Origin of the sequence: Brevibacillus antibioticus (assembly GCF_005217615.1) — a bacterium.
GTDB lineage: Bacteria > Bacillota > Bacilli > Brevibacillales > Brevibacillaceae > Brevibacillus > Brevibacillus antibioticus.
In genome coordinates, this window is sequence record NZ_SZNK01000001.1 from 1,207,378 (window position 1) to 1,265,048 (window position 57,671).

Consider the following 57,671-nt stretch of genomic DNA (forward strand, 5'->3'; position numbering starts at 1 on the left):
CCATTTATGAGCTGGATGCCGTGTTCTTATCTCACTATCATCATGATCATGTTGCGGATGTAGGAGTGATGCAGTACGGTTTGATGGTTCATCAGCTATTTGGTCAAAGACCTGCTGACAAGCCGCTTCCGATCTACGCACCAGCGCTGCCAGTGATCAATGCTCAGTCATTGGTGTATCGAGATGCGACCACATTTACCCCAATCACCGATGAAACGTCTGTTACCATTGGGGACGTAGTGATCACTTTTTTACGGACAGACCATGGTGACGGAGATCCATGCTACGCCATGCGTTTAGAAGCAAATGGACGTGTTCTCGTATATGGAGCGGACAGTGGACCAGGTACAGCCTGGGAGGCGTTTGCAAGCCACGCGGATTTGTTTATTTGCGAGGGGACGTATCTGGATTACAATTTACCGGCGAAGCCAAATGGGCACCTGTCTGTTCGCCAAGCGGCAGAGTTGGCACAATCCCTATCCTGCCGTTCTTTATTAGTTACGCATTTGTTTTACGGCTATGACGAGACTCAAGTAATCGCGGAGGCCGATGCCTTTGTCGCAGGTCCAGTTTATGCCGCGCGCATCGGTCTGCAAATCGATTTATAACGTTGTTTGTGTACATAGAGAGGAGAGTTGAATTTGTTTCCAAATGTATTAGAAGTTGCACGTAAATTAATCCGTGAACGCGTACAAGTAGGAGAAACTGTTGTAGACGCCACGATGGGGAATGGAAATGACACCTTATTTCTTGCGCAATTGGTGCAAGAAGAAGGGAAAGTAATCGCCTTCGATATCCAGCCGCAGGCGATCGAGAAAACGCGAGAGAGGCTCGAGAGAGAAGGTCTGGCGAACAGAGTAGAAATGAAGCTCACCAGTCATGAGGAAATTGACAAGCTGGAGATTCGTGCCGCAGCAATCATGTTTAATTTGGGCTATTTGCCGGGTGGAGACAAGGAAATTACAACTCAAGCGAGCAGTACCATTCAGGCGATTCAATCAGGGCTGAGGGTGCTCAGACCAGGCGGAATCATGACAGTCATGATTTATTGGGGGCATTCGGCGGGAGAGACGGAAAAAGAGGCAGTGGAAGCATTTTGCCACGAGCTAAGTCAATTGGATTATTTGGTTTTAAAATATCAATATATCAATCAGCAAAACCAAGCCCCATTTTTACTGGCCATCGAGCGCAGGGGACAATAAAAAAACGAAACGCGATCCTTTCCCGGGCAAGCGCAGCATCCGACATCATTCCTATGGGAATGTAATATTTTGTCGGGCCGCCAATAGGTGTACAAAAATAGGCACGCTCTTGCCCTTTCTGGCACATACCCTATGTAGAGCAATGTGGCAAGGGGGATCTACGTGGACAGAATCGGGATAATGTTGGATTGGGCCCTTTTGGAGAAAGGAATTCATGGCATCAAGTCATATGAGCGTCTGCCTTATTATGTCGAAATCGGTAAAGAGCTTGGATTGGAGCCTGTTTTTTTCCATCCGCGGCATGTGAAGCCAGGAGATGAAAGGGTCAAGGGATATTTTTGGAACGGAAACCGCCTCGTCTCACAACTTGTTTCAATCCCACGAGTCATCCACAATCGTGTTTTGACAGGGGATGCAAAAGCGCGGAATGTGATTCGAAGATTGAGCCAAAAGAAAACGGTGTTCAATGGCTTGGTTGTACGGGATAAGCGGAAAGTACACCAGATGCTCTGGAAAAACGAACAAATTCGCAGCTATCTGCCGCATACAGTGCCTTATTCCATGGAGCATTTGCGTCAGTTTTTAAATAAGTACCAGGTGGTGTACGTCAAGCCTTCGATTGGATCAGTCGGAATTGGGGTAGCACGTATTGAACGGCATGGAGGCAATTATCACTTCATTGCTTCGAAAAAACGGCAGATCTTATCTCATTCGCAGATATTCTCCACGGTGCGACGTTGGGTTGGTAACAAAAGATTTTTGATCCAGCGAGGAATTCCTTTGGCCCGCTATGGAGGCAAAACGTTTGATATTCGTGTTTCTGTGCAGAAAAACAAAGAGAAACAGTGGACTGTGAGCGGGATGGTTGCCAAGGTCGCCAATACGAAAAACAAGCTGAGTAATCTCTCTCGAGGAGGGACTGCAGTACCGTTTTCGGAAGCTTTGGTACCCATCTTTCCTGAGTTGAAACAACAACAAGCTGTCATTGAAAGAGTTGGCATAGCGGCGGTGGAAATTGCGGAGCAGTACGGTCGGCATTTTTCATCATTAGCAGACTTAGGGATGGATATGGGAATTGACGAGAGAGGCAATCCGTATTTAATTGAAGTCAATGTGCGTGACCAACGCTATTCTTTTTTCAAAGCAGGGGAGAAGGAGATGTTTAAACAAACATACCGTCATCCACTGGAATATGCGCAGGCATTGCTCACGGAAAAAAAGAAACGGAAACATCTACTCCTAGCGCCGAGCCAATGGGTCTAAAGAAGAAAGGCAGACGAATGTGAAAAAGACGGTGGCATTTATTGCCCCGTCTTTTCGTATACGGTGACCTACGATTCTGCCGGCTGTTGTTGGTCAGCCAAAGGAAAGGGCAGATTGCGAAAGTGACGATATACCAAAGCCAATATCGATTTTCGAGTCAAGATTCCTTGGAAATAGTGCTCGTCGTCTTCAATACAGACGAAAGGGTGATTAATGGATACTTCTAATGCTTTCAAAAATTCATCGGTGTCACGCAATCGAGGAACCTTCGCATCCATCACATCATCTACAATATGTTCGGACATACGCTCAGTCTCGAAGCGTTCCAAACCAAGAGTCTTATTCATGATCATATTCGTGCTGATTAACCCATGCAAACGATATTGATGATCCAGTACAGGAACGGCTGAATAGCCGGACTTGATTAGGACTAGCAGGGCGTGCTCAAGCGAATTACCTAGCTGCACATGTGCGACCTTTGTGGACGCGATTATGAGATCTTTGATCGGAATATGTAACAAAGGGATCTCTTGATTCATTCAGATCCACCACCTTTTCTTTCTGTCGTCTATAGCAGTAAGAACTGCCTGTGGTCCCCTTCTATGATACCGTAAGCGAGGTACAAACGGTAGGGCTACATTTAGAAAACTTGGCGTGGCCAAGGCTCTGGCGGGGCTAAAGACGAAAAAAGCCCGGCAGTTACGCCAGGCAAGTAATCGAGGTGTGGAACAATCGTCCCTAGTTCTAGTATGAGAGATCAGGTGGTCTTTTACATTAGGAGTTTAGAGGAAACCAGTTCCTCTCTTACGCTTTATACGTTTGATTTTTGAAAATGGGTTTGGCTTCCACCCGTTTTTTTCGATTCAACCAAAAGGACAGCGTCGTCAACTCGTAAAGGAAAATACATAGTGACGGTGTAATCACGAACATGCCGAGAACCAATGATGGCGTCGACCAGCCTAGTCGATGAATGACGTAGCTCTGCAGTAAGAACAAGATCAACGGATGAACCAAATAGATAGCCATATTTTGTTTGGCCAACCGGGCAAGCCACGGGCCGAGTTTAGGCAGTTTGCCAAGATATCTGGATGCAGGGTAAAAGCTGATGATCACACAGAGTGTGTATATCAAGTAAAGCGGCTCGAAAATATTCATACTCTCGTAATAGCTCTTGGAGCCGGAAAGATAGCTATACGCCATCCAAACGGCTGCACTTGCCATCACAACGATAGAAGGTATTTGAAGGTGTTTCACCCACGTCCGCCATTTTTCCACATTCATCCCGGCGTAAGCGCCGAGTGCAAAAGTAAATACGTACATGAAAACATAATGCTGTCCGTAAATATACGTGTGCTTCATGAGGGACAGGAGTGGGTTTGCAGCCCAATCAATCGCCCATAACGGCGTAATGAACAAATAGTGGTAGAGAACGTATAGACCAGCTTGGCCAATAAATAGGGCGATGATCCAACGGAAATTCAAGTAACGTTCCACCCACGGTTTGATCAGGCAAAACAACAAGCACAGTTGCAAGTAAAGCGGAAAGTAATACAGGTGGTAGAACGAACTGCCATTAAACAGACTTTCGAAAAACGGCCCAACCAGCACGGCCGGGTCAAAGGTTTGATGTTTAAAATAGGTGAAGATGGCCGTCCAAATTACGTAAGGAAAAATAACCGCTCGCCAGCGTTTTTTCCAGAAAGCACGCCAATCCAATTGTCGGTTCTGATACCAGTAAAACAGCAGCATTCCAGTTGCAAATATAAACAAAGAGCGACCGAATTTTAATAAGATAATTAGAACGGCTTGCAAATCACTATTACACGGATACGTCTTCTCATTGGCGAGAAAAAAACTGAGGATGTGAATCATCAAGACAGTAAGCGCCCCAAAAACAAAAAGGGCATTCAGATCCTGAAACGTCCCCTTTCGATTGCTATTCATAATTCCTCCAGAATTTTACCGGCAGCACCTGGAGAATCAAAAGTAAGTAAAATGCCCGTTATTCGGGTAAGTGCCAGTCAGGTGCGGCCAGTTCTTTTGCGGTATAAGAAAATAAGTGTAATCGCTGTGACAAATGATGCCTCGACTCTGTCACTAACTCATTTTGCACATAAAAGGGGGTAGGTGATACAGCCCATTCAGAACGGATTGTGTCCAATAGACGTGCTTTTACATCATCCATAGTGGCCAATTTCCCGGTCAAACTCGCAAGGCTGCCAACGGTAGAGGCATCAATGGAAGGAATTGGCTTATGACTCTGCATTTCTTCCAAGCCGGCGAGATGGTAAAAGCGCTCCATCCATTCCCCTCGAGGCCGATCGTCGACGTTGATGCATAATTGCAAAATAGAACCGTGTCGCGTGCGTCTTTGTGCCATACCTCCGATTTTTTTACCGTGAATGGAAAAATCGTATTCCCCCGCACAGTAGGACCCCGTCACTTCTCCAAATTCCAGCTTTCCGTAATCACGCAGGCCCACATCAAGAAGCTGGGCAACAAACGAGAAGAAGGAGTCAATGGAAATCGAAGTGTCAGGCAATAAACAAGCCATATTGAGTACGCCAGCATCAAGCGGAACACAAGCTCCACCAGACGAGCGAAGAACACAACCAAAGCCATCTTGACCGAACTTACGCAAGGCTTGCTGGAGATGAGGAAGCTTGGCATCTCTGCGGCCGAGATACAGTGCCTGATCGTACACCCAGAGATGAATGACAGGTGTTGCTGATTCAGATTGCATACTGGCTGCCAACGCTTCATCACGGATTAAAGGCTCAAGCGGACTATCCTGGTAGGTACCGGAGTCCATCCAGCGAAACGGTTGATTAACAGAAAAAGACATAGGAAGGCTCCTTCACAGGACAAGAATAGCTACCATTATAACATCAGAAATGCGTTTATTTCTACGTTTTCGCTATCTTTTTTCCATTTGGTAGAACATGCATGTTGAGTAGAGTGAAAAAATACCCGACAGGCCAGGATAGCTTGTCGGGTGGAAAATGGGTCTTTTATTTTGTCTCTTTAAAAGAGAAATTGTCCAGGTAAGTCGTTTTGCGAGGAGCACCTTTTGTCGCTTCTTCTTGCAGGTACAGACCGAGTTTTTTGCCTTCTTGTTTCACATATTGTTGACCGAATAAGTATTGATCGTTCAAGTAAATGGAAACGGTGTTGTCGGTGACAGTTACCTTCAAGCGATTGCTTGATTTCAGCTTGTAGGTGCTGGATGTAATGATGTCAATATCATCGTCTTCAACGTCATTTACTTTTCCTAAAACAACGCGATCTTTTTGGATGAAGACGACATTGGCTTTCCCATCTTTACCGTTGAAGTAAAGACCGCCTAAACCTTCACTGCCTACCACATTCACATCGACGCTCAATTCATAATTCTTGACGTTGTCAGACTCATTCCAGCGAAGTGGCAGGAGGTAGTGATCCAGATCATCATCATCAGATGTAGCTGTCACTTGTTTGCTATCGACATCCCAGTTTCCTGTCGCTTTGTCTGTATCCCAGTTTTTCAATTTGGAATCAGAGAAGGAATCGCTGATATTGATTCGCTCTGGTTCTGGCTTAGGTTGCGGTTGACCAGGGTTAGGGAAAACAATTTTGCTCTCATCATCGTCACGATCCAAAATAGCGCGATAGAGCAGAGAAGCAGCTTCCGCACGAGTAATCGGATCTTGTGGACGGAAATTGCCATTGTATCCTTTCATCAAGTCGGTTTGGATCGCAATCGCAATATACGGACGCAGTGCTGAAGAAATATTGTCGTAATCACGGAACTTTTTCAATTGATTCATGTCAGCTTTGTACTTTTGATCGTAGCCCAACAGGCGTACCAATGCGACAGCAATGTCTTCACGTACTGCCGCTTGATCTGGCTTATACGTGTAAGTGGAGCCGGATTTGTAACCTGTCAAGTAAGGCTTGGCGTATTCCACATACAGAAATGCCCAGTGATGACGCGGTACATCTTTAAAGGTTTGGTCGACGTAGTTTTTGTTTATATCTACATCTGCTGCTGCGATCATAATTTTTGCAAATTCGGCGCGGGTTACCTCATTGTTCGGTCTAAATGTCCGATTGTCGTACCCTTTGATGATCCCTTTTGCCGCCATCTCCGTAATTTCCTTGTAGGCCCAATGGCTACGTGGAACGTCTGAGAACGAAGGAGTGGAAGCGGCACCGACGACTGGGATAACCGTTAAGAACATCAACACCGACAAAAATACGGCTAGTGCTCTTTTCATGTTAACCTCCTCAAAATGGCAATGTAGTTTTTGGTGACTGCTATTCAGACGGCTAGTGGGCTTGTATTGTTGCAGAAGAAAAAACATTATGGTGAAAATAGGAAAAAAGACGGAGTTCCAAAAAAATGGGCAGGTAAGGAGGAGCATGTACCAATGGTAAGGGCATGCTTGTTTGATTTGGATGGAACGCTTTTGGATCGGAGCGGTCGTTGGATGCATTTTTGGCACGACAGTACGAACGTAGAACTCATAGATTGAATGCCGGACTGATAAGTGGAACGATCAAACCAAAACAAAAGCAGTAGAAGATACGAAGCGAAACAGATTTATTACTTTGTTGAATACGATAAGGGAAGCTAAGCGCCGCTACCTTGTAATTCAGAAATCGCGGCCAGGGGTCGATGGGATAAAGATCATCTTCATAAAATGGCGTGACTGAAATCACTTCTGAGGCAACGAATCTCTGCTGAAGGAAATCGCTTCTAAGCAAGGATCGATTATTAAAAAAGAGCATCCATCGTGCTTAATGTTATTTACATTTTTACTTACTTGACGGAGCTAATGAACGACTGATAGTAAGAGGGTTTTTTTAGTAGTAAATGATTGTGGGTGAATTATTTTCGTAAAATTATAAATTATATTGACGTTACAAGTGCTATGATTTAATTTATTTCTTATATAGTTTTCCGGCGAGATTATTCAAGATCAGCCAACACACTTTATGCCATGGAGGCGGGGGATGTGCTGCGACCAGTATCTGTCGAACGCAGTCAAGTGCGTGATTTCTCAGGATTTCTCCAGCAAGTGCGAACGGCCGGCACGAGAGTTCCATTGACATCACGATGGATGCTGTACATCTCCGCGCCTTTCGAAATCAAGCAGACCAAGTGGCACCGCTGTTTTATCGCCAGGGTGCGGTCAGAAGCGGGGAGCGATTGGGAGAATCGTTCGGTTTCGCGCTCGGACATCCGGACAGCAGTGAGACTTTAAAATTCGTGTGCGACTATGATGCAGGTTGTTACAACGTTACGCTATTGAAGAATGGATTCGTGGCTTTACATTACCAATAAAAGTCTGAATTTTCATTATTCTTATCGACTTGAGGATCGCTCACATGCTTTTCCGAAAGTCGATTTGATCCAACCCACGGAAGAGAAAAATGTAGAGAAGTGGCTGGGTTTGAAGATCATCTGGCACGATCCAGACAGTGACGTTCATGTCCATCGACCGGTTTCTGCCGGAAGAATCGGCGGTGGATGTTTTCAGCATGTTTTATAGCGGACGGCTAAGAATGGATTTGAACATAACCAGATTGGGGACCCATTGAAGATTCTTGTTCAATTTACAGATAATAATCGACATGGCAAAGCATCTATATGATTGTTTACTTGAACATAAACGAAATCCAAAAAAAGAACGGCAACCGGATCCCTTTGTTGCCTTTCTAAAGGAACTAAATCATCCCTAGTATTTGTGTGTCTGGATTCTGAGATTTTAAAGAATGGTTTAAAATAGATTCAATAGTAGAATGTGGCGTTGAGTTTTGATGATACTTTTAAGAGAGTGGCCACTATGCATCCTTCCCCTACTAATACGTTGCTTGACACGTTGCAAGGGCTTTCGAATCGAGCAACGCCAAATTGTACGACGTGTAGCATAGAAAGGACAGAGAAGAGGAAGTTGATCCTCTTGCATTGTCAGAAAGAAGAGTGAGCCTCACATGATGAACATTTACGCTGTGAAATGTCCTGCTGTGATCGACCCAGAATTGTACAACAGCTTTCTACAAGGACTTAGCAAAGAAAAACAGGAACGGGTCAGCCGCTACAGGAGGCTAGAAGATTCCTATCGTGCCTTGCTGGCGGACGTCCTGGTACGTTCTCTCATTTCTGAGATGTGCGAGATTCCGAATGAGCAGATCGAGTTTGTCTACAATGCATATGGGAAGCCCTCCTTTAAACAATTTCCTAGCTTTTGCTTTAATGTCTCGCACTCTGGGGAATGGGTGGTATGCATCACGCATGTTTCACAGGTGGGGATTGATGTAGAGCAAATTTGTAGTCCGGTTGAATTCGAGCTCGCCGAACGTTTTTTTGCATCAACCGAGGTAGAAGATCTTTTTGCGAAACATCCTGATGAACAGCTGGCTTATTTCTATGACCTGTGGACATTGAAGGAAAGTTATATCAAAGCAGTAGGCAAGGGGCTGTCGATCCCCCTGCAATCGTTTTCCATTAGAAAACATCCTGACAATTCCATCACGCTCTCGCAGCAGGCATCGGATGTTGCTTGGTGCTTTCGGCAGTATGAGATTGATCCAGGCTATAAACTGTCCGCTTGCGGGATGACGAATCAGTTTGCAGATCAAGTAATCATATTCGATTTGCAGGATTTGCATCAGAAAATGTTTCGCTCATGCATGTAGAAGTCATTTATGTGAAGAGGAAAGGGGTGTGGAAAGGGTGAAACTGTTCTGCCTTCCGTATGTAGGCGGACAGGCGCGTATGAACGTGTACAGTTCTAGCCGCGGCTGATTGTGAGAGAGTCCAGCGTGGCGGTTATCCGTAAAGCGCGGTTGATACGTAGGTGAAATTTCAGATGACCAGCCGTGTAAATGTCAGGAGACGGTACCTGCGTTTGCTCGGCTTTTTTCATACGAAGATTTACTTCTTGGGAGTAGTAGAGAAGTCAGTCAATCGGTCATTGTTGCGTGTATTTTGGTAAGTTGCCCTTTCACTATCTATCATGCGTGGACACTAACTACGGGCAGGGGGATGCTTTGTGGAAATGTAAAGATATTATCCGGGTCATAACGGGGCTTGACTCGGGTCAGTCGATCGTAGTTACTGCCGTAATATGCCCTAGGCAAGTTCTTTATGGAAAGATCTGGCGTATTCACGTAAATCCCTAGGGTAAAGGGCAACGTAGCTCGGCGAAAGTTCTCTGCCCAGCGGGTTTCCCGTTTTGCCCCTTCCCTCTTTTACCAAAGTTGCAAGGGGCGTCATTGTATACAGAGCTCCACGATAGGAGAAAGCCGTTGCGCGATTTGGTACCTTGGCTACAGCCCCTCCCAGGCCATGAAGAAATAGAGAAGCTGTGTTGGTAGGTAGTGATTCTATGAAACGCCGGATGATGGAAATCCTGGTATCGGGTATCCGCTATCCGCTGAAAGACGTTTGGTCCAACACTTTTAAATGGCGAGGGAGAAGGTGGCTGGGTGGCCGCTACTCGGTTTACAGACTCGATCTAATGGGGCCTTCAATGATAACCTTTCTTGCTGAACCAGCCCGAAGCAAAGGTTGTAGCAACTGTCGAAGTTTTTTGGCTGAACCAAGGAAAACCGCTTGCATCAAAATGGGAAAGCTTGCTGAAGAAGTCGCCTTTAGACATTTGCAGCCCAGTGGATATTCCGAGGGGGGAAAGCTTTTCATTGGAGCCAGGAGCCGTGTAAAGTCCCTCCCCTTATTCCGTTTTGAACGGTGGCTGTGCCACGTTTGCGATCGACGTCTCCTCGATGCATATCACTCATGTCGATGATGATTCCATCATCGACCACGGACAACTCTTCGTAACTGTTGTGTCCGGATCGCATGCGGATCGGCACGTTATGATGGCGCGCCCAACGGACTGCATTCACAACGTCTAGTGTCTTCTTAGCAGGACGATATCCCGTGGGAATTTGTTGAAGACGAGATTGCATTCTTAATATCCCTAGCGTGAGGCTCTTGCCAGGCGCCATTTCTTGTTCTTGGTCGGACCCACAGTTAGTCGAGTCGGGAGAAACCACGTTTCCTTTCCAAACAGAGTCAAACCCGCAGCTTTAGCTAGCAACGTAGACGCTTGGTTATCGTGCTGGCATCTGCCATTTGCTATGAAGTCTGATTGAAAACCTTTCCTAAGAATTGTTATTTTTGATCCATACAGTCTTTTTTTTGTGATTAGTCTAGGAGCAAAAAGACCTATCATCGCAGTTCCGACTCTTAAAATAAATGTCCGATTCATGCAAGTTTGGAACGTACTTGGCCCCTTCAGCTAGAGCTTGGCATTATGATTGTCTCTATACAGGGAGAACCCTCTGCTTCCTAAAGAAGAAATCGAAATTAAATTAGTCAGATATTCGAGTGTAACAAACTTTATCCGGATCACGAGTCTTTCGTGGACAGGATAACCAAGATGAAGGAATGGATATCCAATCGTTGCTACAGCACGCACGCTTTTCAAATGAGAATACCATCTTCTCCCCTTACGTTGATGTTCCACGTAAAGATTTCTAATTGACTGATTGAACGACCAACATTTAACATTAGATACATATAGTTGCACTAAAAAGGAGGATAGGTGTATTACATAATTGCGTAACAGAAAAACCTTGTGTGGGCAAACATATAAATTTCAGCCCCAATACTAGAGAATTTTCTAGCTTTACCCAAAAAAGTTTTTTAGTGAAAGCTATTATTGCATATGCTCGAATGAAACTATGGAAATAAAGGAGCAACAATTATGAATCCCATCAAACTCTTTGCGATTCCTTATGCTGGTAGTTCAGCTAATTTTTATTTAAAATGGAAACGAGCTCTCTTACCCGAAGTGGAAATTGTCCCGCTGGAACTTCCGGGACGGGGATCGAAAATAAAGGAGAGGCCTTTTACATGCTTGCAAGAAGCTATAGAAGATTTACTGGAAAAAATAGAACGAGAGAGCAGTTCCCAGCCATATGCACTGTTTGGACATAGCATGGGTAATTTGCTGGCGTTCGAATTGATGCATCGGATACGGAAGGAGAAATTGCCATTGCCGATATGCGCATTTTTATCCGGACGACGTCCTCCCCACATATTTGAGGAGAAGAAACGTTACCTTATGTCCGACGAAGATTTTGTACAGGAATTAGTGACGATGGGGGGGACCCCTCAAGAAGTGCTAGAAAACGCTGATTTACTGCAATTGTTCTTGCCTATCTTACGCACCGATTTTCAATTGGTCGAAACATATGTTCCGGTTGAAGGAAGAGAACCTCTTGACGTTCCGCTCGTAATTTTCAGTGGAATCAATGACTCAATTGCCAACGTTGAGGACATGGAAGGATGGAATTCCTACACGACGTCTTCCTGTCAGATCGTTCATTATGACGGCGGGCACTTTTTTATCTTTGAATATACGGATGACATCATTAAGAGGTTGAAACAACAACTCGTATTGTTTGTTTGATTTTAAAATCAGATTATTCTAAAAGATCACTCAGAAAAGGATGGCTGAATAATTCGATGTTTATACCTGTTTACTACCCTTTGTCGCATCCCCAAAAACGAATCTGGTTTATAGAAAAATTTTATCCTCACACCTCGATGTACAACATTGGTGGACTAGTGCACATTCATGGGAAGGTGAATTTTTCGGTATTAGAAGAAGCAATTCAGCTTTTCATCAAGAAGAATGAAGGCCTGCGTTTGCAAATAACGGAACAAGAGGGAGAGCCGAGTCAGTATGTGATGCCGTATGTGAAGCACAAACTTCCGTATCTAGATTTTTCCCGGAAAACAGACCCGATGAAAGCGGCAGACGAGTGGGCGGAGATAGAATTCCAAACCGGTTTTCAGATTAACAACACACCGTTATTTGATTTCGCGCTTTTACATATCTCAGAGGATCACAATGCTTACTTTGTAAAACTCCACCATATCGTTTCTGACGGCTGGACGATCTTGATTATGACGAATCAAATCAGTACGTTCTACATGCAACTCCTCAGAGGGGAACAGGTGGATGGCAGTATTACCTCTACTTATCTTCATTATTTGGAGCAGGAGCAAAATTATCTAACGTCCTCTCGTTATGAAAAAGACAAAGCCTACTGGAATGAAAGACTAAGCAATTTTCCAAGGGCATTCCTCAGCAGAAGCTCGGACTCCGTGGCGGGTAAGCGTTTGCGATTCTATCTGGAAGCGGATACCGCGCATTCCGTGTACGAGTTCTTGCAGACGCGTAAATGTTCGCTTAACTCCTTGTTTGTCGCTATTGTCTTCATTTATCTGGCAAAAACGACTAGAGAGGATGACATCATAATAGGCGTGCCTGTCCTCAACCGCTCTGGTGTCAAAGAGAAAAATATTGTTGGGATGTTTACCAGCAACATGCCGTTTAGAGGCACGATCAACCAAACAATCAGTGTCGCGGAGTGGATAAATGAAGTGCAGGCCGATATGTACCAGAGCCTGTTCCATCAAAAATATCCATATGATTTGTTCGTCCAGGACCTTCAATTGACCCAGCAAGGCTATGATCATTTGTTCCAATGGTGCGTCAACTACTATAACACAAAGCTAAACAATGAGCTCGACGGCGCACCGATTGAGAACGAAGAGTTCTACAGCGGAAATCAAAACTACTCCTTGCAGTTGGTCATCAAAGAATGGTCGGGAACCGACAAGCTAGAGCTTCAATGGGACTACAAAACTAGCGATTACACAGAAAAAGAGATCAATCGAATGTTCAGGCAGATGGTGAATCTCTTGAAGCAGGCCATTGCACAACCGGACAAGCCGATCAAATCCCTGCAACTGCTGAGCGAAGAAGAGCGTCAGGAATTGATATACAACCGCAACCAGACCGTAGCTCCTTATCCTCATGAACCCGTGCACTTTCTGTTCGAACACCAAGCGGCAGCCACACCAGAGGCAACAAGTGTTATTTTCCAAGGCCAAACCGTTTCCTATGAAAAATTAAACAATCGTTCAAATCAACTCGCGCACACCCTGCGAAATAAGGGAGTGGGACGTGGGTCACTTGTCGGCTTGATGTCTTCACATTCCATTGAGACGATCGTGGGAATCCTCGCTGTCCTTAAGGCAGGGGGTGCTTATGTACCAATTGACCCGACGTACCCGTTGGAACGCATAAATTATCTACTGAATGATAGCGGTACAGCCTTGATTCTGACAAACATGTGCATACCGGAAGGGGTTACGTTCAAGGGAGATGTGGTGAATTTGGTCGATGATAGCTTGTACAGCTCAAATTGTACCAACTTGGACCACGTCAACGAACTGAGCGATCCGGTCTATGTCATCTATACTTCAGGATCTACAGGCAATCCGAAGGGAACGATCATCGAACATCATGGTTTGATTAACTACATTAGCTGGGCCAGTAAGACTTACATTCGCTCTGCAGATGACGTATTTGGGCTGTATTCCTCGCTAGCTTTTGATTTGACCGTTACCTCGATTTTTACACCGCTTATCAACGGAAACGGGATTGCCATTTACCCCGAAGATAAGCAAGAGTTCATTCTACACCGGATATTGCGTGAGAAAGTGGCGACCATCATCAAGTTGACACCGGCTCACTTGTCACTGATCAAAAACCAAGACAACCGAGGATCCACCATTCACACATTGATTGTCGGCGGGGAAGACTTGAAAGCTGCGCTTGCCCATGATGTAACCAAGAGCTTCGGTGGTCATGTGAAGATCTTCAATGAGTATGGACCGACCGAAACCGTCGTCGGCTGTATGTTTCACCGCTATGACCCGGCATTGGACATGGGCCCGTCCGTATCAATCGGCAAACCGATTGCGAACGTCCAAATCTATCTGCTCGACGCCAACCTGCAACCGGTGCCAGACGGGGGGACAGGGGAAATCTATATATCCGGAGACGGTGTAGCCAAAGGGTACCTCAACCGTCCAGAATTGACCAGCGAACGTTTCATCCTCAACCCATTCCGCCAAGGCAGCCGCATGTACAAGACTGGGGACTTAGCCATCCGGCAGGAACACGGGTCTATGTTTTATCTAGGCAGAAGCGACACGCAAGTCAAAATTAAAGGATACCGCATTGAGACGGGTGAGATCGAGAATCGACTGCTCCAATATCCCGGAGTCCGCGATGCTGTTGTAATCGACTGTATCGACACGCAAGGCAATAAGTACTTGATAAGCTATCTTGTGATGGAACAAGTCGTATCGGCAGTCACGCTCAAAAACTATTTGGCCGAGAGTATGCCAAGCTACATGATCCCCGCCTACTTTGTTTTGATAGATGAAATCCCTCTCACACCAAACGGTAAAGTGAACCGCAATAACCTGCCTGACCCAACCACCATCGAAGCAGTGTCGCTTGATCAGCCCGTCACCAACCAGGTGATCGCCGATAAACTGCTCATAATCATGCGTGATGTCTTGCAAATAGAGGAACTCAGCATCCGCGACAACTTCTTTTTGCTTGGTGGTGATTCAATCAAAGCGATTCGCATCGTAGCGAAGCTCCGTGCCGAGGGACTGCACGTGCAAGTTAAAGACATCTTGTCCTATCCCGTACTGGCAGAGATCGCAGCAACCATTGATGCGAAGCAACCAAACATCGCTGAACAGGCACCAGCCGAAGGCGTGTCGAAACCGCTCCCGATCAGTGAATGGTTCTTTCAACAGGATTTTGTCGACCCACATCACTGGAATCAATCAGTATTACTCACGATGAAGCAAGCGGTGAGCCCTGATGCCTTAACTCGTGCCTTCCGCCAACTGATTGTGCAACATGACACCCTGCGCCTCGTTTTTGACCCGGCACAGCAAGCGCTGGCCTATGATGCAAGTCTGTTGAAAGCAGAAGTTCCGATCGAGACACAAGATCTGTCTGGTTTTGACACAGAAGCACAAAAACGCGAGCGGCAGCAGCATGCGGAAGCAACCAAAGCCAGCCTCCATCTGGAAAAAGGCTTTTTGTTTCGTATCATGCTATTTAACCTCGGACAAGGGACACAGCAGCTGCTGATCACTGCACACCATCTGATCATCGATGCCGTTTCCTGGCGTATTCTGCTCGAAGACCTAACGACCTTGCTGGAAGCAATGAAACAAGGACACATCGGGAAACTCCCAGCCAAAAGCCACTCCGTCCAAGCATGGGCAGACGCTCTGGCCGACTACAGCCAGACGCAGCATATGCTCGCCGCTGAACAAGCCTATTGGCAATCGGTTTTAACAGGACCATCCATAGCGTTCCCAACGGATCACAACCACGACATACATGAACTGGCTCAATGCGAAACCATTTCTGCAGAGTTGTCTCAAGATCTGACCCGCCAGCTTACAGGTGAGGCTAACAAAGCCTACAACACCCACGCCAATGACCTGCTGATCACTGCTCTTGCCGCAGCCATCGACCACTTTATTCAAAAAGGGGAAGTCATGATCGAACTAGAGGGTCATGGACGTGAACCGTTGTTCGACCATATTGATCTGTCGCGAACGATCGGCTGGTTCACCTGTATGTATCCGGTTCGTTTACAAGTAAGTACAACAGATCCCAGCACTCTGATTAAATCAATCAAGGAACAACTGCGCCAGATTCCGCAAAAAGGGATCGGATACGGAATACTGAAATATCTGTCCAAAACCATTACTTATGACACTCACAGCCTCGTCCGTTTCAACTACCTCGGTGACAGTAACATCAGTAATGAGTGGTTTACGCTCTCAGACAAAAGTCATGGGGCGGAATCCAGCCTATCTAATCACATCACGTCTCTCATCGATATCAACGCGGTGATTACTGACAGCGTGCTGACCATCCGTCTTGTCTATAGCAGGAACAATTTTACTTCTTCCACTATGGAGCGCTTCCTTGCCATCTTCCTGCAAAAAATTGAGGAGATCGTGAACTATTGTTGCGGAAAAGAGAATACCGAGTTCACGCCATGCGACTTTAATACCGTCGAGTTGAGCCAGGACGAACTGGACGGACTCTTTGAATAAACGTAAGTGAGATTAGACTCGGTTTATTGATTCGCTTTTCCTGGGAAAACGCAAAAATCAACATAAACTGCCTTATCCCTATTGTGTGGACAGTTTGGTAGATACCCGTACTGAATACAGGAGGGATTTTTCAAGAGGAAAAAACAAGACATATGCGCGGAAATTTAATTTGGCTGTCGTAACATCCAACCTGAGGACAGTATAGGGTACTACGATCTCCTAGCAAGTTGATAAAAGTATGATGGACCAATTGAAAGGGGTGAGGGAATAAATTCAATAATTAGGAATAAAAAGAATCTATACTAAACGATATCCAAATGTTAACATTGAATAAATTGGAAGTTAAAACTTTTCGGTGATTTCTGAATAGAAAAGAAATTCCTGCTAAAATCCCTACCATCGAGAAACTGGTAATTATGAAGCGAAAGGTGAATGAACCATGGAAGCAACCAAAGCCAAAATCCGCACATTTTTAACTCGATTTTTCCGTAAGCGTGAGCTGCGAGACGATGAAGATATGTTCGCACTAGGCTTCATCAACTCTCTTTTCGCGATGCAACTAGTAATGTTCCTCGAATCTGAATTCAGTATTGAGCTTAACAATGATGACCTCGATCTAGAAAATCTCAAATCCATCAATGCCATTGCAGAACTCATTGAGAAAAAACAGTCTCAATTGTCAATTTTATCGGAAGCTCAGGTGGAGACAACCTATGATACTTGAACTGACCCAAAAACAACAGACCTGGCAAGAAGAAATCAGGGCTTTTGTCAACAATGAGATTGTTCCTATCGCAAATCAATATGACAAAGAAGAGGTCACTCCACCGGAGTTGATCATGAAGATGGCTGATCATGGCTATCTGGGGGCATTACTCCCCCAAGAGTACGGTGGCCGCGGTCTTGATTATGTTTCCTTAGGAATTTTGAACGAAGAGGTTGGTCGTGGATGTTCATCCGTGCGTAGCCTGCTGACTGTGCACGGCATGGCCTCACTCTCCATCCTCAGATGGGGGAATCAAGAGCAGAAGGACCGCTGGCTGCCGAAGTTCGCTACTGGTGAGTTACTCGGCGCCTTTGGCCTGACTGAACCGAATATTGGAACAGATGCTAAAAACATCGAGACGACAGCTGTCTTGTCTGGCGACCACTACATTCTCAATGGAAAAAAGAAGTGGATTACATATGGTCAAATCGCTGATCTCTACCTAGTATTCGCTCAATGCGAAGGGCGGCCGACCGCCTTCCTCGTAGAACGTAACAGCCCTGGATTTACCACACACCCAATTAAAGGCGTGATGGGTACCCGTGCCTCTATGCTGGCAGAACTTCACATGGATGAGTGCCGGATTCCAAAAGAAAACATGTTGAGTCGCGTTGGATTCGGTCTGACCTACGTCGCAACAAACTGCCTCGACTATGGTCGCTTCACGATCGCATCGGGTTGCGTCGGTATCGGACAAGCGTGTATTGACGCATGTCTGGAGTACACCGCTAGCCGAATCCAGTTCGGTTTGCCAATCGCCAACCACCAGCTAATCAAAAAGATGATCGCAGAAATGATCACCAACGTGAAAGCCGCCCGACTATTGTGCCATCAGGCTTCCTTTCTGAAAGATATTGCACACCCAAACTCCATGAAGGAAACCTGGATAGCCAAATATTTTGCCTCGACTATGCTTGCCAAAATCACCACAGATGCCATCCAAATTCACGGCGCATATGGGTGCAGTGAAGAGAATTCACTCCAGCGCTACTATCGTGACAGCCGCGTGATGGAAATCATCGAGGGAACCACTCAAATGCATGAAATTATTATCGCCGACAGTATGTACTAGACACGTGTTTTTCTCAGGGGGAATAAACCATGGTACAGTCAAAGTTCGAAACCGGACTTGCTGCTGAACAGAAGAAAATCAAATGTCTCGTCTGGGACCTTGACCATACGCTGTGGCACGGCGTCCTGCTCGAAGACGACAACGTAAAGCTGCGCGAGAACGTTGTAAATGTTATCAAAACCCTTGACAGCCGCGGTATCCTGCAATCTATCGCAAGTAAGAACGAATATGGGCAGGTCATGGAAAAGCTCCAAGAATTGGGCCTCACTGAATATTTTCTCTACCCGCAAATAGACTGGAATCCAAAATCTCAGTCTCTCAAAGCTATCTCTGATGCACTCAATATTAACTTAGATACCATTGCTTTCATCGATGACCAGCCTTATGAGCTAGAAGAAGTGGCTTTCACTTATCCAGAAGTTCTCACTATCAACGCTGATCGCCTAAATGAAATCCTTGAGATGAAAACATTCACACCGACCTTTAATACAGAAGATTCCAAACAGCGCCGCTTCATGTATTTGAGCGATCTCCAGCGTAAAGTAGCGGAAGAAGAGTACATGGGTCCACAGGAAAGCTTCCTCGCTTCTCTCAATATGGTATTGTCCATCGTACCAGCGTCCGCTGAAGACCTGCAACGCGCTGAAGAGCTGACCGTCCGCACAAACCAGCTGAACACAACCGGCTACACCTATTCATACGAAGAACTGGAAGGATTCCTCAGATCATCGCAACACAAGCTGTTTGTCGCAAGCCTCGACGACAAATTCGGTACCTATGGCAAAATCGGTCTCGTACTGATAGAGATAACCGAAAACGTCTGGAATCTCAAGCTCCTTCTGATGTCTTGCCGTGTAATGTCTCGTGGCGTAGGTTCCATAATGCTCAACTACATCATGCAATTGGCTCAGAAAAACAATGTTCGCCTGCTTGCCGAATTCATCAGGAACGACCGCAATCGTATGATGTACATTACGCTTAAGATGGCAGGTTTTCGCGAAGTCGCTAATGAGGGCAACAAAGAAGTGCTTGAAGCAGGTCTGTCACGTTCACCTAGTTTCCCTGACTATGTAAAGATCCACGTAACGGAATAAGTCAAAACATTGAATAGATGAGTGAGATGAAATTAATCTAGTTGTTTTGCCAACCATACATGGGTGAAACAAGTCTCTCTCTGTTTTGACACAGCCTTCGGACACACCTCTTCATCTCATTATCATCCACCAGGGAATGTTTAAAAGGAGTGAATGCTGTGTTTCAAAAAATCGGTATTATCGGCGCTGGTACAATGGGAATCGGAATGGTTGTGGACCTTTCCTTGCATGGCATCGAATCCGTTCTTGTAGACATGGACGAACGCGCCCTTGAAAAAGCAAAGAAGGAAATCCTTCAAACCATCCGCTTCGCCCCGATGATAAAAAAATGTGTACCTCGTCTCACCCAAGAAGAGGTGCTAACCAAAGTCACTTTCAAAACCAGCATAGAAGATGTCAGTTCGTGTGACTATATTGTCGAAAATGTCACGGAAAACTGGGACATTAAGCATGCAGTCTACCTAGAACTGGACAGAGTCTGCGCACCTGAAACCATTTTTGCGGCGAATACCTCCTGTATCTCCATCACCAAGATAGGTAGCATCACCAAGCGTCCTGAGAAGGTGATCGGCATGCACTTCATGAATCCTGTTTTCATGAAGCAAACCATCGAGGTGATCAAAGGATTTCACACCTCCGAAGAAACCATCGCCAAAGCAGAAGTGTTCCTCACCCAACTGGGCAAAGAAGCGATCATAGTCAACGATATGCCAGGCTTCGTCTCCAATCGCATCTCCCACTTGTACATGAACGAAGCTGTTTTTGTCGTGCAAGACCAGGTAGCAACCCCCGAGCAGGTGGATGATATCTTCAAAAAATGCTTCGGTCACACCATGGGGCCACTCGAAACTGCTGACCTGATAGGCTTGGACACGGTTCTCAACTCTCTTGAGGTGCTCCATTACGACTTTCAAGACCCGAAATTCCGAGTTGCACCACTCCTTCGCAAGATGGTAGACGCGGGCTTGCTTGGACGAAAGTCGGGTAAAGGTTTTTATCATTACCAATAAATCAGATACTATGATCACTTGCGGTCTAGAGATTCAAGGTTTATCCTTCCTGACAAAATCTGCCTCGGGAGTGAAAAGCGACTTCAATACTTCATCAAAAAGCCTTATTGAGCAAAGGTTTCCATACGCGGAGGGGTGTATGTCCAAATGAGTGTAATCCGAGTAGGATTGTTGGGCTTTGGTACTGTTGGAACAGGTGTGGTAAACACAGTTCGAGCTCAGGAAAAGAAGCTTACGGAACGGTTGGGTAAAAGGGTGGAAATCGTGAAAGTGCTGGTTCGCGATGTAACAAAAACGCGGCAGATAGAAGTGGAGAACGACCTGCTAACCGACCGTTTTGCAGAAGTGCTGGAGAGCGACATTGATGTTTTGGTCGAGGTAATAGGCGGTGTGGAGCCAGCTTATCAGTATATAGCAGAAGCACTCAAGCAAGGTTGTCACGTGGTGACCGCAAACAAGGAATTGTTGGCTAAATGCGGGAATTCGCTGATCAATCTGGCCAATCAATATCAGGTTCATTTCGCTTATGAATCTAGTGGAGCTGGCGGAATCCCGAATCTCGGTGTTTTGCATCATTTCCAGTTCGCAAATGAAATTACTTCTGTACAAAGGTTTGCGGATATGGACCCAATGGCTGACGTAGAAGGCTTTGACCCACAATATGAACTCTACCTTCTGTCGCAGTTGCTGCTGTTTGGAGAGGCACCTCCCCTGAACTCGGTGGCACGAGAAGGAATTTCCCAACTGACAATCTGCCAGCTGCAGTTTGCTAGGGCGCTAGGCTATCGGATGAAACTGTTGGCACAAGCAAGCAAAACGGACAGCGACCTTGACTTATCCGTGAAACTTACACTACTGCCGCTAGACCACCCGCTAGCTTCGATTCAGGATACATACAAAGCAGTGCAGGTCACTGGTAACACCGTGATAGAGGATTTGGCATACTTGCTTTCACAGCCGTATATCCGACAGCCTGAATGGAGAGAAGGTAGAACGAGTAAAAGCTGTAGACTAAGCGATATTACTACAGAGATGGAAAAACGATTTTTTTTCTTGGAAGCAAAAGATCCAACCCTTACCCCGTATCAGGTAATCCATTTTCTGCAATCTGAAGGTGTTCGCATACACAAGCAAAAAACTGAGTTTAATGCTGGTGAGGTAATCCGTATCGGAATGATAGCCGAAGGTTTCAATGCAGATCATGTTGCCGCTTTGCAGGAAAGCTTCCAGCTCCAGATCAAGCAGTTTCCCATTTTTGAGAATGGAGATCTACAAAAGTCCGAGGAACAAGGGAGGTCGAAATTCGAGCGGGAAGAGCTTGTCATTGACCAACTGGTCTAGCTTGCAAACGATCTGGCATAATCTCAATATCATTTTACGTATAAATACTAGAATGATTTCCTAAGTAACCAAACCGAAAAGAATTATTGTATATTTATAGTTTTCTATGATTATTGATTCAGTTAAATTTCAATCCTATTATAACGAAATTAAAAATAATTAAGATGATTTACTGCATAGTACTAAAGATTTCGAAAGATTGCAGAGTCAAAGAGGTGAACAATGGAACGCATAGCACTATTATTTCCAGGACAAGGCTCCCAGTTCGTCGGAATGGGAAAAGCTTTATGTGATGAATTTCCAGTTGCATGTGCCACGTTTAAGGAAGCCAATGAAGTTCTGGGATACGACATTACCCAGATTTGTTTTCAAGGTAATCACTCGTTGCTTAACAAAATTGAGAACTCACTTGTTGCCATGTTGATTTATGGAGTAGCCGCTTACCGTGTGTATCAGCAGGAAATAGGTATCAAGCCTGATCTTGCGGCCGGCCATAGTTTGGGTGAGTACACAGCACTGGTATGCAGTGGGGTCATCTCCTATGCGGATACCCTTAGGGTTGTGCGCAAGCGAAGCGAACTGGCAATGGAAGTAGCATCAATGGGTCGCTATAGTATGAGTCTGATCAACAACTTGGATCATATGCTGGTGGCGCGTTTGTGTGAACGACTGTCCTCTGATCAGCAGTTCGCAAGCATCGCAGCGATCAACGCTGCCAATCAAGTATTGATCGCTGGTGACGAGCAGGCCGTAATGAGCGTGGAGGATGCGGGGATCGAGCGAGGGGGAGAGATCACACCATTTTTGATGAGCCCACCGTTTCACTGCATGCGGATGAAGACTGCGGCAGATAAGCTTGCAGTTGAATTGCAAAATCTGATTTATTATGACTTTGCATTTCCTGTGATATCCAACGTAACAGCGCGTCCCTACCAACATCCAGAGGAGATTTGTGACAACCTGATCCAGCAAATGACTCATCCTGTGCAATGGCAACAAACCTATTCATACATGCAAGAGCAGGGTATAACCACCGCGATTGAGATGGGGCCACAAGCTATCATCACTAATCTCACCAAACAAAACGCCCCTCTAATCAAAGGGTATTCCTTCGGAAAAAACGAAGAACGTGATCTGGTGATAGAAGCACGGAAGCTATCTGCCTTAAAATATGAGACCCAGAATGCGACAGTGTCGATGGCGAGCTATCGCGACTTTATTTATAGTTGCCTCGTGGAAGCCGTCGCCACACGCAATCGCAATTGGAATGAGGAAGAATATCAGGAAGGGGTCGTCAAGCCATACCAGATGATTAATGAAATCGCTGAAGAGATAGACCGGAGCAACGCAGCGCCTAGCGTCGAACAAATACGTCAGGCACTGTCCCATTTGAAGACAATCCTAACAACCAAACAGCTTCCTCTAGATCAGCTTCAACAGCGACTTTACAAAATAATAGAAGAAACCCGTACAAGTGATATATTTCTGCAAAATATGACAGAAATTTCTGTTGATTATTACAAAAACGTTGACATAATTCGAGGGATATAATAACGTTAAAACATACTAAAAATTGAAAAAATTACTATATTCACAATCTATCACAATATCGGCTCATGCTTTCATAGCGGTCATATGAGCATGAATCACAGGGTATTTATGCTTACTGGATGGCAATAAATAACTACCTAGAAGCGGAGCATATCATCTGTCGACTGTCTCCGGTCTACGGTCCAAAATCTGTCACACTGAAGAAAAAGGGCAATCACTTCTTGCGGTTCTATGTTTGTATAGGTGAAGTCCATTCTTACTTTGGGAGCGATTGATGATTAAAAACTCGAAATAGTGCATACGGGTCCAAAAAACAATATAAGCGGTGATCATTTGAGAAACACAGTTGAAGTATACAGTGATTTTAAATTGCCAATTTCGCAAGACTATCATTTGGATGAAATATTACAAACCATGAAGAGTCTTGAATGTAATCACTTTACAGGTGTTTTGCTTTCCTATAAGAACAGTACACTTGACCCATTTGTCGTGGCTTGCGCTGTTTTGCAGCATACTACCACATTTACTCCGCTTGTAGCTGTTCAGCCTTACAACATGCCTCCACACTCGCTTGCCAAGAAAGTACACGCGATTTGCCATTTATATAACCGAAGAATCAACTTGAATATGATCAGCGGTTCGATCAAGCAAGATTTGCTGGAAGTAAAAGAGTCATTGGATAAAAAAGGGCGGTATCATCGCCTTGTCGAGTACACCAACATCATCCGCAAGTTGTTTGCCTCATCCGAACCCCTTACATGGGAGAGTATCAATTATCAATACGATCAACTGACTATCAACAGTGCGTTACCGTCAGAGATTATACCAAAGCTTTTCGTCGCTAGCGGTAGTCTCTCATCCTTGGCTATGGATGCAATTCGTTCCTGCGGGGATTCTGCCTTGATGATTCCCGATTGCCTTGATCAGTTTTTGCATGACTTCCACTTTCCACTTAAAGATGCCGGATTAGAGTTTGGAATAAAAATCAACATTATCGCCCGTCCAACTGCAGATGAAGCCCTGCAAGTCGCTAAACAAGAAAAGACGATCTTCCGAGTTCGCCAGTTGTTCAAAAGCCAGCGACAGCAGGCAGGCATGTATTCGCTGTTGGAGAAGGATGTGTTTTTCCCCCGTACGGATATGGATGGTGACTCCTCGTTAGTGGTCGGCAGCTATGACAAAGTAACGGAATATTTGACACGCTATGTGGAATACGGCGTTCGTTCCATCATTATAGGCAATGCTTATACAAGCCCGGAAGAAATGAAGCATTGTGGAGAAATCATCGATCGCCTGAATCACTGTGTCGCGGCCTCCTAACCGCAAGGAATTACGATGAATGCAGAGGGGTAGAAACAACTGTAGGTGTGCAGCGTTCTCTTCATTCAATTTTACGTTCGCGCAGCAGAAAAGGAGTGAAGGAAACGTGTTAAAAATAAGATGGGGTTTGGCGGGACTATTAGTGATGTTCACCCTGATGCAATGGGTTTCTTCCATGACAGTCTTTGCCGAAGGGACGACTGCAGACACCAATTCAACGACAACCTGGTCTCAAATCGAGGCATTTATTCAGGAAAAGATGAAAGAGGGAAATATCCCGGGGGTCGCCGTTTCGGTGGTTCAAGGGGATCAAGTCGTTTATGAAAAAGGCGTGGGATATGCTGATGTCGAGAAACAGCTTCCCGTAGGGCCAGAAACGCTTTTCGAACTAGGCTCTACCAGTAAAGCGTTTACTGCATTAGGTATTCTAAAGTTACAAGAAAAAGGGCTCGTCAACCTGCAAGATCCAGTCACGAAATATTTACCTTGGTTGACCCTGCAATACAAAGGAAAACCGGTAGAAGTCACATTAGAACAATTTTATCATCATACCAGCGGAGTACCCTTTAGAACCATCGCTGACATTCCAATTGCCTCGGGAGATGATGCTCTGGAACAAACTGCGCGAACGTTGATTAATGAAGAATTGGATTCGTTACCTGGCGATCGATATAACTATGCCACGATCAACTACGACGTGCTCGGTCTTGTCATCGCAAAGGTGTCGGGGCAAAGCTATGAAGCCTTTATGCGTGACGAAGTGCTTCAACCCCTTCATATGAATCAGACGTATCTTTCACGCGCAGAAGCCTCGCAACACGGTTTGGCCCAAGGGTACAAATACGAGTTTCTCGAGCCTCGTCCCTATGATGCTCCTGAATATCGAGGGAATGTGCCAGCCGGTTATTTGATCAGTAATGCAGAGGATATGGCTACTTGGCTCCAGACTCAACTAGTTTTGAGTACAAATGGGTCTTCTTCTGCGCTCATCAGAGAATCCCATCAGCCCAACCTGAACGTCCTGCCTAGCATTGACGGCTCCTATTATGCTGGAGGCTGGTTCGTCAAGCAACATGGCGGCGTGAAAATCTTCCATGACGGCGGCAATCCGAACTTCTCATCCTACATCGTTTTGCTTCCACAAGAAAAATGGGGAGTAGCGGTTCTTGCAAATTCCAACTCCGCTTACACCCAAACGATCGCGGAGGGTGTCTTGGATTTGGCTCGCGGCAAGCAGCCAGCAGAGGATACAACACAAGAGTTCATCTTCAATAGGGTTGATCAGCTTTCCGTCATTCTCTTATCCATCATGACGCCGCTCTTCTTGCTCACCTGTGGAATGATTGTGAAAAAACTAATCGAACTTATTCGTAAGCAACGTCGTTTTTCCGGCAAACCATTTATGACCGCAGTGCAGTTCGGCTTTTTTGGTGTCTTTTTGTTCGGTTTCTATTATGTGCTGAATTCCGTTCCTAACGTGTTCTTCAATGGCATGTCGTGGAATTTCGTTGAGGTATGGGGGCCACAGAGCCTGTTAATAGGGCTGTCATCGACTTTTATTGCGGTGTTCGCTCTTTGTATTCATTTCTTGCTTAGTGCGATTTTTATCAAACCCGACGAAAAATCTTTCTTTTCTCTGGTTATTCTCAGTGTGGCCAGCGGTTTGGGTAATGCTTTGATTATCTTCGTCATCAATGAGTCGTTCCATTATTCCAACGGCTATGAAGCAGGGCTTTTGGCATACTTCGCACTGGGTATTGCGATCTATATCATCGGGCAAAGATTGGTACGCGTCAAATTGATCCAACTGACCAACAACGAAGTCTATTCCAAGCGCTTGACGATGATCAACAAAATTCTCAACACATCTTACCAGCGTTTTGAAGAAATTGAGAATGAAAAAATCTATGCCGGTCTTAACAATGATACTGAATTGATTAGTAACTTTGCCAATGTGCTGGTCACCGGTTTAACCAATTCAGTTACATTGATCTGCTGTTTTGTGTACTTAGGCATGGTTAACTTCTACGGCATGCTGACATCTGTTGTGGTAATCGCTTTGGCAGCCGGTTTGTATACACTCGTCGGCCAAGCTTCGAAAAAGATTTGGGAGGATACACGCAACCTGCAAAATACATTTTTCCGTCTTATTACGGCTATTGTGAAGGGATACAAAGAGCTTAACCTCCACAGTGGTAAACGCCAGGATTTTCGCAACGATATATATACATGCTGTGAAGAATATCGTGACAAGCGGATCGAAGGTGACACCAAATTTGCCAACGTTTTTGTGATTGGTGAGTTACTGTTTACAATTGTCATTGGTATCGTGGCGTTTATTTTCCCATTGATCTTTTCTGATATCCGCACGGATGTTCTGCGAAACTATATCTTCGTTTTCCTGTATATGACAGGTCCAGTGCACGGGATTATGAATACCGTTCCGACACTGATCCAGATGAGGATCAGTTGGGAGAGAATCAACGGCCTGATCAAGCAAATAACTTTGATGGAATCTACCAGAACCGGAGCAAAACCAGTTGGACATGTAGAGACTCTGGAAATGAAAGACGTCAAGTTTCGCTACCGTTCGCAAAATGGGGAAACATTCTCCGTCGGTCCCATCAATCTGACTTTGCGTGGGGGAGAAATCACCTTCATCACTGGAGGAAATGGAAGTGGCAAATCTACTTTGGCCAAGCTGATGACAGGTCTTTATGAAGCAGACAGCGGGGAGATCTACATCAACGGGGAAACGATCAGTCGCGAAACGCTTAGTCAGCATTATTCGGCGATTTTTACCGATTTCCACCTGTTTGAAAAAATGTACGGGATTGATTATGTCAAAAAGCAGGAGAGAATCAGCCACTATCTGAAAGAATTGCAATTAGACGATAAGATAGAGATCGTTGATGGCAAATTCAGCACAACACAACTGTCTACCGGCCAACGCAAGCGTCTAGCCTTGCTGGTGACATATTTGGAGGACCGTCCAATTCTCTTGTTCGACGAGTGGGCAGCTGACCAGGATGCAAGCTATCGCGAGTTCTTTTATATGGAAATTCTACCGCAGTTGCGTGATGAAAACAGATGTGTCATTGTGATATCCCATGACGATCGTTATTTCCATACAGCAGATCGACTGATCAAAGTTGATTTGGGGAGAATTGTTCAAAATGACGACCAACGAATCGCAAGAGAAAATGTTATGACACTTTCCCAAGCATAATGTAGATTTGGCAATCAAGCGAAGGAAGAGGCGGACTGTCAAGATGAGTCGATTCGAGAAATTGGATAAACAAAACATTGAGGATATTGTAGCCTTATCACCGGTACAGGAGGGAATTCTTTTTCACTATCTGAGCGATGGAAATAATGTCCTGTATGTCGAACACATGTATTATCAGTTGACTGATGACATCAACACCGATTGGTTCAGGCAAGCATGGCAGGTGGTTGTAGATACGAATGAGATGCTAAGAACCGTATTTCGATATGGCATCAGTGAAAATCCAATCCAAGTAATCTTAAAGCATTATCACCCGCCGATTGCTGTCTATAACGAGGTCTTGAGCAAGAACGAAGCGGAGTCGATCCGTAAGTCGATTCGTGCGAAAAAGATGGACATCGGAAAAGCTCCGTTCGAAATTTATTTACTAAAGCTAGCTCCTGGACTCTATGAGATGATACTTCGCTTTCACCACATCTTGTTTGATGGCTGGAGCAATGCGGTGCTACTCAAAGAGTTTATGGCTGCCTATCGTGCAATCAAGAGCCATACACCGCTTGCCCCGGTGTGTAAGACGAAGTACAAACAGTTCGTCGTTTGGAATCAAAAACGAGATCGTGACAAGCAAAAAGCATACTGGAAAAGCTATCTGGAAGGCTTTGAGACAAAGACGATGCTCCCGATTGTTGGGTACCAGCAGCAAGAGAATGTGGAGATGGCGGAATATCAGGTAACCCTCTCAGACAAGCTGAGGGAAAATATGGAGCAAGTTGCCAAGCAATACCACGTGACAATTGCTACTTTGCTCTATTGTGCGTGGGGCGTCGTGTTGCAACGCTACAACAATACAGATGATGTCCTGTTCGGAACGACAGTATCAGGGCGGATGGCAGAAGTGCCAGGAATCGAAGAGATCGTCGGTCTGTTTATCAACACCGTGCCGTTACGCTTTTTGGCACAGGCCAATGAGCAGGTGAGTACCATTTTGCAACGATTGAACCGCTCCTTGGCAGAGCGCAATGCCTATGAGAGCACGCCATTGGTAGAGCTCAAATCTTGCGTTGATTTTGACCGGAAAGAGAGTCTGTTCGATTCTATCATGGTGATAGAGAACTACCCGCTAGATCAGAGTTTGATGCAAGCGGAACAAGACTTTCACATCGAATTTGTCGGGAAAACAGAAGTTACCAATTACGATCTGACTATCGAAGTGTCGACACACGAGCAGATGAGTATCCATTTCATCTATCACACAGCAAAATTTGACCCTAAGCTGATTGAAAAGATGGTTCGGCATTTTACCAACATTCTTTTCGAGTTGACCAATCGCCCTGATGAACCACTTAATAATCTTGAAATGCTTTCGGCTGAAGAATGTAAACAATTGTTGAACGAGTTTTCTACGTTTCAGGCTCCTTATCCTAAGGAAAAGAGCCTTGACGAACTCATCGATGAACAGGCCGCGAAAACACCGGACAAAATTGCCTTGATCTATCGGGATAAATCGCTTACTTATCAGGAACTGTGGGACAAATCTACCAAACTAGCTAAGTGTCTGGTGAAAATGGGTGTAGTGGAAGACCAGTGCGTGGGTCTGATGACGGAGAGTTCGCTGGAGATGATGATTGGGATACTGGCAGTTATGAAAGCAGGAGGGGCCTATCTCCCAATTGATGTGCAATATCCCAGAGACCGAATGCGTTATATGCTCGAAAACAGCGGGGCGGGTATTTTACTGACTCAGTCCCATCTAATGGGCCAAGTACTATTTGCAGGCAAAGTCATTTGTCTGGATGACCCTGCAATCTATGAAGCAGACGATCAAGCAGAGCTTCCGGAGAAAAGGAACCCGGACCGGCTGATTTATATGATCTATACGTCAGGTACAACCGGACAACCCAAAGGGGTCATGGTGAAGCATCATGCGTTTGTTAATCTGATGACCTGGTACACAGAGGAATTCTTTATTGATGAGAATGAGCGCATCTTGCTGATTGCTCCGGTTGGCTTTGATCTGGCACAAAAGAATCTCTTTGCCGGTTTGATGAAAGGCGGGACGTTGATTCTCTATCCATCAGGATTGTTTGACTACAAGGAAATGGCAGATTTGATCGACAACCAAAAAATCACGCTGATTAACTGTACGCCGAGCGCCTTTTATCCATTGCTTGATTTTACCCAGAATGATCAATACCAAAAGATCAAAAGCTTACGCAAAGTATTCCTCGGAGGGGAATCGATTAATTGCCAAGCCTTGGCTCCTTTGGTGAAATCGGAGTATTACACTGCGGATATCTACAATACCTATGGTCCAACCGAATGTACGGATGTGGTTTCGTTCTATCTTCTTGATTTTACGAAGCCGAGTCAAACCATATCAGTTCCGATTGGCAAACCAGTATATAATACTTTCCTTTATGTGTTAGACCGATTCCAAAAGCTGCAACCGGTTGGGGTACCAGGAGAGTTGTACATTGGGGGAGTAGGCGTGGGCCGCGGGTATAAGAATAACCCAGAGCTCACCAAGCAAAAATTTGTCCCGAATCCCTTTGTTCCGGGAGAATTGATGTATGGTACTGGAGATTTGGTGAAATGGCTTCCAGATGGGAACTTGGATTTCATCGGACGCGTGGACAATCAAGTGAAAATCCGCGGGTACCGCATCGAGCTTGGAGCCATCGAGAAGACATTATTAGAACATGAAGCTATTAAAGAAGCAGCTGTGATTTGCAAGGAATGGAACGGTGCGAAATATTTGGTTGCTTTCTATGTGCCAACGGTTGAGCTTTTGGTACGGCAAGTCAAGGAGTACGCTGAGAACAAGCTTCCAACCTTTATGCTTCCTCAGACTTTTGTCCAGTTGGAAGCTCTACCGTTGACACCGAACGGAAAGATCGACAAGAAAAAACTTGCGCAGTACGAGCCGAATATGGAGATAGAAGCCGAAGCTTTTAAGCCTACGTCAGAAGCAGAGGAATTTTTACTGAATATTTGGCGAACGTTGCTGCGAAAGCAACAGATTGGTGTCCATCACAGTTTTTTTGAGTTGGGCGGGGATTCCCTGTTGCTGATCCGCATGCATGCAATGATTGAGAAGCATTATCCTGACCGTGTGACGGTAGCCGATCTGTTCGCCTATCCGACTATCGCAAAGCTGAGTCAGTTCTTGACGAAGGCAAATGTAAAGGAGAAGGAGCCGCTGTCATTGCCGAAGCTTCCGTTGCCGATAGAGTACTTCGGCTCGAGGAATACCGATTCAGGAGAGGCTTTCTTTACCTCAACTCCAAATCAACACCTGTGGGAAAAAGTGACCGAGATCGCCAGCCAGCAGCGTATAACTAGCCTCGATGTTCTCATATCTGTTGCCTTGTTTTTTTTCAATCAAGTGAGCAAGCAGCAGGTGATTACGTTGCACAGCATGTCCACAGATACCACAGAAGTATGCAATGTCACAGCTGATTTTGCGGCAACGGCTAATTTTACCGAGCTGTTTCATACGGTCGCTAGGCAACGCGCCAATCCAGCACAGTCGTATCCACTCCGTAAGGTCTGTGCAACGCAGCGGGCAAGTGACAAACAGAGTGTCACGCTCTTATTTTATGAGGAACACCGCATGCCGCAGGATGTGGATTTGACAACGGTCTATGATCTCTATTTTGGCTTACAACAGAAGCCGGAGCAGGTGATAATCACCTGTCACTATCAAAACAACCACCTGAACCGACAGAAAGTGAGACAACTTTTCCAATCTTATATGACTGTCCTTGCACAAGTATTCGAATCATACTCGTCTGTAAAAAGCTAAAGATATATCGTTATGTGTGAAATAAATTTGAAGTCAAACGGCTATATGCTGAGGGAGAGATATCTATTGGATTTCCTATCAATTAGCGTAGACCAAATCTTACAAAACAGTCAGACGCAAATAGATGAGATACAGGACAAAGATATCGCCGTGATCGGTATCTCCCTGCGCTTTCCGATGGCAGATACAGTCCAACAATTCTGGAACAACATCAGAAACGGTGTAGATTGCGTCCAAGCGATTCCAGCAGCACGACGTAAAGATGTCGACAACTTGCTGCGTCACCTCAATAAACTACATCCGAGCTTGTCCTATGCCAAAGGAGCATATTTGGATCGAATCGATACGTTTGATCATACCTTTTTCAAAATTTCTCCAAACGAAGCTCGTTTGATAGATCCCAACCAGAGAATTTTTTTGGAGACGGCGTGGAGTGTGCTAGAGGATGCCGGGTATGGTGGCGACAGCCTGGCTGGGACTCGGACGGGCATCTATCTAGGATATGGTTCGGATGGGGACTATAAACGCTATATCGCTGAGATCGAACCGGAATCTATAGCATTGGCTACGACGGGAAATGTACGTCCACTGATCGCCAGCCGTTTGTCGCATATCATGAATTTCCGTGGGCCAAGCATGATTGTCGATACGACATGCTCCTCCTCGCTAACGGCGGTTCACCTGGCTTGTCAGGCGATCCGTAGCGGCGAGTGTGAGCAAGCCATTGCAGGCGGTGTGCAAATCCATTTAATCCCGGTCCGCAATGTGGAGATCGGCATAGAATCCTCCACGGGTCATACGCGAACGTTTGACGACAGCTCTGATGGTACAGGTACGGGCGAAGGGGCGGCTTGCGTGTTGTTGAAACCGTTGCACAAGGCATTACGCGACGGTGATCATATCTACGCGGTGATCAAAGGGAGCGCGGTGAACCATGATGGCACTTCCGCCAGTCTGAGCGCACCTAATGCCACGGCGCAAGAAGATGTCATGATCAATGCATGGCGTAAGGCTGATTTCGATCCTGAGACCATTACCTACATGGAAGCCCACGGGACGGGAACTAAGCTCGGCGATCCAATTGAGATTGATGGGATTAAGAGAGCCTTTTCAAAATTTACTGACAAAAGGCAATTTTGTGCTATCGGTTCGGTCAAATCGAATATCGGACATCTGGACAATTCGGCTGGCATTGCTGGGCTGCTCAAAGCGATTCTTGCCTTGACCCATCAGGAATTGCCGCCGACGCTTCATTTTACAAGGCCCAATCGGAATGTGTCATTTGAGGATTCGCCTGTTTACGTCAATGACTGCTTAACAAAATGGCATGTGAACGACCACCCCCGGCGCTGTGGCATAAGCTCCTTTGGCATCAGCGGAACCAACTGCCACATCGTATTGGAAGAAGCACCACCGAAAATGCACATCACGAATTCGGAGCCATGCCCTACCTGGCAGGTACTGACGCTTTCAGCCAAAACAGAAGAAGTGTTACTTACGCTCGTAAACCGGTACCGAGATGTACTTACTGAGACTGACAATCGGTTAGAAGATATCTGCTATACCGCAAATACTGGCAGAGGTCATGATGCACACCGTTTGGGCATTCCGGTGCGCAGCTTAGAACAACTTCAGTCAGCACTTGCGACCATCAGTTCAGTAGGCCTCACGGAAGAAACGCTTAAAACACAAGGTATTTGGTACGGCAGCCATCGTATGCTCCTCAACGAGCACGAACAACGTGAAGGAAGAACTCTTACAGAAGAAAGGATGCAAATGCTGAGTGCCAAGGCCAACGCCGCCGTTCATCAATGGTTGCAAAGCGGCAAGCTGGACCAAGACCTGCTCCATAAATGGCTCGACCTATATATCGATGGGGCCAAACTTGATTTTGGAGCCTTATTCACCGAAAAAAAATACTACAAAATCCCATTACCAACCTATCCGTTTGCCAAAACACGTTGTTGGCTCAAAGTGGGTACTTCGTCACAGAGCAATGCTAAGCTTTTCTACGAATCAATCTGGAAGCAGAAAGATCTGCCAATGGGCACACCATCCATCGGAGACGGTTCTGTACTGATTTGGAAGGATGAAATGGGTATAGGTTCACAAGTAAGCCGACTTCTGCAACACCAACAGATACGGGTGATTGAAGCTGAATTTGGAGAGCAATTCAGAAAACGTTCAGACAACACATTTGAGGTGCGGTCCGATTCGCTGGATGATTACCACAGACTGTTTCAGGAGCTAAAGGATGTTCAGATCAGCCAGATATTGCATTTTGCTTCGATTACAGCTGATTGCGAGGCAAAAACGATTGACCAGCTAAACGTCCATCTTAAAAAGGGCGTCATCGGCCTCTTTTATCTGGTAAAAGCGCTAGGGAATCAAATGAATCGAAACCCGTTAAAGCTGACGCTGATTTCGCAAAATGTCTACGAAGTGACAGGGTCGGAAAGTTATTTGCGACCTGAGAGCGCTGCCCTGTTTGGTCTGGGAAAAGCGGCTCATCTGGAGCTTCCGGAATTGACCTTCCGATGCATCGATATAGAAGAGGATGCTAGTGTAGAGCTGCTTGTCCACGAACTGCGGTTGTCCACGCAGGACTTCATAGTGGCTCTGCGTGACGGAGCACGTTATGTGGAAGAGATCAACGAGTTAGACGCTTCCACTTGTGGTCGTGATCGAGACGTCAAGATCAAAGAAAACGGTGTATATCTCATTACTGGCGGCCTGGGGAAAATCGGTCTTGCATTTGCCAAACATTTGGCTACACGTCAGCATGTGCATCTAGTCTTGATTGGGCGTACCCGTCTTCCAGAGCGTGGGCTGTGGGAACAAGTCGTGCGATCTGGCGAAAAAACGGAGTCAACCAATAAGATCAAGGAGCTTCAATCACTTGAACAAGCAGGTGCAACGGTAGCTTACTATCCGTGCGATGTGGCAAGTGAAACCGAACTGGAAGCAACCTTGCAACTGATTCGTGAACGATTTGGAAAAATCGATGGGATCTTCCATTGCGCTGGCATTGGTAGCCGCATGCAAGGCAGTCCGATCAAAACCGAATCGATTGACATATTTCAAAACGTCATTGCTCCGAAAATACAAGGAACCTGGCTATTGAATCAATTGACGATACAGGACAAGTTGGATTTCTTCTATTCATTTTCTTCCTCGATCACGATTGTGGGCGGAATTGGCAGCAGCCATTATACCGCTGCCAACTCCTATTTAGATGCCTTTTCCCATGCTCGCAACAAGTATGGCATGCGTGCGCTGGCGCTGGGGTGGGCGGCATGGGGGGAAGATGGAATTTTAGATAATCACAAGCATTTATTTCAGATGCTGTCGGACCAAGATGGCATCGAGGCTTTTGAACAGATTATGGATATCAAGAAGAGCCGGGTGATTGTCGGACGGATGAATTATTCGTCTTCCCTTTTTGAAATCGGCGAATACCTGCCATTCCGCTTGTCTGATCAACTGTATACGACCGTCTATAACCACCGCTTGTCTAACCAGGACCAATTCCCGACAACAGCTGTGAAAACGAACGTAAAAGACGAGGTCAAACTGATAGGCGTACCTAGCGACTCTTTTGGAGAGGTCGAGTTGCAAATTGCCCAAATCTGGCAAGAGGTTCTGGGCTTTGAGGAGTTCCATCTCTATGACAACTTCTTCGAGATTGGGGGCGACTCGATCATGATCACCAAGGTGCATGCGAGTTTGGAGAGGATTTACCCCGGAAAAGTCGTGATCGGCGATTTATTCTCTCACCCGTCGATTTCCAAGCTCGCCGCATATATTCGTGCAAAAGAGGGTGTGCAACGACCGAAGGACAGGAAAGAAAAGAAGGAGCCTGAAAAGTCTGCTGATTTGACAGGGGACATTTCCGACTTGTTGATAAATATCAAGAGAGGAAAGATATCGATTGAAAGCGCGGTCAAAAGCTTTCAGTCCTTGGAGGGCCAATCATGAAGAAACTAACCCAGACTATATTTGAAAAAACCGTATCAGGAAAAATAGACGAACAAACCGGAATTGAATTGCTGACGCTTCTCAAGCAAGAAGAAGAGGCAGAGGCGGCAGATGATATTGCGATCATCGGGATGTCTGCGCTATTGCCATCTGCATCGAATGCGGAGCAGTTTTGGCAAAATATCAGCCAAAAAAAAGACTGTATCATTCCGTTCCCGCAATCCAGATGCGACGACAGCCTTCCTTTTCTCACTACGTACACACATGTAAGCCCGGATTCTGCTGAGTTTCAAGAAGGCGGTTTTCTTGATGCGATAGACAAGTTTGACTATAAATTTTTCCGTTTGCCTCCGAAGGAAGCAACTTTGATGGACCCACACCAGCGATTATTTTTGCAAACAGCTTGGGAAGCGATTGAGGATGCAGGGTATGGCGGAAGACTGACAGAAACCAAAACAGGCGTCTATCTCGGTTATGCCAACTGGCCGGCCTACGGGCAAACCATTTCTCTGTATGAGCCTGACCTGACCAGCATGGTGATCCCGAGCAATTTGCCATCGAACATCGCTGCACGAATTTCTTACCTGTTAAATCTAAAAGGCCCAAGCATGCTGATCGACACAGCATGCTCCTCATCATTGGTGGCTACCCATATCGCTTGCCAGGCGCTCCAACGTGGAGAGTGCGAGCTAGCCATCGTCGGCGGGGTGAAGGTCAACTTGTATCCAGTAAAAGGCGTTTTGAGCGCTGGCATTGAGTCGGATGATTTCCGTACCAGGACGTTTGACCATCAGTCGTCCGGCACAGTTTGGGGAGAAGGCTCCGTGGCCTTGCTGCTGAAACCGCTGCGCAAAGCACTCGCAGATCGAGACATGATCCATGCGGTAATCAAAGGTTCGGCGATTAACCAGGACGGGAACTCCGTAGGGATTAGCGCTCCGAACATGGAGAGGCAAGAACAAGTGATCGTCAGTGCTTGGGAGAATGCGGGGATTGATCCTGAAACCATCACCTATATTGAAGCGCATGGCACAGCAACCCGCTTAGGCGATCCGATTGAAGTGGAAGCGATCAACCGGGCATTCCAACGTTATACGGACAAAAAACAATTTTGTGCAATCGGCTCGGTTAAAAGCAACATTGGTCATCTGGATTATCTCTCCGGGATGGCGGGTTTGGTCAAATCGATCTTGGCACTCAAACATAAAAAGCTGCCGCCAACCTTGCATTTTACTCGGCCTAATGCCAACATCCCGTTTGAGGATTCACCGGTTTACATCAATAACATGCTACGGGAGTGGGAAACGGATAAGCATCCACGTCGGTGCGGCGTCAGTTCGTTTGGATTCAGTGGAACCAACTGTCACGTGGTGTTGGAAGAAGCTCCCGTTTATCCACTAGAAAGCGGGAGGGACGAAGAGACCGTTCACCTGCTGACGCTTTCAACCAAGAGCGAAACCTCACTTCGTCGTTTGGTGGGCCACTTTCAAGACTACCTGTACCATGCTGATGATGTTGTGCTAAGTGATCTTTGCTATACCGCTAATACGGGACGGGAGCATTACGACTACAGACTTGCCCTCGTTTTTTCTGATCAAAACGATTTACAGGAGAAGCTGCAAGTCATCGTCGATAGTCCATTCGAAGCTCTCGATGTGGCCGATGTATATTACCGCAAAATCAAAAGGAGCACAGGCAAAAAAGAAGCGCTGGAAGAAGGAGAGCTGTCCTCTCAGCAAATGCATGATTTGACCAAAGCATTACAGCAAAAACTGATTGATCACCGAGGGGCAGGACTGATCGACGAGCTGTTTTTGCATGAAGTAGCGATCTCTTACATACAAGGGGCTCAGGTGGATTGGGAACAGCTCTACCTGGACAAGAACCCTTACAAGCTGAATCTGCCAGTTTATCCGTTTGATCGGGAGCGTTGCTGGTTTGATTTCGGTTCGGCAAGCTATGCAGCCTTCACTGAAACAGCCGCTACAGTTACCAGTGAAGGTGTCAGATTCGCATCTAACCAAAAGTCGACTTCGTTAAAGCAGGTCACGTTGACCGGACGAAAAGATAACAACTACACCGTAACCGAACAATTCATCGGAACCATCTGGGGTGACGTTTTAGGGCTGGATGACATTAACATCCATGATAGTTTTTACGAATTAGGTGGGGACTCTGTAATCGCGATGAACGTGATTGCTGCAATGGAAAGAAAAATCGGAAAGAAGCTGGAGATGTCCGGTCTGTTTGAAAAGCAGACGGTCCACGACTATGCAGCATACCTGGATGAAAAAGGATTCGGTGACAGCAAACTGTGGGAAGAAGCGTCAGGTACGGTGTCGGTTGAAGATCCTAATCCAGAGGATTTCGACCAGACGTTCCCATTGTCGGAAGTGCAAATGGCATATTTCATAGGGCGTAACGACAATTTTGAGCTGGGTGGCGTCTCCACCTATAGCTATTTGGAAATTGAGACCGAGTGGGATATGGAGAGGTTAAACAGAAGTTTGCAGAAGATAATCGATCGTCATCCAATGCTGCGTGCTGTAATCCTTAATTCGGGCGAACAGCAATTCCTCCGCGATTGCGAGCCGTACTACATCGAAGTTCAAGATATTAGCGGCTTGGGACAAGAAGAACAGCTAGAAGTGATTGAACGAGAGCGGCAGATACGTTCCCACTTCGTCTTCGATACGGAGAGGTGGCCGATGTTTGAGTGCAAAGCCTTGAAGCTCTCCGACAAGAAACACTACCTATTCGTCGGTTTTGATGCCTTGATCGTGGATGGCAGCAGTGTGCAGATCATCTGCAAGGAACTGGTGGAGGGCTATGAGCAGCCAGAAAAAGAGCTGGCACCGCTTTCTTTCACCTTCAGGGACTATCAGATGGCCTACAGTAAAATGAAGCAAAGTGAGCCATATCTGGCGCATAGAGCCTGGTGGCTGAACAAGTTGCCTGACTTCCCGTCAGCTCCGAAACTGCCGATGAAAGCAAGCTTGTCCAGCATCCAAAAACCACAGTTCCGTCGCTTTCGCAAAATGTTTTCGCAAAAAAAGTGGCAACAAATTCGCAAGCTCGCGCAGGAGAAGCATGTGACGCCATCGGTGCTGTTATGCAGCATGTATGCGGAAGTCCTTGCCTTCTGGAGCAACCAACCAAAATTGGCGATCAATTTGACCTTGTTCAACCGACTTCCATTCCATCCTGACGTTCCGAACATCGTCGGTGATTTCACCTCACTGATTTTGTTGGATGTGGACACCACCTCAAGCGATTCGTTCTGGGAACGTGTGATGCTTGTACAGTCCATACTAATGTCCTCACTCGAGCACCGTTTCTACGATGGTATCGAATTTATACGCGACTACGTGAAGTATCACAACATGGAAGTCGGAAAAGCTGTTATGCCATACGTTTTTACCAGCATGCTGAGTAACCGGGAGGGTGGAGACGGTTATTTGAGTAAGCTGGGTACGATTAAAAAAGGCATTTCCCAAACGCCGCAGGTCTTTTTGGATAATCAAGCCTCCGAAATGGACGGGCAGCTTTGCATCACATGGGATTACGTTGATCAATTGTTTGATGAGAAACTAATCGCAGTGATGTTCGATCAATATGTTTCGATGATCGATTCAATGGCAGAAAAAAAAGACATGCCGACTCTGGAGATCTCATTTGCCGACCGTCAATTGATTGCCGAGTATAACGACACCACTGAGCCGATCGAACCAACTACTCTGCATCAGTTGTTTATTCAGCAGGCGAAACGAGTACCGCAAAACATTGCCGCCATGGATGAATATACACAGATTTCTTATCGTGAGTTGGACGAAAGATCCAACCAAGTCGCAAATGCCCTTGAGAGCCAAGGGGTCGGTCTGCATGACTTTGTGGCGATCTCTGCGGAACGAAGAGTGGAAACCGTTATCCATATACTCGGTATTCTGAAGATCGGGGCAGCCTTTGTGCCAATTGATCCAGAATACCCGGCTGAACGCAGGGACTATATCTATAAGTACAGCAATTGCATCGCCATGATCGACTCAACTATGGACGTGTCTTCCTTTAGCAATGTCTACGAACCGAGCGCCGACACCTTCCATGTCAGAAACACTGCATATGTAATCCATACATCAGGAAGTACAGGAAATCCAAAAGGCGTAGTCATCACGCACGCTGCCGTAACCAATACAATTCTCGATATCAACCAAAAATTTAACGTTACAGATACGGACAAGCTGATCGGCCTTTCTTCCTTCTGTTTTGACTTATCTGTGTTCGATTTGTTTGGTGCGTTAAGCGCGGGAGCCAGCTTGTACATCGTGGCTGACTCACGAGACATGAGCGAGATGATCCGATTGATGAACCACCACCAGTTTACGGTGTGGAATTCGGTGCCAGCATTTATGGATCTATTGATGGAGCAGGTTCCAGACGACTTTCTCAATGAAAGTTTGCGTGTCGTGATGTTAAGTGGTGACTGGATTCCCGCACAACTGCCAGCCCGTATCGTGCAGAAATTTACACAAGCCGAAGTCATCAGCTTGGGCGGTGCAACGGAAGTGTCCATTTGGTCGATTTATTACCCGATTAAGGACGTAAAAAGACATCAACTCAGCATTCCATATGGGTATCCGCTTGCCAATCAAACCTTATATGTGCTTAACCACCGCATTGACTTTTGCCCAGTAGATGTAATGGGTGAGCTCTACATCGGTGGGGTGGGACTGGCCGAAGGTTATCTCAATGAAATGGAAAAAACCAATTCAGCCTTCATCAAGCATCCGACGCTCGGGCCGCTTTATCGCACAGGTGACTATGGCATACTGCGTCGAGAAGGTTATATCGAATTTTTGGGCAGAAAAGACCATCAGATCAAAATCAGAGGCTTCCGTATCGAGTTGGGTGAAATCGAGAACAGCCTGCTAGCTTATCCTGGCGTGCAACGTGCCGTCGTCTTGGTGCGTGAGGAAAAGGGGAAAAAGCTGCTTATCGCCTACTTCACTGCAAGCGGGAAGATTCCATCGGCGGACCTGAAGGCCTTTGTGGCAAATAAACTGCCAGAGTACATGGTGCCAAGCGGAATCGTTCAACTTTCCGAAATCCCGTTGTCAGCTACGGGAAAAGTGGATCGCAAACTATTGCAAGCACTCGAAGTTTCTCTGGATTTGGGCCACACCTACACTGCGCCACGCAATGAGACGGAACACCAATTGGTACGCATTTGGCAAGAGATCCTCAATGTGGAAAAAGTAGGTATTCAGGACAATTTCTTTGAACTTGGCGGAGACTCATTGAGATTGCAACGGGTCAAAAATCGGATTGAAAACAAGTTTAATTTGAAAATATCAGTAAGCAAGCTGTTTGAGGAGCCAACCGTGGAAGGTCTCGCCAAGTATATTTTCGCTATGGATGTATACGATTCGATTGCTACTCCGGTTCAAGTCCAGTTGGAAGCAACCGCCAGCGTTCAAAAGGCGAACGTGGAGAAGGCCAACGTCTATTATTGGTCGCCTGTTGTCCACTGGCAGCGCAATGGCGACACGATCAAGATTGGTTCCTACGAAGTCAAAGATCCGGCTCTCGTACAGCTGCTCCCAGAAATTTATTTCCTATCACAAAAAGGTGTAACGGCAGACAGTTTGAACCAAATCTTTAACCACCTGACGCAAGCCGCCCTGCATGACTTGATGCAAGAACTTGTTGATCGACGGATTCTGATCAACTCACTGCTTACACCGATGGAGATTTTCGCTACACAAGAAACTCTGTTTTCTCATCCGTATGGCGAAGAGATTCTCTACGATGCCCAAGCTTTGGAATCTTACAAACGCAACATTCAAGCGAAACGTACACAGGTGAGTACGTCTGAGGAAATTGCGCTGACTCAAACCAAGCCTTTTCCAGCGTACATTAGCAATCGCAAATCTCATCGTGTGTTTGAAACGCAAGAGGCGATTCGTTGGGAAGACTTCTCCCATGCGCTATCGATCCTCAAACAACATCAGGCCGACCCGAACATTCGTTACTACTATCCGAGTGCCGGTGGAATGTATCCTATTGATACTTATATCTATGTGAAAGCGGGCCGGGTCGAAGGACTAGCGGAAGGAATTTACTACTTTAATCCAGTTCGCAATTCTTTACAGCTTGTCAGCAACGGAAAGCTGGAAATGGAAAAAATGCATTATATAGGAAATAAGGAAATCGGTCTGCAATCCGCTTTCACCGTATTCTTCATTTATAAACCAGAAGCGAATATGCCGAAGTACGGGTTTAGAGGGTATTACTATGCTGTGCTCGACACTGGCGTAATGAGTGCGATGTTTGCCCAAGCAGCCGAGTTGAACGGGCTTGGAACCTGCTCGATCGGTGACCTTGATTTTGACAAGATCAGAAAGTATTTCCGATTGAATGATAATCAGGTATTCATTCATGCGATAGAAGGTGGCTTGAAGGCCCAGCAACAGTCCATTCGACTCTTGCCAAAACAGGAATATTACGCAGTCTCCTCTGCGCAAAAGCGGATGTACATCCTCAATCAACTGGATCAGGAGGCGCTCGGCTATAATACACCCGCCGCCATGATGCTTGTGGGACGATTGGACAGAACGAGACTGGAAGAAGCTTTTGAAGCGTTGGTCAAACGTCATGAAGTATTGCGCACGTCCTTTGCCTTCGTTGACCAAGAGCCTGTTCAAATCGTCCACGACTCGGTCTCTTTTCAAGTGGGGTATGTGGAAGCCGCTGAAGAGGAAACATCCCTTTATGAAATGATCAGGCAGTTTATCCAACCGTTCAACCTGGTTGAAGCTCCGCTATTCCGTGTTCAACTGGTGAAAGTCGAGGAAGAGAAGCATCTGTTGTTCTTCGACTTGCACCACATCGTGACAGACTGGACATCGTCAGGGATTTTGTTGCATGAGTTCGCAACTCTATACAATGGCGGTGAATTACCAGCGTTGTCGGTTCAGTACAAAGAATTTTCCGCTTGGCAGAACGATCAGCTGGAAAACCATCCAAAATTAAAGCAACAAGAAGATTACTGGATGCGCTTGCTTGAGGGGGAGCTTCCTGTACTGCAATTGCCGACAGACTACCCACGACCTGCTTTGCAAAACTATGAAGGGGCACAAGTTCGCTTGTTCATCGACACATCCCTTGTGAACGGACTAAAGCAAATCAGCCACGAAACCGGCTCTACATTGTACATGGTACTGTTGGCCGCAGTAAACGTGCTGTTGTCCAAATATTCCGGTCTAGAGGACATCCTTATCTGCTCGCCAGTCTCTGGACGGGAGCATGCTGATCTGGAATCGCTGCCGGGGATATTCGTCAACACGCTGGTGTTACGAAACGAACCGCGAAGTGCTCTGTCTTTCCGCGAGTTTGTCGTCGATTTGCGAGGTCGTGTCCTCGAAGCGATGGAAAACCAAGCATATCAATTCGATTCTTTGGTCAATAAACTTGATCTGGCCCGTGATACCAGCCGTAACCCAATCAGTGACATGATGTTTATCATGCGGGAAAACTGGGTGACCGCGCTCCAACTACATGAGCTGCAAATCCAACCATATGAGTTGGAATTGCATATCAGCCGCTTTGACCTGACATTTGAAGCGATTGAACAGGCTGACGGTATCCAGTTGGACTTGCTATATCGCAGAAGCCTGTTTGAACCAGCTACGATTGAAAAAATGGGACACCACTTCATCTGCATACTCGAACAGATCGTACAAAATATTCAACTACCGCTGTCCGAGATAAGTATGTTGCCAAAAGCTGAATATCAACAGCTGCTGACGCTGCACGACACAACTATCCCATATCAACGAGATAAATCGATTGTGCAATGGTTTCAAGAACAAGTGAATCGTTCACCTGATCGAACGGCAGTCATCTACGAAGACCATGGTATGACCTACCGTGAATTGGATGAGCGAAGCAGCCTCTTGGCAAAATTGCTCATCGCCAAGGGAGCAGGGCAAGATCAGATCGTTGGGATCATGGTAGAGCCGACATTGGATTTGATGGTTGGGCTGTTTGCCATTTTGAAAGCGGGCGGAGCGTACATGCCGATTGACCCTGCCTATCCACGGGAGAGGATTGAGTACATGCTCCAAGACAGCGGAGCGCATGTCTTGTTAACACAGTCCTGCTTGCTTCCGAATGTTCATTATGCAGGTGACGTGCTTTGTCTCGACGATGAGAAGGTGTTCCAAAAGGCGGATGAGCTGCAGTACGCATGGGAGCCAGTCGCTCATGACCCCGATCAAACCGTCTATGTGATCTACACGTCTGGCACCACAGGTAATCCAAAAGGCGTAAAAGTCAGACATCACTCGCTCGTCAACCTGCTCACATGGTTTACCGAGGAATTCGACATCAATGAACAAGAGCGTATTCTGCTAATTAGCCCGATCGGTTTTGATTTGTCGGTGAAGAACCTTTTCAGCGCTCTGTTAAAAGGGGGAACTCTGGTCATCTATCCGAGTGGTTTGTACGATTACAACACCATGTCAGACACCATCGCCAAACAGCAAATCACGCTTATCAACTGTACGCCAAGCGCATTTTATCCCTTAATCGAATTTAATAAACAAAATCAATTTGAGCGAATCAAGTCTTTACGAAAGGTATTCCTCGGAGGCGAGCCGATCAACTGCCAGTTTTTTATTCCATGGCTCGAATCAGAAAACTGCCAGAGCGAGATCGTCAATACATACGGTCCGACTGAATGTACAGACATCAGTGCCTTTCACCGGCTGGACAAGGACAAAATCTACGGATCCGTCACCGTACCAATCGGCAAACCGGTGTACAATACCAGCCTGTATATCGTTGATGCGAACAACCACCTTGTTCCATATGGCTTACTTGGAGAGTTATGCATCGGTGGTGAGATGGTGTCCAAGGGATACCACAACAAACCAGAACTAACTGCAGAAAAATTTGTCCCCAATCCGTTTGTGCCGGGTACTCTGATGTACAAAACAGGTGACTTGACAAGATGGTTGCCAGACGGAAGCATCGATTTCATCGGACGAGTTGACAATCAAGTGAAGATTCGCGGCTACCGGATAGAATTGGGTGAAGTTGAGAAGATACTGCTTAAACATGAAAAAGTAAAAGACGCAGCTGTGATCGTCAAGCAGACGCAAGACGACAAATACCTGCGCGCCTTCTATATTTCCGAAGAATCGTTATCAAGCCACGAACTTAGAGTCTACGCGCAAGAACAAATGCCGCATTATATGGTTCCACGCAGCTTTACCTTGCTGGAACAATTGCCGTTGACACCAAATGGAAAAGTGGACAAAAGAACGCTTGGTCAGTTCGACGAACAAGCCGAGATGCCACAAGAGGGCTTTGCACCGAAAACGGATGTGGAAGAACATCTTTTCTATGTATGGAAGCAGTTGCTTAATACTCCCTACATCGGGGTCAACGACAGTTTTTTTGATCTCGGTGGTGATTCACTCTTGGTCATCCGAATGCACGCTATGCTGGAGGAAACTTATCCAGGCAAGCTAAGCGTCTCTGATTTGTTTTCGTACCCGACGATTTCCCGCATGGCAGCGTTTATCAACCAAAAAGCGGAGCAAAAAAGCATTCAGCTTCAGACCATGCCACTTCCTGCCGATTTTCTGCCTAAGCGGCAAGACAATCAAGAAGCCAAGTCACTCAAGGTAAGAGTAGATGAGGATACCGCAGGCCAAGTCAAGACCGTCGCGGCGAAGCTGGGAGTCGTGACTCCAGTACAAGTTATGTTGGTTGCCTATGTGATGCTGCTTGCTGAAATCACCAGCGAGTCATACGTAGCTGTTCAGATGATGAACGGTCCCGACAGAGAGGTAAATCAGTTGACGATTCGGCTGGCCGAGGTAAGAGAATTGGCTGACCTGTTCACGGTCATGCAGAACGGTTCACCTTATTCGATGAACGAGATCAAACAGCTGAAGCCTGATCACGATGAGGCCTCGATTCTCCCGTTGTTCTATGTCAATCAGCATATAGAGAAGCATCTTCTCAAGCACTACGACCTCTGTCTCAAACTAGTGGATGACACAGACGGCTACAGCTTGATTTGGGATTACAATTCTCGCAGGCTCGACACAAACAGGGTAGAAGGATTGATCCATGCCTATGCCGCAATTTTGAAGCTCCTCAGCCACAAACTTTTGTCGTAACGGAGGATTTTTACTATGCTGGAAAAGCTTTTGGGAGTAACAAAGGATCAACTTTTTTCCAACCAAGATCCAACCATCCAAATCGAGAGCATCACCAAGAATGAGATTGCTGTCATTGGTATGTCGGGAAAGTTCGGAAAAGCGGAAAACCTGAAACAATTTTGGGATCTCATTAAGAAGAAAACAGATTTCATTGGCGAGCTTGATAGGAAACGAAAGCCTGATGTGGCGGACTGCTTGCACAGCCTCGGACTGAACGAACACGATGTTGTTCATACGGTGGGTGCCTTTTTACCCGAGATCGATAAGTTTGATCCTGCTTTTTTCAATATTTCTCCCAAAGAAGCCAGCTTGATGGACCCTCAACAACGCTTGTTTTTAGAAACGGTGTGGGCTGCACTTGAAGATGGCGGGTATGGCGGAAAAAGCATCGTAGGCAGTCGAACTGGCATCTATGTTGGCTACTCGGAATCCAAACCGACGTATGAGAGCCTGTTGTGGGAAGCAGAAGCCTCACTGGATGCAGGTGCGTTGGCTGGCAATGTGAAATCTGTAATCGCCAGCCGCATCGCCTATCTACTGGATTTACGAGGGCCGTGCCTGTTGGTGGATACCGCATGCTCCTCCTCATTAGTAGCCATTCACCTCGCTTGCCAGGCGATCCGGCAGGGCGAGGTGGAAATGGCCGTAGCAGGGGGGGTAAAGCTGTTAATGGTTCCTCAACGTCTGGCAAATCATGAAAACGTCGGGATTCAATCCTCTGATGGTAGGGCCCGATCGTTTGACCATGATTCAGAAGGAACTGGCACAGGTGAAGGGATAGGGGCTGTCTTGCTCAAGCCACTCAACCAGGCGTTGGCCGACAACGATCACATCTATGCTGTAATCAAGGGAAGTGCCATCAACAACGATGGCACTTCCCTAGGAATTACTGCCCCCAATGCCCTTGCACAGGAGGACGTACTAATTCGCGCATGGGAAGATGCAGGGATAAATCCTGAAACCATTTCGTACATAGAAGCACATGGGACAGGAACGAAGCTGGGCGACCCAATTGAGATTGACGGATTGTGCCGGGCCTTTCGCAAATATACGGACAAAGCGCAATTTTGCGCGATCAGTTCAGCAAAATCAAACATTGGTCATCTGGACAACACAGCAGGCATCGCCGGGTTTATCAAAGCAGTCTTGGCTCTTTATCACAAGCAGCTACCACCGATGGTCCATTTTCAACGGGCGAATCAAAAGATCAGCTTTATCGAGTCACCTGTCTATATCCAAGATCATTTGAGTGATTGGGACACGGACGAAAATCCGCGTCGCTGTGGTGTCAGCGCTTTCGGCTTGAGCGGTACCAACTGCCACGTCCTGTTGGAAGAAGCTCCAGATCTGAACAAGCAAGTGAAAACAGCAGTACAGGGGAAAGAGCTCCTTGCCTTCTCGGCTAAAAACGAAGAACGTCTGCGAGCGATCATTAGCCATTATCTAGCGTTTTTGTCACACCATCCTGATGTTAACCTGCATGACCTGGGTTACACCGTCACGACAGGGAGAAAACATCATACGCACCGAATCGCCATTCTAACCGACAGCATCGCTCGATTGCAGATGCAAATGGAAAAAATTTTACTGAACGCGAACGGTCTAAAGGATTTGCCAGCCTATGATGTGTCGTATGGATTGTCGGCATCAGCCAAACAGAACGAACCCGCCGATCCTGTGATGACGCGCTATACAGAAAGCGGTAGAACAGATGCAAAGGCGCTTTCTGAGCTTGCTCGCATGTATGTGCAGGGGGCAGATGTAGATTGGGAGTCGCTTTACGGAAATCAGTCCTGCTACCGCATCAGCCTGCCAACGTATCCGTTTGAGCGGAAACGCTGTTGGTTTAATCAGGGACGTACAAGCTTTATCAAGACTGGTTGGTCACGTTTGATTGATAAACGTTTGGTTCGAACGAAGGATCAAGATATCTATGCCACTGAGATGAATGTGGAAAACGATTGGCTTTTGAACGAGCATCGTTTTGGGGGACAAAGCCTGCTGGTCGGGACGGCTTATCTGGAGATGGGCTTGCAAGCCTTTTGGCATACATCCCGTGAACAGCCCGTAAGGTTCAAAGATTTAACCTTTCTGCAACCGATGTATGTTCAAGAAGAGGAAACAAGAGAGGTTCATACTATTTTAAAACAGGAAAACAACCAGTTTACCCTCTCGATTCTCAGCAAAAGCCAAAAGCTGGGCGAAGATGACGTAGAAGAGTCAGAGTGGATCGAGCACGCGGAAGGACACATCAGCGCTGTTTCTCATGGGGAGTTCGTCTCCATTTATTCGCTTGATGAGTTGAAACAGGACATGCCAAACGAAGTGACAGCTCCCGGTGTTCCTGAAGAATACAGAGAACAGTCGGACTCAGAGTCCACCCTCCATTTAGGTGCTCGTTGGTACAGTCTACAGCAGGTTCACAGTGGGGACAATAAGCTGCTGGCCTTTTTGGAACTTCCAGACGATTTCACCGACGATTTGCATCAATTCTGTCTGCATCCACCTCTATTAGATACGGCGTTAAACCTGAAAGTGGAGCAATCAAGGGACGGTGAATTCTATTTCCCGTTCCACTTTAAGGAAATTCTGGTCTTTTCCGCGTTGCCTAAGCGATTCTACAGTTACATACGCCAGCAGGAAGCTCCAAAAGACACACTGATCTTTGACATCACGCTCTTGGACGAACAGGGACAGGTGCTAGTCGACGTCACGGGTTATATGCTGAAAAAAGGATACAAGCAAGTCAGCAATCCAAGCTATCTGAATCGCCTCGAATGGGAGCAAGAGGTGATTGTGGAACATGTAGAACCGGGAACCGTAGCCAGTTTACGTAACGGGCGTGTATTGGTGATCACGGCAACTGACACAAATGACCAGCGTTACCTGCAAGCATTGCAAGAGGCCGGGGCCGACGTAATCGTGGCCGAGCTATCTGAGACACAAGATATGGAGCGGCTGCTCCAAGAGATGGATGTCAATCAAATTACACATGTTCTGCACATGTATGCTTTCCGTAATTCGCACACTGACGATGCACTCTACAATTTGTTCCATCTCGTACAAGCCTTACATGCCGAGCGCGGCAATGAACCACTTGAATTGCTGGTGCTGACGAAACAAGCGTGTAAGGTGAAAGGCAGCGAGAACGAGCTTTTCCCAGCAGGGGCTGCCTTATTCGGACTAACCAGTTCGATACGACAAGAGTTTTCAGAGTGGCGTTGCAGCTGGATCGATACAGACGATACGACACCGGCTGAATACGTGCTTGCAGAATTTGACCAGCCTACTTTTCGTGATACTGCATACCGGGACGGAGTCAGATATATCCGAAAAATAATTGCTCTGGACGAACAAAGTCAGGAAACAGAAGATCTTCAGCTACAATCTGAAGGAGTCTATCTTATTACAGGCGGAACGGGAGGGATAGGTTTAGAGATTGCCCGTTACCTTTCGCGCAAGCAAAAAGTAAAGCTGGCTCTACTCAATCGCACACCATTTCCACCGCGTAGCCATTGGGACGAATTGCTCGATTGTAACGAAGACAACCAACTGTGTCAAAAAATCAATACGCTGCGCGAAATCGAACAGAGCGGAAGTGAAATCCTGCTCTACAGCGGGGATGTTACGAGTGAACAACAAATGCAGGCAATACTCTTTGAATTGCGGGGAAATTATCGCAGGATTAACGGTGTCATCCACTGTGCTGGGGTTGCGGGTGAAGGATTGCTACTATTAAAAGAGGAGCAGCAAATCCGCAACGTGGTTGCTCCCAAGACTGAAGGCACGCGCATTCTCGATAAGCTGACACGTGTGGATGAACCCGATTTCTTTCTGCTGTGCTCCTCGGTCACATCCCTGATGGGGCGCATAGGACAAAGCGATTACGCCGCTGCCAATGCCTTTTTAGATGCCTATGCAGACTATCGTAACCAGCACGCCGGGAAAACCCTGACGATCAACTGGCCAAGTTGGATTGACACGGGAATGACGGTTACATATGGAGTAAATTACGAGGATGTAGTGAAACCGATTGAAAAGAAAACCGCGATTGCTGCATTGGACAGCGTCTTGTCCACGAATCTGCAACGGGTGATCGTCGGAGAGATTAACTACACTACACTGGCTCAATTTGAAACGGAAATTTCCCTAGGCTTGTCTGAAGGGATTGCCAAAAAATTAGCTTATACCAAGCAAAAGCTGAAATTGGAGCTAAGACCGATGAAAGCATTCAAAAGTGTCCAACCGGTCAAGCTGAAGGGTCGTGAATACGACGACTACACAACTCATGAGAAGCTTCTCGCTGAAGTCTGGGCAAACACACTGGGGCTGGAAGAGATCGACATCCACAACGGGTTCTACGACCTCGGTGGTGATTCGATCTATGCGATGAAGATTGTCAATCATTTCAACAAACAATCAGAAAAAGAAGTAAGCCTGACCGATATTTTAGAGCATCAGAATATCTTTACCATAGCCAAACATCTCGACAATCAGGGAGTCGAACATTCTCTTTCTGGGATCCTGAAGGAAGCGATCAAACCAGCAGCCAAGCAGGAACGGTATCCAGCCACCACCAGCCAGAAGCGAATTTTTGTCATTCAACAATTCGTGAATACCGGTATTGCCTACAACATTCCGAAAGTAATGAGAATTGATGGAAAAGTAGACCCTAAACTGGTGGAAGATACCATTCGCCAGCTAATCGAGCGGCATGAGATATTGCGTACCACATTCGAAATAGTCGATGGGGAGATTTGCCAAATTATTCATGATCATCTGAATGATTTCGCCTTAGCCCGATACGAAGCAAGTGAAGAGCAGATTTCCGACGTAGTTCGCGATTTTATCCAACCGTTTGATTTGAAAAAGGGGCCGTTGTTTAGAGTCGGGTTACTGCATCTGGCGGAAGAAAAGAATGTATTGTTATTTGATTTTAACCACACGATCATGGATTGGGCGTCCTATAATCTTTTCATTTTGGATTTCTGTGATCTTTACCAAGGAAAAGCAGTGTCGCAACCAGCCATTCAATTTAAGGATTTCGCCATCTGGCAGCGTCAACTGCTTCATTCCCCGTTTATCAAGCAACAAGAACAGTATTGGCTGGATACTTTTTCTGAACCGCTGCGCCCCTTGCAACTGCCGACTGACTACCCGCGTGCGCAAGTTCGCTCATTTGCCGGGGACAGGGTTGAGTTTGCATTCGATCAAGCGTTGACGGACACTCTCTGTCAGTTCGCAAGCAACAATGGAACCACTATATATATGGTATTGCTTGCTTTGTACAACATTCTTTTAATGAAATATTCAGGCACAGAAGATATTGTCGTCGGTTCTGCCATCTCAGGTCGTAGACACGTGGATCTAGAAGAGGTTATTGGGATGTTCGTTAACACCTTGGCGATCCGCAACCAGCCGCAAAAAGAGATGGCCTTCCGTGAATTCATCCAGCAGGTAAAAGAACACGTGTTGAAGGCCTACGATAATCAAGATTATCCCATTGAAGAACTGGTGGGAAAACTTCAGATCAAAGGGGATATGTCGCGTAATCCGCTATTTGACACGATGTTCATTTTCGAAAACATCGATGTTGAAAAAATGTCTATCGGCGAATGGAGCGTACGCGATTTGGACTTCGATTTTGAGATTGCAAAATTTGATTTGACTTTATATGCGCTACAGGACCAAGTATTGAAATTCAGTCTGGAATATTGTTCAGATCTGTACGCCAAAGAGACCGTAACCAAGATGGGTCAGCATTTCATCATGCTGACTGAACAAGCCCTGGAACAACCGGACCGCAAGCTCTCTGAGATTTCGTTTATGACTGATGCGGAACGCCAACAACTCCAGAAACGGCTAAATCGTGACTCCACCATGGAAAAAGCGGAGGAACATGCGGACAGATCATGGGAGACGGACTGGGATGGAAACTTCAACTTTTAACAGCAGTCGGAAGTAGAGGAGGATCTATATGACAAGCCTGGATATGCAGTTATTACTGTCGGAACAGAAATATGCGAACCAAGAGAAGTATTGGCTGCAAAAAGTAAGTGGGATGAACTTTACAGGATACGGGGGTGTCTTTCGGTCTGCCCAAACAGATCCATATCAATACGGGCAAGCCGAAATCACAATCACAGGAGAACTGTGGGAGAAGGTGCTTCATCTCGGCAACCATTCTAGCTTGTCACTATATTTCGTTTTGCTGACCTCGCTAAAGGCTTTGATTTTTCGCTATTCCGGCAATGAGGACAGTATTGTTGCCGCTCCTGTCTTTAAACAAAAGCGTACTTCTGATACCCTGAATGATTTGCTGATTCTGCGAGATGTCATCACCGGTGACATGAGCTTTCGTGAGCTATTGCTGCAGATTCGAGCAACTGCGTTACAGGCGGTGGAACACCAGGATTATCCGTATGAACGAATCTTGGAGCTTGTACGTCAAGCGGAAGGACAAGCTCCAGAGGAGTACGCAATTCCATTCGTCTGCCGCCTGAAGGACCTGCATGACGAATTTCCGGTAAATATCGCCCGGCATGCACTGACCTTCTCTTTTGAACGACGGGGAGAGGATGAGCTCAAGGGGACGATCACGTATAATGCAATGCGTTTTGACGCGGAGGTCATCAAACGATATGCAAGTCATTTCGTAAACACATTGACCTACGCCGTATCCAACATTACGGCACAACTGAATGAAATTCCGCTGGCGAGTCAAGAGGAATGGGCGCTGCTGGATGAATACAACCAGACAGAATCGTCTTATGTATCGGAAAAAATGATCCACCAGCTTTTTGAAGAACAAGTGGAAAAAACTCCAAATGCCACAGCACTTGTGTTTGGAGAAGCAACCTTGACCTATCTGCAACTGAACGAGCGAGCGAATCGATTGGCTCACAAGCTCATTGCGTCAGGTGTGACCCGAGAGCGGATTGTGGGCATCATGATCCCACGTTCGATGGAGATGATCGTGGGTATGCTTGCCATCTTAAAAGCGGGCGGAGCCTATTTGCCGATTGATCCAGAGTATCCGTCAGAGCGAATTGACTATTTCTTGCATGACAGCGGCGTTAATCTCCTGCTTACTCGCCCTGAATTGTCCAAGAATTTGCATAAAGATGTGAAGGTGATCGATCCCTTCGATGAGCACGTGGAGCAGCCAAAACACAATCCGGCTTGTACAGGCTCCTCAGCGAACCTTGCCTACGTCATCTACACCTCAGGTTCAACTGGCCAACCGAAAGGCGTCATGATTGAACATCGCTCTGTTGTCAACTTTTTTCACGGTATGAGAAAATCCATCGACTTCTCCGCAGGTATGACGATCTTGGCGCTCACCACCTATTGCTTTGATATTTCTGTGTTGGAGCTGTTGCTGCCCTTGAGCTGCGGACTGCGAGTGGTGATTGCTGATGCAGCCCAATCCTTGAAGCCCGACCTTTTAGCTGAACGCATACGCCAAGAACGAGTCGATCTGCTGCAGATGACTCCATCACGTATGCAGTTGTTGCTCCATAGCGAAAGTGCCCGTACTTGCCTGTCAGATGTAGTGACGATCATGCTCGGCGGCGAACCTGTCTCAGCCGCGCTCGTAAAACAACTGTCCGCTTTGAGTAATGCTCGTCTCTTCAATATGTACGGACCCACGGAGACCACTATTTGGTCCACTGTCCAGCCTTTGTCGCCAGATCGACCAGTGACGATTGGCAAACCGATTGCCAACACACAGGTACATGTAATTGACACACACATGAACCGACAGCCAATCGGCGTAGCAGGGGAATTGTGCATAGTGGGAGACGGTTTGGCAAGAGGATATCTGCACCGTGCCGATTTGACCGCCGAGAGATTCATCGCCAATCCATTCCGCCCGGGCCAGATCATGTATCGTACAGGAGATTTGGTACGTTTGTTAGACAATGGAGAGCTCGAACACTTGGGCCGTGTCGATGACCAAGTAAAAATCAGAGGGTATCGCATCGAACTTGGTGAGATCGAGCATCAACTGATAGCCAACGATTCGGTACAGGAAGCGGTGGTGCTGGCCAAGGAGTCGGAGGAAGGCAACAAGTTCATGTGCGCTTATCTGGTTGCGGACCAAGCGATTACCCCCCAGCAGATTCGAGAATACTTGCTGACGAAATTGCCGGAATACATGATCCCGTCTTATTTTGTCAAAGTGGACGCAATGCCTTTGACCCCCAATGGCAAAATCAATCGAAAACAGTTGCTTACCATAGATCATGAGAGGGATCTGGAGCCAAATTACACAGAACCGGAAAATCAAGTAGAACAAAAGTTGGTCTCCATCTGGTCCGAGGTGCTGAATATTGACCCCAAAAAAATAGGGATTCACAACAGCTTTTTTGATCTTGGAGGCAACTCCATGCTGTTTGTTCAAATGCTCGCGATGGTCGAAATCGAATACCCTGGAAAAATCTTAGCGACGGACTTGTTTATGAATCCGACTATCAAGCAGATCGCTCGTGTTATCGTCAACCAAGAAGTGACCATTCAGGCCAATGTGACACTAAAGCGAAATCCCTTGCCATCAGAATTTTTCTCCCATGGGCAACATGAAGGGGAAGCTTTGTCGTATAGCGCCAGCCTGCAAGGCCGAGAGCTGGCTCGCTTGAAAGGTGTGACCAAGAATCGTGGCGTGGAACAGGAAGACGTGCTGTTAGCCGCTTATTATTACCTATTCAGCGAAGTGATGAGCAAGGCAGATATTACGCTGTACACTATGCTCGGCCAAACGGATAGCCTGCAGCAATTTACTCTTATTTTTGATGAAATCGAAAGCATTGAGGAATTGGTGCAGTGGGTTCATCAACGCTCTGAGCGCGCCCCCCAACAGGAGTTTCCAATCAAGGCTATCCATGATGTCAGCCAGGAGGAGGACCGTTACTCTGTGGCCCTGTTGATGTATAAGAAAAGCTTGCTTTTAGCAAATGTGAACTTGTTGCAGCACTTCGACATTTTTCTCGAAATCAACGAGCACCACGATCGTACGGATGTAACCTTTGAGTACAATGGCAGCCGCATGAACCAAATGGCCATGCAACAACTGGTGAAAGGCTACCTGATGATTATCCAGCTGCTCGTGGATGAGCTGGAAAAAGCAGGTACTAGTCCAGAAAAGGGATGAGAACTGTATGAAAAAAAAGCTACTCAATTTCAGTCTTGATCAAGTCGGGACGCTCGAGCAAGAAGGGCAGATTCAGATAGATGAAGTATCGAAACGTGATGTTGCCATCATCGGCATGTCAGGAAAAATCGCACAAGCGGACAATCTGGAAGAATTGTGGAATTTTATCGCGCAGGGAAAGGACTGCATTAGAGACTTTCCGATGTCACGGCGTGTAGATACCAATGCATATCTGAAATACAAGCAGACGTATGATCCCCAAATGCAGTACTCTTCGTTTGGTTTTTTAGAAGAAGTCGACAAATTTGACTACAGCTTTTTTAACATTCCACCCAACGAAGCGAAGTACATCGATCCCAACCAACGCTTGTTTTTACAAATGGCCTGGGAGGCGATGGAGGATGCAGGGTATGGCGGCGACAAACTTAAAGGGACGAATACCGCTGTCTATGTCGGATTTGACGGTGACATGCCCTATAAGCAGTTGATTGCTGACGTAGAGCCGGATGCGCTGGCATTTGCCTTGACTGGTACTTTGGCGCCGATTATCGCCAGCCGTATTTCTTATCTGCTGGATTTGAAAGGTCCAAGCATGTTAGTCAACACCGCTTGTTCATCTGCATTAGTCGCCACCTATATGGCTTGCCAGGAAATCCGCAACGGCAACTTCGATATGTCCTTGGTCGGTGCCGTCAGCCTTAACCTAATGCCGATAAAAGCCTCGACAACGCTCGGATTGGAATCTTCAGATGGACGCAGCCATACATTCGATAACGATGCAGACGGCACAGGCGGGGGCGAAGGCGGAGGTGTAATCATGCTTAAATCACTGAGCCAAGCCTTAAAAGATCGCGATCACATTTATGCTGTCATCAAAGGAGTGGCCATCAACCAAGATGGCACTTCTAATGGAATGACTGCTCCACACCCTGGCGCACAGGAAGAGGTGATCGTCAGAGCATGGAAAGATGCCCGTATTGACCCAGAAACGATTACCTACATCGAATCGCACGGGACAGGGACAAAGCTGGGTGATCCAATCGAATTGGAGGGGATCTCCAGGTCATTTCGCCGATTTACCCAGAAAAAACATTTTTGTGCTGTTAGCTCCATCAAGACGAACGTTGGTCACTTGAACCATGCGGCGGGAATAGCTGGGTTGTTAAAAGCAGTGCTGTCTTTGAAAAACAAACAGCTCGCACCTTCGCTTCATTTTAGGCGGCCCAACAAAGGGATTAATTTTATTAACCTGCCTGTCTATGTGAATAACGAGCTTGACGAATGGAAAACTGATGGGCCCCCCAGAAGATGTGGCATCAGCTCGTTTGGTTTAAGCGGTACCAATGCACACATTGTTTTGGAAGAAGCCCCTTTGCCAAAGGAACGTATCCGATCTGCCGCCCATATCCCGCATGTGCTGGCTCTTTCAGCTCGAAGTGAAGCTGCATTGCGCGAGCTGGTAAAGCGATACGCTGAATTCGTGGCAAGCAATGATAACCTTATCTTGGAGGATGTTTGCTATACAGCCAACACCGGACGTGGCCATTATCAATATCGATTGCTGATCACTTGCGTTGATTTGAAGGAACTCTTAACGAAGCTTATGACACTGCTCAACGCAAATTGGAACGAAGATCTCCTGTCCTACGGAATCTATTGCAGCATGTTCGACACCATGAGCGGCAACCTAGACAGCAAAAAACAGGGCGAGTTGACCGAAGACAAAGCAGAGGTCCTAAACATATCGATAAGCGAAAAAGTGGATACCTTTGTGAGGGGCAACATGCGGGACCAAGCTTTGCTGATCGAGATTTGCCAGTCCTATGTCCGAGGGGGGCTGATTGACTGGGAAGCTTTTTATCAGCACGAAATGTGTCACCGCATCAGCCTGCCCGTCTACCCGTTTGAGAAAAAACGTTGCTGGGTGGATATTCCTTATACGGAAAGCCCACATGCCGACGAGGACGGCCTGTTTCATGTCATAAAGTGGGAATCGTCTGACCTACAACCTGGTGCCTATCCTCCAAAACAAGGCCGTGTACTTTTGCTGGCTGACGATTCAGACATAAGCGCCAAGCTCTCCATTTCCCTCAGCGAATTGGGACGAGAGGTGATAATGGTCGAACAGGCGGACGAATACCAGAAGCTGAGTGACAACCATTATTTCATTGACGGTCTTGCAGGTGGGTACGAGGCTCTCATGGATGATTTGGCAGACAATTTGTTTACGCAGGTCGTTTATCTGCAAACCGACCGCTCCGGAATTCATTCGCTCACCGAGATGAGGAAAACGCAAAAGAAAGGTGTTTACAGTCTGTTCCAACTTTTAAAGGCAATGCTGAACAGACAAATCGATCAAGAGATCGAAGTCCTGCTACTTGTGCCGTATGTTCATAAGGTTGACAACAGCGAACCGACATTCTGCCCAGAACACGCACCGTTGATCGGATTGGGCAAAGTTGTAGGGATGGAAAGCTACAATGTTACATGCCGTTTTATCGATATCGATGGTGCTGTCACTCCCGAAATGCTGGCAGCAGAAATCCAAACAAGTGAACAAAAATACGGTGTCGCCTACCGAAATGGCAAGCGCTATGTTGAGGTCCTGTCCAAAACGGACTTAACCGATACACCCAACCTGAC

Annotated in this window: 28 protein-coding genes (2 of these 28 only partly in view); 22 read left to right on the forward strand and 6 right to left on the reverse strand. The window is 46.4% G+C overall.

Features of this window, described 5'->3' with window-relative positions; translation table 11 throughout:
- The 3 genes from E8L90_RS06055 to E8L90_RS06065 form a co-directional block, all read left to right on the forward strand.
- Window positions 1–608, forward strand: partial view of an MBL fold metallo-hydrolase gene (locus E8L90_RS06055; protein WP_137028427.1) — the 3' portion only. 142 nt of this gene lie to the left of the window's left edge; only the last 608 of its 750 coding nucleotides appear in the window; the start codon falls outside the window, past its left edge; its stop codon occupies window positions 606–608.
- A gap of 33 nt (window positions 609–641) precedes the next feature.
- Complete coding sequence (gene mnmM, locus E8L90_RS06060; protein WP_137028428.1) at window positions 642–1,202, forward strand: tRNA 5-(aminomethyl)-2-thiouridylate-methyltransferase MnmM; 561 nt, start codon at window positions 642–644, stop codon at window positions 1,200–1,202.
- A gap of 162 nt (window positions 1,203–1,364) precedes the next feature.
- Entirely contained in the window at window positions 1,365–2,465 is a 1,101-nt protein-coding gene (locus tag E8L90_RS06065; protein ID WP_137028429.1) for a YheC/YheD family endospore coat-associated protein, read from the forward strand.
- A 68-nt stretch (window positions 2,466–2,533) separates the two neighbouring features.
- On the opposite strand, the gene cbpB is transcribed toward E8L90_RS06065, so the two are convergent.
- The 4 genes from cbpB to E8L90_RS06085 all read right to left on the reverse strand — a co-directional run bounded on the left by cbpB (window position 2,534) and on the right by E8L90_RS06085 (window position 6,721).
- Window positions 2,534–3,004 (reverse strand): cyclic-di-AMP-binding protein CbpB, encoded by a 471-nt coding sequence (gene cbpB, locus E8L90_RS06070; RefSeq protein ID WP_137028430.1) that lies wholly within the window; start codon window positions 3,002–3,004, stop codon window positions 2,534–2,536.
- A gap of 265 nt (window positions 3,005–3,269) precedes the next feature.
- Window positions 3,270–4,409: an acyltransferase gene (locus E8L90_RS06075; protein WP_137028431.1), complete on the reverse strand. Its 1,140-nt coding sequence runs from the start codon at window positions 4,407–4,409 to the stop codon at window positions 3,270–3,272.
- Between the two features lie 58 nt (window positions 4,410–4,467).
- Window positions 4,468–5,310 (reverse strand): lipoate--protein ligase family protein, encoded by an 843-nt coding sequence (locus E8L90_RS06080; protein WP_137028432.1) that lies wholly within the window; start codon window positions 5,308–5,310, stop codon window positions 4,468–4,470.
- A gap of 166 nt (window positions 5,311–5,476) precedes the next feature.
- Window positions 5,477–6,721 (reverse strand): S-layer homology domain-containing protein, encoded by a 1,245-nt coding sequence (locus E8L90_RS06085; protein WP_137028433.1) that lies wholly within the window; start codon window positions 6,719–6,721, stop codon window positions 5,477–5,479.
- A gap of 741 nt (window positions 6,722–7,462) precedes the next feature.
- Between E8L90_RS06085 and E8L90_RS06090 the strand changes: the two genes are divergently transcribed.
- From E8L90_RS06090 to E8L90_RS31060, 3 genes are all read left to right on the forward strand, one after another.
- On the forward strand, window positions 7,463–7,711 hold the full coding sequence (locus E8L90_RS06090) for a hypothetical protein (protein WP_137028434.1): 249 nt from the start codon (window positions 7,463–7,465) through the stop codon (window positions 7,709–7,711).
- A gap of 730 nt (window positions 7,712–8,441) precedes the next feature.
- Window positions 8,442–9,146 carry a 4'-phosphopantetheinyl transferase family protein gene (locus E8L90_RS06100; RefSeq protein ID WP_137028436.1) on the forward strand — a complete coding sequence of 235 codons (705 nt, stop codon included), beginning with the start codon at window positions 8,442–8,444 and terminating at the stop codon, window positions 9,144–9,146.
- 173 nt (window positions 9,147–9,319) lie between these two features.
- On the forward strand, window positions 9,320–9,445 hold the full coding sequence (locus tag E8L90_RS31060; RefSeq protein WP_279633646.1) for a hypothetical protein: 126 nt from the start codon (window positions 9,320–9,322) through the stop codon (window positions 9,443–9,445).
- 19 nt (window positions 9,446–9,464) lie between these two features.
- On the opposite strand, the gene E8L90_RS06105 is transcribed toward E8L90_RS31060, so the two are convergent.
- Together E8L90_RS06105 and E8L90_RS06110 are read right to left on the reverse strand one after the other, a co-directional pair.
- On the reverse strand, window positions 9,465–9,620 hold the full coding sequence (locus tag E8L90_RS06105; RefSeq protein ID WP_244297164.1) for a BBE domain-containing protein: 156 nt from the start codon (window positions 9,618–9,620) through the stop codon (window positions 9,465–9,467).
- Window positions 9,621–10,148: 528 nt separating this feature from the next.
- Window positions 10,149–10,421, reverse strand: coding sequence for an FAD-binding protein (locus E8L90_RS06110; RefSeq protein WP_162309042.1), 273 nt, complete (start codon window positions 10,419–10,421; stop codon window positions 10,149–10,151).
- A gap of 800 nt (window positions 10,422–11,221) precedes the next feature.
- On the opposite strand from E8L90_RS06110, the gene E8L90_RS06120 reads away from it, so the two are divergent.
- The 16 genes from E8L90_RS06120 to E8L90_RS06195 form a co-directional block, all read left to right on the forward strand.
- The gene (locus tag E8L90_RS06120; RefSeq protein WP_137028437.1) at window positions 11,222–11,929 is read left to right on the forward strand and encodes a thioesterase II family protein; all 708 of its coding nucleotides are present in this window, start codon (window positions 11,222–11,224) and stop codon (window positions 11,927–11,929) included.
- A gap of 56 nt (window positions 11,930–11,985) precedes the next feature.
- Window positions 11,986–16,476, forward strand: a complete 4,491-nt coding sequence (locus tag E8L90_RS06125; protein WP_137028438.1) for a non-ribosomal peptide synthetase — start codon at window positions 11,986–11,988, stop codon at window positions 16,474–16,476.
- Window positions 16,477–16,915: 439 nt separating this feature from the next.
- Window positions 16,916–17,200, forward strand: a complete 285-nt coding sequence (locus E8L90_RS06130) for an acyl carrier protein (RefSeq protein WP_137028439.1) — start codon at window positions 16,916–16,918, stop codon at window positions 17,198–17,200.
- A complete protein-coding gene (locus E8L90_RS06135) occupies window positions 17,190–18,314 on the forward strand; it encodes an acyl-CoA dehydrogenase family protein (protein WP_137028440.1) in 1,125 nt (374 codons plus the stop codon). Before E8L90_RS06130 ends, E8L90_RS06135 begins: the two co-directional genes overlap by 11 nt.
- Window positions 18,315–18,343: 29 nt before the next feature.
- Window positions 18,344–19,408 (forward strand): HAD-IIIC family phosphatase, encoded by a 1,065-nt coding sequence (locus E8L90_RS06140; RefSeq protein ID WP_137028441.1) that lies wholly within the window; start codon window positions 18,344–18,346, stop codon window positions 19,406–19,408.
- Window positions 19,409–19,566: 158 nt separating this feature from the next.
- Complete coding sequence (locus tag E8L90_RS06145) at window positions 19,567–20,418, forward strand: 3-hydroxyacyl-CoA dehydrogenase family protein (RefSeq protein ID WP_137028442.1); 852 nt, start codon at window positions 19,567–19,569, stop codon at window positions 20,416–20,418.
- Between the two features lie 147 nt (window positions 20,419–20,565).
- Window positions 20,566–21,759: a homoserine dehydrogenase gene (locus tag E8L90_RS06150; protein WP_137028443.1), complete on the forward strand. Its 1,194-nt coding sequence runs from the start codon at window positions 20,566–20,568 to the stop codon at window positions 21,757–21,759.
- Between the two features lie 222 nt (window positions 21,760–21,981).
- Window positions 21,982–23,310 carry an ACP S-malonyltransferase gene (gene fabD / locus E8L90_RS06155; protein ID WP_137028444.1) on the forward strand — a complete coding sequence of 443 codons (1,329 nt, stop codon included), beginning with the start codon at window positions 21,982–21,984 and terminating at the stop codon, window positions 23,308–23,310.
- A gap of 333 nt (window positions 23,311–23,643) precedes the next feature.
- On the forward strand, window positions 23,644–24,630 hold the full coding sequence (locus E8L90_RS06160) for an LLM class flavin-dependent oxidoreductase (protein ID WP_162309043.1): 987 nt from the start codon (window positions 23,644–23,646) through the stop codon (window positions 24,628–24,630).
- 106 nt (window positions 24,631–24,736) lie between these two features.
- Complete coding sequence (locus E8L90_RS06165; RefSeq protein ID WP_162309044.1) at window positions 24,737–27,859, forward strand: cyclic peptide export ABC transporter; 3,123 nt, start codon at window positions 24,737–24,739, stop codon at window positions 27,857–27,859.
- A gap of 43 nt (window positions 27,860–27,902) precedes the next feature.
- Window positions 27,903–31,664 carry a non-ribosomal peptide synthetase gene (locus tag E8L90_RS06170; protein ID WP_137028447.1) on the forward strand — a complete coding sequence of 1,254 codons (3,762 nt, stop codon included), beginning with the start codon at window positions 27,903–27,905 and terminating at the stop codon, window positions 31,662–31,664.
- 66 nt (window positions 31,665–31,730) lie between these two features.
- Window positions 31,731–35,642 (forward strand): type I polyketide synthase, encoded by a 3,912-nt coding sequence (locus E8L90_RS06175; RefSeq protein ID WP_162309045.1) that lies wholly within the window; start codon window positions 31,731–31,733, stop codon window positions 35,640–35,642.
- Complete coding sequence (locus E8L90_RS06180) at window positions 35,639–45,832, forward strand: type I polyketide synthase (protein WP_137028449.1); 10,194 nt, start codon at window positions 35,639–35,641, stop codon at window positions 45,830–45,832. The genes E8L90_RS06175 and E8L90_RS06180 overlap by 4 nt, the downstream gene beginning before the upstream one ends.
- 15 nt (window positions 45,833–45,847) lie before the next feature.
- Window positions 45,848–51,823 (forward strand): SDR family NAD(P)-dependent oxidoreductase, encoded by a 5,976-nt coding sequence (locus E8L90_RS06185; RefSeq protein WP_137028450.1) that lies wholly within the window; start codon window positions 45,848–45,850, stop codon window positions 51,821–51,823.
- 28 nt (window positions 51,824–51,851) lie between these two features.
- Window positions 51,852–55,028, forward strand: a complete 3,177-nt coding sequence (locus tag E8L90_RS06190) for a non-ribosomal peptide synthetase (protein WP_137028451.1) — start codon at window positions 51,852–51,854, stop codon at window positions 55,026–55,028.
- 7 nt (window positions 55,029–55,035) lie between these two features.
- A protein-coding gene (locus E8L90_RS06195; RefSeq protein WP_162309046.1) for a non-ribosomal peptide synthetase crosses the window boundary here: on the forward strand, window positions 55,036–57,671 show its 5' end (the start). It continues 8,818 nt past the right edge of the window; the window shows 2,636 of its 11,454 coding nt (coding positions 1–2,636); it begins with the start codon at window positions 55,036–55,038; its stop codon lies off the right edge, out of view.

Coding starts and splice junctions, on each gene's coding strand:
- E8L90_RS31060 (WP_279633646.1), top strand. CDS start 9,320: ATGACCAGCCGTGTAAATGTCAGGAGACGGTACCTGCGTTTGCTCGGC.
- E8L90_RS06120 (WP_137028437.1), top strand. CDS start 11,222: ATGAATCCCATCAAACTCTTTGCGATTCCTTATGCTGGTAGTTCAGCT.
- cbpB (WP_137028430.1), bottom strand. CDS start 3,004: ATGAATCAAGAGATCCCTTTGTTACATATTCCGATCAAAGATCTCATA.
- E8L90_RS06125 (WP_137028438.1), top strand. CDS start 11,986: ATGTTTATACCTGTTTACTACCCTTTGTCGCATCCCCAAAAACGAATC.
- E8L90_RS06140 (WP_137028441.1), top strand. CDS start 18,344: ATGGTACAGTCAAAGTTCGAAACCGGACTTGCTGCTGAACAGAAGAAA.
- E8L90_RS06180 (WP_137028449.1), top strand. CDS start 35,639: ATGAAGAAACTAACCCAGACTATATTTGAAAAAACCGTATCAGGAAAA.
- fabD (WP_137028444.1), top strand. CDS start 21,982: ATGGAACGCATAGCACTATTATTTCCAGGACAAGGCTCCCAGTTCGTC.
- E8L90_RS06085 (WP_137028433.1), bottom strand. CDS start 6,721: ATGAAAAGAGCACTAGCCGTATTTTTGTCGGTGTTGATGTTCTTAACG.
- E8L90_RS06100 (WP_137028436.1), top strand. CDS start 8,442: ATGATGAACATTTACGCTGTGAAATGTCCTGCTGTGATCGACCCAGAA.
- E8L90_RS06190 (WP_137028451.1), top strand. CDS start 51,852: ATGACAAGCCTGGATATGCAGTTATTACTGTCGGAACAGAAATATGCG.
- E8L90_RS06135 (WP_137028440.1), top strand. CDS start 17,190: ATGATACTTGAACTGACCCAAAAACAACAGACCTGGCAAGAAGAAATC.
- E8L90_RS06075 (WP_137028431.1), bottom strand. CDS start 4,409: ATGAATAGCAATCGAAAGGGGACGTTTCAGGATCTGAATGCCCTTTTT.
- E8L90_RS06080 (WP_137028432.1), bottom strand. CDS start 5,310: ATGTCTTTTTCTGTTAATCAACCGTTTCGCTGGATGGACTCCGGTACC.
- E8L90_RS06170 (WP_137028447.1), top strand. CDS start 27,903: ATGAGTCGATTCGAGAAATTGGATAAACAAAACATTGAGGATATTGTA.
- E8L90_RS06150 (WP_137028443.1), top strand. CDS start 20,566: ATGAGTGTAATCCGAGTAGGATTGTTGGGCTTTGGTACTGTTGGAACA.
- E8L90_RS06110 (WP_162309042.1), bottom strand. CDS start 10,421: ATGCAATCTCGTCTTCAACAAATTCCCACGGGATATCGTCCTGCTAAG.
- E8L90_RS06130 (WP_137028439.1), top strand. CDS start 16,916: ATGGAAGCAACCAAAGCCAAAATCCGCACATTTTTAACTCGATTTTTC.
- E8L90_RS06185 (WP_137028450.1), top strand. CDS start 45,848: ATGCTGGAAAAGCTTTTGGGAGTAACAAAGGATCAACTTTTTTCCAAC.